This is a genomic window from Cupriavidus sp. 96C5-1, from assembly GCF_057798855.1.
Map to the genome: position 1 here is coordinate 55,005 of NZ_JBYOJU010000040.1, position 40,916 is coordinate 95,920.

The following is a 40,916-nucleotide window of genomic DNA, read 5'->3' on the forward strand; positions in this document are numbered from 1 at the left end:
CGCGGAACGCCGCACGGCGCGCCTCAGCTCGAAACGCGCCAGCAACATCATGACCAGCCCGGCCGCCAGCCAGGTGAGGATGGTTTCGGCATGGGCCAGCAAAAACTGGCGGATCAGTTCTACATCCAGGGACACGGCAGATTCCTCCCGCGCGGCCGGCGTGCCTTCGAAATGGGCTTGCGGCTTGGCGCTGCTATAAAGGGAGAAGACCTTGGCCGGCACCGCTTCGTTCCTCGGCGTAACAATTGGAAACGAGGCGGCGGGTGGCGGCTGTGGCACGCGGCGCGCGAGAGCAAAAGCGCCGGGCCTGGGCGGCTTGTCTTCAGGCGTGCGCCGCCTTCATGTCGGCGATGAACGCGTCCACCAGATCGTTGCGGTGCGGCCTGCGGCGCACCACCATGTCGAACGGAACGTCATAGCGCATCGACGCGGGCGCAAGCGGAGCCAGCTGACCCTGCTGCACGTAGGGCGCCGCGAAATGCTCCGGCAGGTAGCCCAGATGGCGGCCGGACAGCACCAGCATTGCCACCGCCTCCATGTTGTCAGCCACCGCCGTCACCTGCCGGTCGGCCGGCGAACCCGCGGCGGCCGGCAGCGGATAGCTGCGCCAGGCCCAGGCATGGGCGAGCGCGACGGCGGGGTCTGCGCGCCCGGCCCCGGCAAAGAGCGGATGGCCTCGCCCGGCATAGGCCAGCTGCGTTTCGTGAAAGATGGTCGTGTACTCGAGCGCGGGCACGCGGTGCCAGAAGTAGCCGATGCCCATGTGGATCTTGCCGTCCAGCAGCAGCCCTTCCAATTCCCCCGGCGAACGTACCGACACCGCGAAATGCACGGACTCGTCGCGCTGGCGGAAGCGCTCGATCGCCTGGCTGATGCGCGCGTTGGCGCTCACCGGCGTATGCCCGATCAAGCCCAGGCTGAGCGTGCCCACCAGGGTGCGGCCCAGCTTGCGCGCTTGCGCGCCGAAGACATCGAGCGCCGCCAGCAGCTTGCGCCCGGACTCGACGAACTGCTGCCCGCGCGCGGTCAGCCGGAAACCGCTGCGGCCACGCTCGCACAGGCGGTAGCCCAGGCGCGTTTCCAGCGTCGCGAGCTGCGTGCTGATGGTGGACTGGCTGACGTTGAGCGTTGCCTGCGCGGGCGTGATGCCGTTGGCGTCCACCACCGCCAGGAAGACGCGGATCAGGCGCAGGTCGAGATCGGAGGGCTGTCCCAGCATGGTCGATACATTGAGCCGAATCAATGTTTGGTTAAGAAAGTTCGCATTCTACGCACTGGAACTATCGGAAAGAATGCCATGGTCTCCAACAACGCATGCTGCAATGCCAGCGGCATGACCAATCGATCGCCATGAATACAAACAAGCAGATCCACCCGCAAGGGGAGGCCGAGCCCTTCCAGCCGATGTCCGGCAACGCCATGCCGCGCTTTGGCGGCATCGCCACCATGATGCGGCTGCCCGCCGCGGGGAGCACCGCCGGGCTGGACGCCTGCTTCGTCGGCGTGCCATTCGACCTGGGCACGTCCAACCGCAACGGCGCGCGCCTGGGCCCCCGCCAGATCCGGGCCGAATCCGTGCTGCTGCGGCCCTACAACATGGCCACGCGCGCCGCCCCGTTCGATTCCTTGCGCGTGGCCGATGTCGGCGACGTGGCGACCAATCCGTACAACCTGCACGACTCCATCGCACGCATCGAGGCGGCCTACCGCGACATCGTCGCCACGGGCTGCCGCCCGATCGGGCTGGGCGGCGACCACACCGTCACGCTGCCGATCCTGCGCGCGCTGCACGCCAGGTACGGCCGTGTCGGGCTGATCCACGTCGATGCGCATGCCGACGTGAACGACACCATGTTCGGCGAGAAGATCGCGCACGGAACCCCGTTCCGCCGTGCGGTGGAGGAAGGGCTGCTCGACTGCGGCCGGGTGGTGCAGATCGGCCTGCGCGGCACCGGCTACGCCGCCGAGGATTTCGACTGGTGCCGCCAGCAGGGTTTTCGCGTGATCACGGCCGAGGAATGCTGGCACCGGTCGCTGGCCCCGCTGATGGAAGAAGTCAGCGCGCGCCTGCGGGGCGGCCCGGTCTATATCAGTTTCGACATCGACGGCATCGACCCGGCCTACGCGCCTGGCACCGGCACGCCGGAGATAGGCGGGCTCACCGTGCCGCAGGCGCTGGAGATCGTACGTGGCGCGCGCGGACTGGATATCGTCGGCGCCGACCTGGTCGAGGTATCGCCGCCGTACGACCCGTTCGGCACCACGGCGCTGCTCGGCGCCAACCTGGCATTCGAACTGCTGTGCGTGCTGCCCGGCGTCGAGTACCGCGACGCCTGAGTCCTTCGCCAAAACAATAAACAGGAGATCCATCATGCAGACCAGGCAGCCTGCTGCCCAGCCACGCCGCGCCGCCCTGGCGTCGTTTATCGGCACCACCATCGAGTGGTATGACTTCTACAGCTACGCCACCGCCGCGGCGCTGGTCTTCGGGCCGCTGTTCTTCCCCGGCGAAAACCGCCTGCTGAGCCTGCTCGCCTCGTTCGGATCGTTTGCCATCGGCTTTCTGGCGCGGCCCATCGGCGGCGTGCTGTTCGGCCGCATCGGCGATCGCCTCGGGCGCAAACGCGCGCTGATGGGGACGCTGTCCTTGATGGCCGTCGCCACGGTGCTGATCGGCTGCCTGCCGACGTATGCGCAGGTTGGATGGATCGCGCCCGTGGCGCTGGTGGCGCTGCGCGTGCTGCAGGGCATCGCGGTCGGCGGCGAGTGGGGCGGCGCGGTGTTGCTGGCAGGCGAGCACGCGCCAGCGGGCCGGCGCACCTTCTTCGCTTCGTTCGCGCAACTGGGCAGCGCGGGCGGGCTGATCCTGTCGATGCTGGCCTTCAGCGCCGTCAGCCGGCTCGATCACGACGCCCTCATGCAATGGGGCTGGCGCCTGCCCTTCCTGGCCAGCGCGGTGCTGCTGGCAGTCGGCTTCGTGATCCGGCTGTCGGTCAACGAATCGCCGGAGTTTGAAGCCATGCAGGCGAGCGGCGACGTGGCCCGCCAGCCGCTGGCCGAAGCGCTGCGCGCGTGGCCGTTGATCGTGCTGGCGATCGGCGCCAACGTGTACGGCATCGCCGGCGTGTACTTCAGCAACATCTTCATGATCTCGTACGCCACGCAGTACCTGGCGCTGGACCGGGCGATGATCCTCGACTGCCTGTTCTGGGTGGCGGTGCTGCAGTTCTTCGTGCAACTGGGCGCGGCGCACCTGGCCGATCGTTTCGGCACCCGGCGCGTGCTCGCCATCGTTGCCGCATGCGCCATCGTCGTTCCCTTCGTCATGCTGCCCCTGGTGCGCATGGGGCAGCCGAACACGGTGTTCCTGGGCATCGCCATAGCCACCCTGTGCGAATCGGGGTACTACGCCGTCATCGCCGGCTTTGTCACCGGCATGTTCGCCGCGCGCATCCGCTACACCGCCATCTCGCTGTCATATCAGGTCTGCGGCGCCTTCGCCGGCGGCCTGACGCCGCTGCTGGCAACGCTGCTGGCGGACAGCTTCTTCCCGCAGTGGTGGCCGATGGCGATGTTCTATGCGGGATTCGCGGCGCTATCGCTGGTGTGCGTGGTGTGCGTGGTGTGGGTGGGACGGGTGCGGGAGGTGGGCTTGCCCGCGACCGCGGCGGGAGTTTGAGGCTGGCCTGAAGGAAGCAAACCTTGGCCAGCCTTTGGAAAGCAGGAACCCGGTTCACCGGGTTCCTGCTTTTCTAGACGGTAACAACGAGATCGGTGTACCCGGCGAGGTGTCCGTCGGCAGTCACCAGCCGCAAAGGCTCGCATATGGCTTGGGCAATCAGCAGCCGGTCAAAGGGATCGCGGTGAATATCAGGAAGATCGCGCACTGCCGCACCGTGAACGGCCCGCACCGGAAGTTCCGAAAAGCCGCTTGTCTCGATCGCGGAAACCAGTTGATTCACGTCGGCGTCCAGCTTGCCCAAGCCGGCTTTGATCGACGCCTCCCAGATACTGGCGCTACTCACGAATACGTCGTCGGCGTCGGCAATCAGCTTGCGCGCCGCCTTGGATAGCCTGCGGTCGTCGGTCACGACCCACAGGTAGATATGCGTGTCCAGAAGCAGGCGCATCAACGCCCCTCGAACGCGGCGATCAAGTCATCGGGCAGCGGAGCGTCGAAGTCTTCCGCGATGTGCACCTTTCCCTTCAGCATGCCGAAACGGCGCACCGGCTTGACGCGCTCCATCGGAACCAGCCGCGCGGCAGGCTTTCCAGCCTTGGCGATGACAATCTCCTCCCCTGCGGCGGCGGCATCGACCAGCCGGGAGAAGTTTGTCTTTGCCTCGTGAATGTTGACAGTCTGCATGGCTGCTCCTAGTGGACTAAGTCCATATTAGTCCACCACCAGTGAGATCGTCAACGTACAGCCGCGGCTCGCGCAGTTCATGGCGCAGTGCTACTGTGCATGCGCCCTGCCGGGCGCACCCAATAAAAAAAGGGCCGCGCTCTCGCGCGGCCCTTCCCCGACAAGCTGGCTCAGGTTCAGGCGATCTTCGGCTCCGCCGCGCGCAGGCGGATGTGCAGCTCGCGCAGCTGCTTCTCGTCGACCGAGCTCGGCGCTTGCGTGAGCAGGTCTTGCGCGCGCTGGGTCTTGGGGAAGGCGATCACGTCGCGGATCGAATCGGCGCCGGCCATCATGGTGACGATGCGGTCCAGGCCGAAGGCCAGGCCGCCGTGCGGGGGCGCACCGTATTGCAGTGCGTCCAGCAGGTAGCCGAACTTGGCACGCGCTTCTTCCTCGCCGATATTCAGGGCGCGGAACACCTTGCTCTGCACGTCCTCACGGAAGATCCGCACCGAGCCACCGCCCATTTCCCAGCCGTTCAGGACCATGTCGTAGGCCTTGGCGATGCACTTGCCCGGATCGGTTTCCAGGTATTGCAGATGCTCGTCCTTGGGGCTGGTGAACGGGTGGTGCATGGCGACCCAGCGGGCATCGTCCTCGTCGTACTCGAACATCGGGAAGTCGATCACCCACAGCGGCTTCCACACGTCCTCGAACAGGCCGTGGGTCTTGCCGAACTCGGAGTGGCCGATCTTCAGGCGCAGGCCGCCGATGGCATCGTTGACGACCTTGGCCTTGTCCGCGCCAAAGAAGATGATGTCGCCGTCCTTGGCGCCGGTACGCTTCAGGATCTCGGCAATGGCCGCGTCATGCAGATTCTTGACGATCGGCGATTGCAGGCCGTCGCGGCCCTTGGCCACTTCGTTGACCTTGATCCAGGCCAGGCCCTTGGCGCCGTAGATGGCGACGAACTGGGTGTAGGCATCGATCTCGCTGCGCGAGATGGCGGCGCCGCCCGGCACGCACAGGCCGACCACGCGGCCGTTCTCGCTGTTGGCGGGGCCGGAGAACACCTTGAAATCGACGTCCTTCATGGCGTCGGTCAGTTCCGTGAATTCGAGCTTGACGCGCAGGTCAGGCTTGTCCGAACCGAAGCGGGCCATGGCCTCGCGGAATTCCATCACCGGGAAGCTGGCGTCGAGGTCGACGTCGATGGCGTTCTTGAACACCGTGCGCATCATGTCCTCGAACAGGTCGCGGATCTCCTGCTCGCTCAGGAACGAGGTCTCGCAGTCGATCTGCGTGAACTCGGGCTGGCGGTCGGCACGCAGGTCCTCGTCGCGGAAGCACTTGGTGATCTGGTAATAGCGGTCGAAGCCCGACACCATCAGCATCTGCTTGAAGATCTGCGGCGACTGCGGCAGCGCGAAGAAGTGGCCCGGGTTGGTACGCGAGGGCACCAGGTAATCGCGCGCGCCTTCGGGCGTGCTCTTGCCCAGCATCGGCGTTTCGATGTCGATGAAGCCTTGCGCGTCCAGGTACTTGCGCACTTCCATCGCCACCTTGTAGCGCAGGCGCAGGTTGTACTGCATCTGCGGGCGGCGCAGGTCCAGCACGCGATGGGTCAGGCGGGTGGTCTCGGACAGGTTGTCGTCGTCGAGCTGGAACGGGGGCGTGACCGACGGGTTGAGCACGGTCAGCTCATGGCACAGCACCTCGATCTTGCCGGAGGTCAGGTTGGCATTCTCGGTGCCGGACGGACGGGGGCGGACCTTGCCGGTGATGCGGACGCAGAACTCGTTGCGGATCTCTTCGGCGGCCTTGAACATCTCGGGGCGATCGGGATCGCACACCACCTGTACCAGGCCTTCGCGGTCACGCAGGTCGATAAAGATCACACCGCCGTGATCGCGGCGACGCTGCACCCAGCCGGTCAGGGCCACTTCCTGGCCCGACAGTTGTTCGGTCACGAGACCGCAATAGTGAGTACGCATGGAGGACATAAGAGAATTTCCGGAATAACGCGGCCGCTGGTGCGGCCGGCGATCAATTTGAATGCGATGAGTCGGCGGACTCGGCGAGGGCTTCGGCTTGCGCCTCGCCGGCGCGCACCGCGCCGCTCTTGCGCGGCAGCTCGGTCGGCGCCACCACGCCCATCGAGACGATGTACTTCAGCGCGGCGTCGACGGTCATGTCGAGTTCGATGGTATCGGCCTTGGGCATCATCAGGAAGAAACCCGAGGTCGGATTGGGCGTGGTCGGCACGTAGACGCTGACGTACTCGCCCTGCAGGTGATTCTGCACATCGCCGCCGGGCCTGCCGGTCAGGAAGGCAATGGTCCACGAGCCTTCGCGCGGATATTGCACCAGCAGGGCCTTGCGAAAGGCATTTCCCGATGAGGACAGCAGCGTGTCGGACACCTGCTTGACGCTGGTATAGATTGGCCCCACCACCGGGATATGGCGCAGCAGCGCTTCCCACCAGCGCACCAGGCGCTGGCCGATGAAGTTATGGGCGAGCAACCCTACCAGCAGGATAAACAGCAGCGTCAGGATCGCCCCCAGGCCCGGGATGCGTACCTTGAACAGCTGGACAGGCTGCCAGGCTTCCGGCAACAGCGCCAGGCTTTGGTCCATGGTGCCGATGATGAGGTTCAGCACCCAGAGCGTGATGCCCAGCGGCACCAGCACCAGCAGCCCGGTCAGGAACCAGGTCTTGAGGGCGGATGATTTCTTCGCTGCCACGATGCGTTCTGCCTTCAATGGCAAGCGCAGGCGCTGCCGCAACCGCCGGCGGCGCTCGTGGAGGCCGTGCTGGTGGAAGCGGACGAATCGCCGGAGGACGTCGTGGCCGCGGCGGCCGCTGCGGCGCCGCTGTCGGACGCAGCGCCGGCGGCTGCCGGGGCAGCGCCGGTGGCGGCCGCGGCCGCGGTGCCGCTACCGCCGCGGAAGTCGGTGACATACCAGCCCGACCCCTTGAGCTGGAAGCCCGCGGCGGTCAGTTGTTTCTTGAACGTACCCGCCGCGCCGCAGGATGGGCAGTCGGTGAGCGGGGCATCGCTCATTTTCTGCAGCACATCGCGCCCGTGGCCGCAGGCGTCGCAACGGTAGGCATAGATCGGCATAGTGGCACTCCGCGAGGATTCTGGAACGGAAAACAGGTGGGACCGCGTGGCCGCGCCGACCGGGAAGTTGCCGTTCCCGAGCGCCACCTGGCGGTGCAAAGCCTTGAATTATAAACCGTTCTGAGCGCGCCGGGCCGGAGGAAAAAAGGGGCCGGAGTGCCCCCGACAGCACGCGCACTGCCTGCGGCGCCCCTGGCGCTCAGGCCAGATGCGCTTCCTTGACCCGCGGGTGGTCGCCGATCCACTGCGGCAGCAGCGAGCCGAACACCATGCCGCCGATGGAGAACACCAGCCCCACCATCTGCGGCGGCACGGCCGCGTCGGCAAAGGCGACCTCGCACCCCAGCCAGGAAACCAGACCGAGCAGGATGGCGGCCAGGCCGCCCTGGCGAGTAGCCGGCTTCCAGAACATGCCGAAGGCCAGCGGCACGAAGGACGAAACCAAGGTGACCTTATAAGCATTTTCCACCATACGGAAGATGGAAAGATGCGAGTTCAGCGCAAACAGCGTCACCAGGGTGGCGAAGACCAGCACCACGGCCTGCATCACGCGCAGGAAACGGCGGTCGTCGAGATGGCGGAAATACGGGCGCAGGATGTTCTCGGCGAAAGTGACCGAGGGCGCCAGCAGCGTCGCCGAGGCGCAACTCTTGATGGCCGAGAGCAGCGCGCCGAAGAACATCACCTGGGCGAACATGGGCGCGTGCGCCAGGATCAGCTTGGGCAGGATCAGTTGCGAATCGGTGTTGATGTACTTCTGCACCATCTCCGGATCGATCATGGTGGCCGAATAGGCCAGGAACATCGGGATGAAGGCGAAGAAGAAATACAGCACGCCGCCCAGCACCGAGGCGCGCCCGGCGATCTTCTCGGTACGCGACGAGGTGACGCGCTGGAATACGTCCTGCTGCGGGATCGAGCCCAGCATCATGGTGAACAGCGCCGCCGCGAAGCCGATGATCTGCACCAGGTCCAGCGAGGGCAGGAACTCGAACTTGCCCGCCGCCGCCGCGTGCGACACCACCGCCGTCACGCCGCCGGCCTGCCCGCTGACTTCGTAGCCGATGTACAGCATGCCGATCACGATGATGATCATCTGGATGAAATCGGTCACCGCCACCGACCACATGCCGCCGAACAGGGTGTAGACCAGCACGCTGGCGGCGCCGATCATCATGCCGGCCTCCTGCGACAGCGCACCGTCCGAGACGGTGAAGAACACCAGCCCGAGCGCCTTGATCTGGGCAGCGACCCAGCCCAGGTAGGACATCACGATGCACAGCGTGGTCAGCACCTCGGCCAGCCGCCCGTAGCGGTTATGGTAGTAATCGCCGATGGTCAGCAGGTTCATCCGGTACAGCGGACGCGCAAAGAACAGGCCGACCAGGATCAGGCAGAGCGAGGAACCGAAGGGATCGGACACCACGCCGGACAAGCCTTCCTTGAGGAAAACCGCGGGGATGCCCAGCACCGTCTCCGAGCCGAACCAGGTCGCGAACACGGTGGCGGTGACGATATAGAACGGCAGGCTGCGGCCTGCCACCGCGAAGTCGGTGGCGTTGCGCACCCGTAGCGCGGCCCACAGGCCGATGCCGACGGAGATTATCCAGTAGATGACGACGAACCAGATCAGCATGCTGCTGCCCTATCCCAAAGTGCCCTTGCGGCGAGAAACCGGTTGCCGGGTGGGCGGGATACCTTTCCCTGCCCGGAGTCCAACTCATCGGTCGGGGCCGCATGGGTGGCTGAGCTAGCCTGCGGTCGTAGCCGAATCAAAACGCGGATTATAGCGATGCAGGCCGCCGCGGGGCGAAGAAAAACCCGGGCCGCGCGGAAATTGCCAGACCGGTGCAGCGCAAGCGCCACAGGTGACGAAAGCGTATCTCGGCCCTGTTCCGCCCGGCTTTCCGGCGCCCCGTCATGGGACATCCGAAGGCGGCGTACCCGTCGTCATACGGTGCGCGGCCGAGGAAAGCCGGCACTCAGGAACGGCGGCGCCAGACCTGCCACTGCTCGCGGCCGGCGAACACCGGCAGCGAGCTGGTGGCGGCCCGCGCCTCCACCAGCTCGAAGGCCGGGTCAAGCAACGCGCGCAGTTCCGGCTCCGGAATGGCGAAGGGTGGCCCGCCACGCGTCTCGTCCAGGAAGAAATAGCCTGCCAGCAGGCCGCCCGGCGGCAGCAGCTGCGCCACGCGCCCGGCATAGGCGGCCCGCATGGCCGGCGGCAAGGCGCACAGGAAGGCGCGTTCGTAGATAAGCTGGCAAGCCGGCTCGGGTTCGAAGGCGAAGAAATCCGCCTCGCGTACCACCACCCCGGCCGGCCCGAGCGCCTGCCGCGCGCTCGCCACCGCCTGCGGCGAGAAATCGATGGCGGTCACTGGCCAGCCGCGCGCATGGAGCCAGCCGGCTTCCCAGCCGTTGCCGCAGCCGGGCACCAGCGTCGGGCATGGCGCCATGGCGCCGGCAAACGCCTCGAACTCGGCCGGCACGCCGCCCAGGTCCCAGGGCATGAATCCCTTCTCGAAGCGCTCGTCCCAGAAGGCTGGATCAGCTGCATTGCGGCTGGCGAAGGCCGGTGTGGCGGCCGGCTTGTCGGATTGGCTCATGCCAGGTCTCCTTGTCGTGGGGCGGTCGGCCTGAGGCGTCCCGCCGGCCGCATTGTCTGCCTGGCGGCTGGCGCCGCCGTCTCACCCGGAGCGCGCGGGCGCCGGCAGGGAGGAATGGCTACCATTACCAATAGCCAGCCCAGGCCAGCAATTCCGTCAGCACCACCCCCGCGGCAAACCCGCCGATCAGCAGCAAGGCCGTGCCAACCAGGCGGTTGGTGCGGCGCTGCTCGGCGAGCAGCGCGGTCAGCAGCTTTTCCTGCTGGCCATTGTCGACCAGCGCGCGGCGCTCCAGGAACTGGTGCGCCAGGCGCGGGAAGTCGGGCAGCATCTTGGCCCATTGCGGCGCCTCCACCTGGATGCGCTCCCAGGCGCCCTTCCAGCCCACCTGCTCGTGCATCCATTTTTCCAGGAAGGGCTTGGCGGTCTTCCACAGGTCCAGGTCGGGGTCGAGTTGCCGGCCCAGTCCTTCGATATTCAACAAGGTCTTCTGCAACAGCACCAGTTGCGGCTGGATCTCGACATTGAAGCGGCGCGAGGTCTGGAACAGGCGCATCAGCACCATGCCCAGCGAGATTTCCTTGAGCGGCTTGTCGAAATAAGGCTCGCAGCAGGCGCGCACCGCGCTCTCCAGCTCCTCGACCCGGGTGTCGGGCGGCACCCAGCCCGACTCCACGTGCAGCAAGGCCACACGATGGTAGTCGCGGCGGAAGAAAGCAATGAAGTTCTGCGCCAGGTAATTCTTGTCGAACTCGGACAGCGCGCCGACGATGCCGAAGTCCAGCGCGATATAGCGGCCAAAGCTCTGCGGGGCCACCGACACCAGGATATTGCCCGGGTGCATGTCAGCATGGAAGAAGCCGTCGCGGAACACCTGGGTGAAGAAGATCTCCACGCCCTCCTCCGCCAGCGAATGCATGTCGACGCCGGCCGCCCGCAGCGATTCGGTCCGCGAGATGGGGATGCCATGCATGCGCTCCATCACGAAGACCTCGCTGCTGCAGAAGTCCCAGAACACCTCGGGCACCAGCAGCAGCTTGGTTTCGGCGAAATTGCGGCGCAGCTGGCTGGCGTTGGCCGCCTCGATCATCAGGTCGAGTTCGTCGTGCAGGTATTTATCGAATTCGGCCACCACCTCGCGCGGCTTCAGGCGCTTGCCGTCGGCCCAGAAACGCTCCAGCCAGGCAGCCAGGTCGCGCATCAGGGCCAGGTCGCTGTCGATGACCGGGAGCATGCCCGGGCGCAGGACTTTCACCGCTACTTCGCGGCCATGGCTTGGGCCGCCCTTGAGCGTGGCGAAATGCACCTGGGCGATCGAGGCGCTGGCCACCGGCTTGTGGTCGAAGCTGTCGAACAGGGTGGCCAGCGGCCGGCCCAGCGAGCGCTCGATGATCTTGACCGCCACCACCGGGTCGAATGGCGGCACCTGGTCCTGCAGCTTGGCCAGTTCGTCGGCGATGTCCTCGGGCATCAGATCGCGCCGGGTGGAGAGCACCTGGCCAAACTTGACGAAGATCGGCCCCAGCCGCGTCAGCGCCAGCCGCAGCCGTTCGCCGCGGGGCATGTCGAGCTTGCGGCCGATGGTGATGACGCGCACCAGGAAACGGATGCGGCGGCTCTTGAAACCGGACAGTACGAGTTCGTCGAGGCCGTAGTAGAGGATGACGAAAACGATCTTGCAAAGGCGCAGGAAGCGGGTCATGCAGGTTCTTCAGTTTCAGGATTCGGGGCAGTGCGGATTGGCCAGCGGCGGCTGGCGAACGGTCAGCCGCGCTCAGCGATGCGCGGAAGGCAGCGAGCCGGGAGCGCCGGCAGCGCCACGGTCCGGCCGGCTGCGCTGTTCGAGTTTCTCCAGCCGCTTCTCCAGCCGCGCGAGATCGTCGCGCAGCGCGCTCACGCCGGCGTTGAACTCGTCCAACGCGGCATGGCGCACCAGGGTTGGCTGCTCGTCGAGCAGGTATTCGGTCACATTATCGACCAGCGTGCGCCCCACCCGCGTGGCCTGCGCGTGCACCTGCTGGACGCCCTCCACCACCCGCTGCGCCACGCTGTCGCTGAGCGGACCGCCCAGGATGCCGCGCAGCGCGCGCGACAGGTCCTCGGCGGCATCCCAGCGCAGGCCGCGGGCCAGCGTGGATACGGTATTGGCCAGCTCGGCGTCGCCCTCGATGCGCACGTGCTTCATCGCAGCCGCCTGCCCGCCGCCGGCGACGTCCGACGCCACCAATGGCCATTGCTGCAAGGGCACGGTCAGCGTCACGTCCGGGCTTTCGTCCGGCTGCGCCAGTTCCGTCAGGCCCTGCCCTGTCACCTTCAATGCGAGCGTGAACGCGGCGGCGTCGAAGCGGATGACACGACCGGCGAAGGGCTGGAGCATGCCGATGGCCCAGGGTTCTTGTTCCAGCAGGTGGTTGAGGGCTGCGACGGGAGGCTGGGCCAGGGGGGTTGGGAGGGTGGTCATGGTTGGGTGCGGCTGGGGGCGGGCCTTTCAGGTGATGGTTGGTTCGGTTGGTTCTAAAGTCAAAGTGAGCGTCAATGGCTTAACCGCAAAGTCGAGGTCAACTGCAGTTTCACCCCCCCTGCGGGAAGGCGGCCTGCTTTCTTGTCGTGAGAGTGGGCAAAGAAGTCGCGCCGGATGAAGCTCCCCCACTCGTGGCCAGCCCGAAAGAGCGGCCACGAGGCGCCCCATACGGCATCCGGCACCAACACGGCTCGCTTCGCATCGCGTGACGGCGGTCCCGCCGGGGCCTGCCGGACCGAGAGCAGCTCAGCGCGAACAGAAGCGAGCCGTGGCGGCGGACCATCCCGTACGCGCAGGACGGTCCGAAAGCTGGCCGCCTCGACGATTCCCCCAACCCTCAAGCGACAATCCAACCAAACATACAAAAAAAGCCCACGTTTTCACGTGGGCCTCCATTCTATTCCACCTGCCGGCCAAGCAGCGGCCGGCAAGCCACTCCCAGCACTCAGGAAACCTGCTGAATGCCAGCCAGCAGCCAGCCACCGCTGCCGGTCACCGGCTTGGCCAGGTTCCAGACCTCGGCGAACGGCTGGGCGGGATCGGCTGCCTTCTCGCGGATCATGCCGGAGAAGCGCACGCTTGCCAGATGCTGCGCCGGGCTGTCTTCGATGCCGAGCAGTTCGGCTTCCAGCGTGACCACGTCGGTCTTGTTGACCTCGGCGCCGCGCTCGGACAGGTCCATCTTGATTTCGGCGAACATTTCCGGGGTGGTGAACTCGCGGATGTCGTCGAGATTGCCGGCGTCCCATGCCGCCTGCAGGCGCACGTAATAGATCTTGGCGTTGCGCAGGAAGGCCGCGGTGTCGAAATCAGCCGGCACGCCCCAAGGCTGGGCCGCGCCCGCGGCTGCCGCGGCGCCGGCCATCACCGGTGCGGCGGACTGCAGCGGGGTTGCGGTACCGGACGCGGGCATGACCGGGTTGGGAGCGCCAACCGGCACTTGCTGGCGCAGGGCCGGTTCGTTGCCGCCATTCAGGCCACCACCCAGGCCACCGCCGGCACCAGCGTAGGCAGGTTGCTGCGAACGGCTCGCGCCGCCGCGGAACTTGCGGATCAGCCAGATCGCGACGAAGGCCACCAGGGCGATCAGGATCAGGTTGGACAGGAAGCCCATCGCGGCGCCGCCGAGGCCAAAGTGCGACAGCAGCCAGCCAATGCCCAGGCCGGCGGCGATGCCGCCGAGCATGCCGCCCCAGTTGCGCTTGGGCGCGGCGGCTGCTGCCGCGCCGGCACCGGCAGCCGCGCCAGCCGGCGCCGCTTGCTGTGCCGGCTGCGCCGGCGTCTGGGACGGCGACTGCTGCGCCGGTGCCTGCTGGCGCTGCGTCACGCCGGACGATTGCTTGCCGATGCTGCGCGACCCGCCGAGACGTTTGGCGTTGGCGTCCAGCGCCAGGCCGAGGGCAAGTGTGCCGATCAGCACCACCGCCATGAATTTTCCGCGAAATTGCGACATATCAATGCTTCCCCTGTCAAGTTCGCTCATCTTCATTGAGCCTAAATCAATTGGTACCCAACCTGGTACTCAGTCTAGTACTTTCGCCCGACGTGGAGTGCCACCACTCCCGCTGTCAGATTGAAGTATTCGACATTCTCCAGGCCCGCATGTTCCATAAGACGTACAAGTGAAGCCTGGTCTGGATGCATTCTGATCGATTCCGCAAGATAGCGATAGCTATGGGAATCCTGGGCTACCCGCTCTCCGAGCCACGGGAGCACCTTGAAGGAGTAGATGTCATAGGCCTTTTCCAGCGGTTTCCACACCTTGGAGAACTCCAGCACCATGACCTTGCCGCCCGGCTTGACCACCCGGCGCATTTCGGCCAGGGCCGCATCCTTATGCGTCATGTTGCGCAGCCCGAAGGCCACGGTAACCAGGTCGAAATGGTTGTCCGGGAACGGAATGTGCTCGGCGTCACACAGGCAGGTGGGGGTGACGATGCCCTTGTTCAACAGGCGGTCGCGGCCGACCCTGAGCATCGACTCGTTGATGTCGGTCAGCCAGACCTCGCCGGTGGGGCCGGCCTGGCGCGCGAACGTCTTGGCCAGGTCGCCGGTACCGCCGGCGATGTCCAGCACCTTGAAGCCGGGGCGCACACCGGCCTGGGCGATGGTGAACATCTTCCACAGCCGGTGCATGCCGCCCGACATCAGGTCGTTCATGACATCGTATTTGTTGGCCACCGAATGGAAGACTTCAGCCACCTTGCCGGCCTTCTCTTCTTCCTTGACCTTCTCGAACCCGAAATGGGTTTCGCTCATGACTCGCTCCAGAATTCAGTAATGGCCCGCGGGGCGCTCAATGGTTGCCGCAGGCATGGCCGCCGGCGGCAGGCATCGGGGTGTCGCGATCGACGCCGGCCGCCTCCAGGCGCTGCAGATAGGACTGCCACTTGGCGTCCTGTTCCGCGCCCAGGCGGTAAAGCAGTTCCCAGGAATAGATGCCGGTATCGTGACCGTCGGAAAAGCGGATCAGGATGGCGTAATTCCCGACCGGCTCCACCGCGGCGATGGTGACGTCGCGCTTGCCGGTCTGCAGCACTTCCTGGCCGGGGCCGTGGCCCTGCACCTCGGCCGAAGGCGAATATACCCTCAGGTATTCGAAGGGCAGCCGGAAGCTGGAACCGTTGTCGAAACCCACCTCCAGCACGCGCGACTGGGTGTGCACGGTAAGGGCGGTGGGATGGGGAGTATCTTTTTCGAGGCCTGCCATGATGGGTGGCGCGCGGCTGTGGGCGGGCCGCAGGTTGCAGCCACACCCGCCTTCACGCTTCGTGTACGACCCGATAGCTTACCGCAGCCGCCGCGCGTTGCCCATCTTGCTCAGCCTCCCAGTGCGCTCCATCCGCTGCCACATAGCGCAGGCGGCGGTCATGGAAGGCCGCCACGGTGCTGCGATGGGCAATGCTGACGATGGCGGCGTCCGGCAGGGATGCCACCATCAGGCGGTACATCGCGCTTTCGGTTTCCTCGTCGAGCGCGCTGGTGGCTTCGTCCAGGAAGAGGTAGTCGGGCTGCTGCAGCAATGCGCGCGCAAAAGCCAGGCGCTGCTGCTCGCCCGGCGACAGGCGCAGCGACCAGTTATCGAACATATCGAGCTGCTCGGTCAGGGCCCCTAGCTGAGCCTGGCGCAGCACACCCTGCAGGGCCTCGCGGCTGTGCGCGGTGCCGGCGTCCGGATACGCCAGCGCATCGGCCAGCGAGCCGATCGGCAGGTAGCTGCGCTGCGGCAGGAACAGCGTGCGGGCAGAGCGCGGCAGGGCAACCGTGCCGCTGCCATAGGGCCAGATGCCGGCCAGCGCGCGGAACAGCACGCTCTTGCCGCAGCCCGAGGGACCGCTGACCAGCCAGCGTTCGCCGGGCCCGATCTCCAGCGAGAACGGCGCCACCAGCGGCCGCTGGGAAATCTGGCCGCCCTGCGCGCTGCGCACCGGCAAGGCCAGTGCCAGCGAGTCGATGCGGATGCCGTCGGTGTCCGCCTGGTCCACCTCGATATCCCGCACGCCGGTGTGTTCCTGGTCCTGGCGCTCGGCCACGCGGATAGCGTCGCGGAAATCGATCAGCCGGTTGGCCGCGGCCTTCCAGCCGACCAGGGTGGCGTAGCTGTCGACGAACCAGGACAGCGCGCTCTGCACCTGACCGAAGGCAGAACTCATCTGCATCAGCCCGCCCAGCGTCATCTTGCCGGCGAAGTAGCGCGGCGCGGCCACGATCAGCGGGAAGATGATGGCGAACTGGCCATAACCGGAACTGACGAAGGTCAGGCGCCGCGTATAGCGCATCAGCTGGTTCCAGTTGGCGCGGATGCGGTCGAAGCGCGAGCGCAGGCCGGCCTGCTCGGTGGGCTCGCCCCGATACAGCGCCACGGGCTCGCTGTTCTCGCGCAAGCGCACCAGCGTGAAACGGAAATCCGCCTCATACTGCTCCTGCTGGAAACTCAGGCCGATCAGCGGCCGGCCCACCAGGTGGGCAATCAGCGAGCCGATCACCGCGTAGCCCACCGCGAACCACACCATATAGCCGGGAATGGTGATCTCGCTGCCGCCCAGCATGAAGCTGATCGGCCCCGACACCGTCCACAGGATGCCGACGAAGGAGATCAGCGTCACCACCGAGTTCAGCAGGCCGAGCGAGAGCGACAGCGCGCCGTCGGTGAAGGAACGCAGGTCATCCGCCAGCCGCTGGTCGGGGTTGTCGGTCGCGTGGGTCTGCTCGATCCGGTAATAGGCCTGGTGGCTGAGCCAGTGATCCATGAAGCGGCCGGTCATCCAGGTACGCCAGCGCATCTGCAGCATCATGGTGTAGTACTGGCGCGAGATGGCGGCCACGATGAAGAATCCGGCAATCCAGGAGAAGCGGATCAGGAGCGTCTTGAAGGAGACGTAGTCATGCTGCTCCAGCGCGTTGTAGAACACCCGGTTCCACTCATTGAGCAGCACGTTGATATAGACGATGCCGAGATTGAGCGCCACCACGAAGGCCAGCAGCCCCAGCCCGGCCTTGCGGTCCTCGGACTTCCAGTAGGGCTTGATCAGGTCCCAGGTCTCGGCCACCCGCAGGCGGCTCTGGATCTTGAGGGCACGGGCCGGCACGGCGGGGCCCGGAACAGTAACGGAGGTCGGCGTGGACATGGCACCTTTCGCGCGGGCGGGCCATGGCTGGTCCACTGGCCCCGCTCTTGTGGGAATAAGGACAACGGGTGTTAGAAGACGGCGCTGCCCCGCTGGTTCCGGGATTTCAGGAAAACCGGCGGCGATTCAGGCGCGGCACGCACCAGGCCGCGCCGTGCTTCAGCTTACCTCGCCCAGCTGCGCCAGGGCCGTGCGCAATGCCGGCAGGCGCCCTGCCAGCGCTGCCAGGCGCGCGGCATCCGGTTCGCGCTGCGGGGGGGCCCAGACCGCCTCGGGAAAATGCGTGTCCCAGCGGTAGCGCGGAATGATGTGCCAGTGCAGGTGCGGCACCATATTGCCGAAGGCGGCAAGATTGACCTTGTCGGGCATCATGGTTTCGCGCACCGCGCGCTCCACGCGCGCCACCAGGCGCATCAGCCAGGCCTGGTCGTCCCCGGACAGGTCGGTCTGCTCGGCCACATGGCCGTTCCACACCACCCGGCAGAAGCCCGGAAAGCGCTCATGCTCGACCAGGATGACGCGGGCGCGTTCGCCCCGCCAGACCAGTTCGCCGCCGTCGGATTCGCACAGAGGGCAGTTGGGGACGAGGTTCATGCCGCGGCTCCCGATGCGTCAACCCACCGCTCAATATCGGCTCCCCTCTCCCCCTGCTCTCCCGCAAGCGGGAGAGGGGAGCAAAGCGGAGGCTGGCCCGCGCTCATCGGCGCCATCCCCTGCATCACACCAGCACCCGCTCAATGCCGCCCGAGTTGGCCTTGGCCACGTAGTCGGGCATCCAGTTCTCGCCCAGCAGGTGCTTGGCCATCTCGACCACGATGTAGTCGGCCTGCACCGTGGCGTCTTCCTTGTAGCGCGACAAACCCTGCAGGCAGGAAGGGCAGCTGGTGAGGATCTTGACGTCGCCGGTGAAGCCGTCGGTACGCAGCTTGTCCGCGCCCTTGGTCATTTCCTCTTCCTTGCGGAAGCGGATCTGCGTGGAAACGTCCGGACGCGACACCGCCAGGGTGCCGGATTCGCCGCAGCAGCGCTCGTTCTTCTCGATCTTGCCGCCGCCCTCGTTACCACCCATCAGCTCGTTGACGAGCCTGGTCGGGTCCATGGTCTTGATCGGGGTGTGGCAGGGGTCATGGTACATGTAGCGCGTACCGGTCACGCCTTCCAGCTTGACGCCCTTCTCCAGCAGGTACTCGTGGATGTCGATGATGCGGCAGCCCGGGAAGATCTTGTCGAATTCATAGCCGGCAAGCTGGTCGTAGCAGGTGCCGCAGCTCACCACCACGGTCTTGATATCGAGGTAGTTCAGCGTATTGGCGACCCGGTGGAACAGCACCCGGTTGTCGGTGACCATCTTCTCGGCCTTGTCGTACTGGCCGTTGCCGCGCTGCGGATAGCCGCAGCACAGGTAGCCCGGCGGCAGCACGGTCTGCACGCCGACGTGCCACAGCATGGCCTGCGTGGCCAGGCCGACCTGCGAGAACAGCCGCTCCGAGCCGCAGCCCGGGAAGTAGAACACCGCCTCGGTCTCGGGCGAGGTGCGCTTCGGGTCGCGGATGATCGGCACGATCTCGTTGTCTTCGATATCCAGCAGCGCGCGCGCGGTCTTCTTGGGCAGGTTGCCCGGCATCTTCTTGTTGATGAAGTGGATCACCTGCTCGCGCACCGGCGCGCGGCCCACCGTGGCGGGCGGATGCTCGGTCTGCTTCTTTGCCAGCTTCTTGAGCACGTCGTTGCCCAGGCGCTGCGCCTTGTAGCCCCAGTCGATCATGACCTTGCGGGTCATGTTGATGGTCTGCGGACTGGTGGCGTTGAGGAAGAACATCGACGCGGCGGTGCCGGGATTGAACTTCTTCTGCCCCATCTTGCGCAGCAGGTTGCGCATATTCATCGACACGTCGCCGAAGTCGATCTTGACCGGGCACGGCGTCACGCACTTGTGGCAGACCGTGCAGTGATCGGCCACGTCGGAGAACTCGTCCCAGTGCTTGATCGAGATGCCGCGGCGGGTCTGCTCCTCGTACAGGAAGGCCTCCACCAGCAGCGAAGTGGCGAGGATCTTGTTGCGCGGGCTGTACAGCAGGTTGGCGCGCGGCACGTGGGTGGCGCACACCGGCTTGCACTTGCCGCAGCGCAGGCAGTCCTTGACGCTGTCGGCAATGGCGCCGATATCGCTCTGCTGCATGATGATGGACTCATGCCCCATCAGCCCGAACGACGGCGTATAGGCATTGCGCAGGTCGGCTCCGGGCAACAGCTTGCCCTTGTTGAAGCGGCCCTGCGGGTCCACGCGCTGCTTGTACTCGCGGAACTCGCCGATCTCGTCCTCGGTCAGGAACTCCAGCTTGGTGATGCCGATGCCGTGCTCGCCCGAGATCACGCCGTCGAGCGAACGTGCCAGCGCCATGATGCGGGCCACCGCGCGGTGGGCGTCCTGCAGCATGTCGTAGTCGTCGGAGTTGACCGGGATATTGGTGTGGACGTTGCCGTCGCCGGCGTGCATGTGCAGCGCCACGAAGACGCGGCCGCGCAGCACCTGCTTGTGAATCTTCTGCGCCTCGTCGAGGATGGGCTTGAACTCGCCGCCGTTGAAGATATTGCGCAGCTCGGCACGCACTTCGCTCTTCCACGACACGCGGATGGTGCGGTCCTGCAGCAGGTGGAACACGGTGGCGTCCGGCTGCTGCTCGAGGCGCGCCTCGAAGGCCTGGCCCAGCAGGCCAAGCCCGTGGCCGATCAACGCGGCGCGCGCGGTAGCCAGCGGCGTGTCGAGGTGGTCCTGCAGATAGCTCCAGCGCGAGCGGATCTCGCGCAGCAGCTGCAGCGCGTGCTGCACGCGGTCTTCCAGCAGCTCGGCGCTGGGAATCTCGTTGGCGTCGTCGCTGCGGCCCAGCGGCAGGTTGCCGCGCGCGAAGAAGGCTTCCAGCGCGTCGGTCAGCTGGAGCTTGTTCTTGATCGACAGCTCGATATTGATGCGCTCGATGCCGTCGGTGTACTCGCCCATGCGCGGCAGCGGGATCACCACGTCTTCGTTGATCTTGAAGGCGTTGGTGTGCCTGGCGATGGCGGCGGTGCGCGAGCGGTCCAGCCAGAATTTCTTGCGGGCCTCGGGGCTGACCGCGACGAAGCCTTCGCCGCTCTTGCCGTTGGCCATGCGGATGACTTCCGAGGTGGCGCGGGCCACCGCGTCCTGGTCGTCGCCGACGATGTCGCCGATCAGCACCATCTTGGGGAAGGCGTTGCGCTTGCTCTTGGTGGCGTAGCCCACCGCGCGCAGGTAGCGCTCGTCCAGGTGCTCCAGGCCGGCCAGGATGGCACCACCGGGGGTGCGCGACTCGGCGTCGAGGTAATCCTTGATTTCCACGATGCTCGGAATGGCGTCGCGCGCCTGGCCGAAGAACTCCAGGCAGACGGTGCGCACGTGCGCCGGCATGCGGTGCAGGATCCAGCGCGCGCTGGTGATGATGCCGTCGCAGCCTTCCTTCTGGATGCCGGGCAGGCCGGCCAGGAACTTGTCGGTGACGTCCTTGCCCAGGCCTTCCTTGCGGAACTTGCGTCCTTCGATGGCCAGCGTTTCGGTGCGCAGCGGCTTTTCGCCTGGCGCGCGGTTGCCGTCCGACCACTTCAGTTCGAAGGTGGCGACCGGCACGTCGTGGATCTTGCCCAGGTTGTGGTCCAGCCGGGTGATCTCCAGCCAGTTGCCCTCCGGGTCCACCATGCGCCACCAGGCCAGGTTGTCCAGCGCGGTGCCCCACAGCACGGCCTTCTTGCCGCCGGCGTTCATGGCCACGTTGCCGCCGATGCAGGAGGCATCGATGGAGGTCGGGTCCACGGCGAACACCAGGCCGGCCTTGTCGGCGGCATCGGCCACGCGGCGCGTCACCACGCCGGCGCCGGAGAAGATGGTCGCGACCTTGTGCGCGACGCCCGGCAGGTCGGTCTGCTCGACCGCGCCGAGCTGCTCCAGCTTCTCGGTGTTGATGACCGCGCTCATCGGCGTCAGCGGCACGGCGCCGCCGGTATAGCCGGTGCCGCCTCCGCGCGGGATGATGGTCAGGCCCAGCTCGAAGCAGCCCTTGACCATGCCGGCGATCTCTTCCTCGGTGTCCGGGGTGAGGACCACGAAGGGATATTCCACGCGCCAGTCGGTGGCGTCGGTCACGTGCGAGACGCGCGACAGGCCGTCGAACTTGATGTTGTCCTTCTGCGTGATGCGGCCCAGCACGCGCTGGGTGCGCTTGCGCAGGTCATAGGCGTCGGCGAACTCCTGCTTGAAGTCCTCGATGGCCTGCTTGGCAAAGCTGACCAGCTGTTCGACCCGGTGGGAGCGGTCCTCGGCGGCCGGCTCGGCGTGCTCGGCACGGTCGGCGGCGCGGCGCTTCTCGATCTCCGAGAGCCGGTGATGAAGTGCCGTAACCAGCATCTGGCGGCGCTTGGGATTTTCCAGCAGGTCGTCCTGCAGGTAGGGATTGCGCCGCACCACCCAGATGTCGCCCAGCACTTCGTACAGCATGCGGGCCGAACGGCCGGTACGGCGTTCGCCGCGCAGCTCGTCCAGGATCCGCCAGGCTTCTTCGCCCAGCAACCGGATGACAATCTCGCGATCCGAGAATGACGTGTAGTTATAAGGGATCTCACGCAGGCGCGCGGGGGCGTCCTGCGCGGCGAGTTTGGCATCGAGCACGAGTGGGGCGTTCATGAGGAGGGACCGCTTCCTGTAGCGCACGGGGACGGTGCGCCGGATCGTCTTTAAAGGGCAATTGTACTTCAAGGCCTGGTTTCGCCGCACCGCAACATGGCGGAACCTTGCTTGGGCAAGGGTTGTTCCTTGCCATCCGAGGGGCCCGGAACCGGCGCTAGAACACGCTTTTGAGGGTGGTCGCCATGCCATGCCAGAAACTGTTCGGGATCCATTGCAGGACCGTGGTCATGGCAAGGTAGCGCAGAAACTTGCCGATCGCCATATATACCAGGCTCGGCCAGAACGGCAAGCGCAGCCAGCCCGCCAAAGTGCACAATGGATCACCAATAGCCGGCAACCAGGAGGCCAGCAGGGTCGGCGGCCCCAGCCGGCGCATCCAGCGGAAATAGCGCGCGTCCAGCGCCGGCTTGCGCGCATGGCGGGGATGGCCGCGGTGTTCGGCGTGCTCCCGCTCGTGCTGGCGCTGCTGGCGCCGCCGGCGATAGCGCACCAGCGCCAGCTTGGCGGCATAGCCCATCCACCAGTCGATCGCGCCGCCGGCTGTGTTGCCAAGCGTGGCGACGATGATGGTGGGCCAGAACAGGTGCGGGTTGAGCTTGATATAGCCGAACACCGCGGGCTCGGAGCCCAGCGGCAGCAAGGTGGCGGACACCAGGCTGACCACGAAGATGGCGGGCAGCCCGACCTTGGGCAGGGCAACGGTTTCGAACAGCCAGTCGATGATGCCTTCCATAGCTATGAGAGTGGGTGCCGGTGCACGGCGGGCCATTCTAGCAGCGCCCGGATGCATATCGCCGCCGCCGGCCCTGCCCGCCCCCGGCAAGCCGAAGTGCCGGAGGGGCAACCCGCATGGCAAGCGCCGTCGATTTGTGATTAACTGTTAGAGCCTGTCGCGGCCAAACGTTCGCTGGCCGGCGGCGCCAGCCTTGCAGGCAGGCAGCCGTAACCGCAGCAATCAGCAGATAGCAAAGCAGCAGACAGCAGCAGCACCAACATCACGAAATAGCCGTAACCAGCAAACGGCAGTACCGCGTCGTGGCCAGTCCCGCGCAGTTTTTTCGGGATTCACGGATTGGGCATGCGCGTATCCACCCACATGGAGACAAGCATGGCGATTCCTATCCGCCTGACCGTCAACGGCCGCGCCGTCGAGGCCCAGGTAGAACCCAACACCCTTCTCGTCCAGTTCCTGCGCGAACAGCTCCGGCTCACCGGCACCCATGTGGGCTGCGATACCGCCCAGTGCGGCGCCTGCACCGTGCACCTGGACGGCCGCGCGGTCAAGTCGTGCAATGTGCTGGCGCTGCAGGCGGATGGCGCCAGCATCACCACCATCGAAGGGCTCGCCCCCGAGGGGCAGCTCCACCCCATGCAGGAAGCCTTTCGCAACTGCCATGGCCTGCAGTGCGGCTTCTGCACGCCGGGGATGGTAATGAGCGCCACCGCGCTGGTCAGGCAGCATCCCGATGCCGACGCCACTGCCATCCGCGAGCAGCTGGAAGGCAACCTGTGCCGCTGTACCGGGTACCACAACATCGTGCGTGCGGTGCAGCAAGGACAGGCCGCGATGCATGGCGCCAGCGCCGAATAAGGAGACCGCCATGAACGCACCCGAGAACCAGCACCTGATCGGCGCCCCGGTCAAGCGCAAGGAAGACTATCGCTTCCTGACCGGCAACGGCCAGTACACCGACGACATCGTGCTGCCGCAGCAAAGCTACGGCTATTTCCTGCGCTCGCCGCACGCGCATGCGCGCATCGCTTCCATCGACAAGACCGAGGCCCTGGCCTCGCCCGGCGTGATCGCCATCTTCACCGGCGACGACGTCGCTGCCGACAAGGTCGGCGGCCTGCCCTGCGGCTGGCTGATCCACAGCATCGACGGCAGCCCCATGAAGGAGCCGCCCCACCCCGTGCTGGCGCAGGGCAAGGCCCGCCACGTCGGCGACCAGGTCGCGCTGGTGGTGGCCGAGACGCTGCAGCAAGCCAAGGACGCCGCCGAGAAGATCGACGTCGAATACGAGGAACTGCCGGCGGTGGTCAACACCGCGCAGGCCGCCTCGGCCAGCACGCTGGTGCATGACGACGTGCCGGAGAACACCAGTTACGTCTGGGGCCACGGCGACCGCGCCGCCACCGACGCCGCCTTTGCCAGGGCGGCCCACGTGACCACGCTGGAGATCGTCAACAACCGCCTGATCCCCAACGCTATCGAACCGCGCGCCGTCAATGCCAGCTATACGCGGCAGGACGACAGCTACACGGTCTACGTGGCGAACCAGAACCCGCACGTGGAACGCCTGCTGATGGGCGCCTTCGTGCTGGGCCTGCCCGAGTCACGGCTGCGCATCATCGCGCCGGACGTGGGCGGCGGCTTCGGTTCGAAGATCTTCCTGTACGCCGAAGACGTGGCGCTGACCTGGGCCTCGAAGAAAATCAAGCGCCCGATCAAGTGGACCGCGGAGCGCTCGGAGTCCTTCCTGACCGATGCGCACGGCCGCGACCATGTCACCAAGGCCGAGCTGGCGCTGGACGCCGACGGCAAGTTCCTGGCGATGCGGGTGCACACCACCGCAAACATGGGCGCCTACCTGTCGACCTTCGCCAGCAGCGTGCCGACCATCCTGTACGCCACGCTGCTGGCCGGGCAATACACCACCCCGTCGATCTACGCCGAGGTGCGCGCCGTGTTCACCAACACCGCGCCGGTGGATGCCTATCGCGGCGCGGGCCGCCCGGAAGCCACCTACGTGGTGGAACGGCTGGTGGAAGCCGCCGCGCACGAACTGAAGATGGACCCGGCCGAACTGCGCCGCAAGAACTTCATCCGCACCTTCCCCTATGCCACCCCGGTCGGCCTGACCTACGATACCGGCGACTACGAGCCATGCCTGGCGCGCGCGCAGGAACTGGCCGACGTGAAAGGCTTCCCCGCGCGGCGCGACGAGGCAAAGCAGCGCGGCAAACTGCGCGGCCTGGGCTATTCCTGCTATATCGAAGCTTGCGGGCTGGCGCCGTCGAATATCGCCGGCGCACTGGGCGCGCGAGCGGGCCTGTTCGAGGTCGGCGAGATCCGCGTGCACCCGACCGGCACCGTGACCGTCTTCACGGGCTCGCACAGCCACGGCCAGGGGCATGAGACCACCTTCGCGCAGATCGTGGCGGACCGCCTCGGCATTGCGCTCGACGCCGTGGAGATCGTGCATGGCGATACCGGCCGCGTGCCGTTCGGCATGGGCACCTACGGTTCGCGCTCGCTGTCGGTTGGCGGCTCCGCCATCATGAAGGCGCTCGACAAGATCGAAGCCAAGGCCAAGAAGATCGCGGCCCACCTGCTGGAGGCCTCGGACGCCGACATCGAGTTCAAGAATGGCGTGTTCAGCGTGGCCGGCACCGACCGCAGCAAGACCTTCGGCGAGGTCGCCCTGACCGCCTACGTGCCGCACAACTATCCGCTCGACAAGCTGGAGCCCGGCCTCAACGAGAACGCCTTCTACGACCCGACCAACTTCACCTACCCGTCCGGCGCCTACGTCTGCGAGGTGGAGGTCGACCCCGACACGGGCGAAAGCCATGTCGTCAAGTTCACCGCGGTGGACGATTTCGGCAACATCATCAACCCGATGATCGTCGAAGGCCAGGTCCACGGCGGCATTGGCCAGGGCCTCGGCCAGGCCATGCTGGAGCAGTGCATCTACGACGACGAAAGCGGCCAGTTGCTGACCGGCTCCTATATGGACTACGCCATGCCGCGGGCCGCCGACCTGCCCGACTTCACGGTGGAGACCGCCAAGGGCACGCCCTGCACGCACAATCCGCTGGGCGTGAAGGGATGCGGCGAAGCCGGCGCGATCGGGTCGCCACCGGCCTTCATCAACGCGCTGGTGGATGCGCTCTCGCCGCTGGGCGTGCACGATATCCAGATGCCCGCCACGCCGCACCGCGTGTGGCAGGCGATTCGCCAGGCGCAGACCCCCAACTGAGATCGGAGACACATCATGTACGCATTCAATTTCGAACGCGCCGCCGATGCCAGTTCGGCGGTGGCCAGGCTCAAGGCCGATGGCGACGCCAAGTTCCTCGGCGGCGGACAGAGCCTGCTGGCGGCAATGAAGCTGCGGCTGGCCGCACCCTCGGCGCTGGTCGACGTGACGCGCATCCCCGGCATGGCGGAGATCCGGGTGGAGAACGACGAACTGGTGATCGGCGCGGCGGCACGGCATGCCGACGTGGCGGCCAACGCCGAGGTGCTCAAGCGTATCCCCGCGCTGGCCGCGCTCGCCGGCGGCATCGGCGACCGGCAGGTGCGCGCGATGGGCACGCTGGGCGGCTCGCTCGCCAACGACGATCCGGCAGCGTGCTATCCGGCCGCGGTACTGGGCCTTAACGCCACGGTGGTGACGGACCGCCGCAATATCGCCGCCGACAACTTCTTCAAGAGCCTCTACGAAACCGCGCTGGAGCCCGACGAACTGATCACCGCCGTGCGCTTTCCCTCGCCGGACCAGGCCGCCTACATCAAGTTTCCCAACCCGGCCTCGCGCTTCGCGCTGGTGGGGGTGATGGTGGCGCGCTTCGGCAAGATCGTGCGGGTCTCCGTCACCGGCGCCGCCGACAGCGTGTTCCGCTGTGCGCCGCTGGAGCTGGCGCTGGCGGCCAGCTTCACGCCGGCGGCGGCGCGCGCGGTGGTGCTTGACCCGGGCGGGCTGAATGCGGACCTGCACGCCTCGGCCGAGTATCGCGCGCACCTGATCCCGGTGCTGGCGGCACGCGCGGTGGAGCAGGCGCTGAAGGGCTGAGGGAAGAAATCGGAAGGAGAGCACCCGCACTCGTAAAGAGCGGGCGCGTTCACTTCGAGTCCACGCCCACCCTCTCCCCCGGCCCCTCTCCCGCAGGCGGGAGAGGGGAGCAAACCGGCGGCATTGGCCGAAGCCGGCAAGATGCGCCAAAGCCGTTTGCAATAACGACGGCTGTTGCACCCTCTCCCCTCATGGGAAGAAGGTTGAGGAGAGGCGCGGTTCGGCTAGAGGCCACAAAAAGCGAAGCCAATGATTTTCTCCAGCACGACGGCGTAACCAGTGCCCACATTCTCCGCACATTGCATCTTCCGGCCACCTCCATGCTTCCCCAGTCCATCGACCAGACCGCCGCCCTGCTGGAGGCACAGCAGTATTTCGCCGACCGCGAAACCGCCACTGTGCTCTACCTGGCAATGCGCATGCAGCGCCCGCTGTTCCTGGAGGGCGAGCCCGGCGTCGGCAAGACCGCGCTGGCGCGCGCCATGGCCGGCGCGCTCGGCACGCGCCTGTTGCGCCTGCAATGCTACGAGGGGCTCGACGCCTCCAGCGCACTCTACGAATGGGACTACCCGCGCCAGATCATGGCGCTGCGCCTGGCCGAAGCGCGCGGCGAGCGGCCCGACACGCAATCGCTCTACCACGACGATTTCCTGCTCAAGCGGCCCCTGCTGGAGTCGCTGCTGCCCGACCCCGCCGCGCCGGGCATACCGCGCGTGCTGCTGATCGACGAGATCGACCGCGCCGACGAGCCTTTCGAAGCCTTCTTGCTCGAGGTGCTTTCCGAGTACCAGGTGTCGATCCCGGAAATCGGCGTGATCAAGGCAGAGCAGCCTCCGCTGATCGTGGTCACCTCCAACCGCACCCGCGAAGTGCACGATGCGCTCAAGCGCCGCTGCCTGTACCAGTGGATGGGCTACCCGCAGCGCGAGCGCGAACTGCAGATCGTGGCAGCGCGCGCGCCCGAGGCTGCCGCCGCGCTGCAGCACCAGGCCATTGATTTCATCCACCGCCTGCGCGGCATCGACCTGTTCAAGTCGCCCGGCATTGCCGAGGCCATCGACTGGTGCCGCGCGCTGTCCGCGCTCGGTGTGAGCGAACTCGATCCGCAATCGGTGCGGGATACGCTCGGCGTGCTGCTCAAGTACCAGGACGACCTGGCCCGCGTGGACGGTCCTACCGTGGCGGAACTGCTGGCCAGCCGAGCGCCGGAGGGCTGAGACATGCCCAGGCCGCATCCGGATTCCGCGCTTGCCGCCACGCCTCCCGCCGGCTCGCTCCCCATGCTGGCGCGCAACGTCGCGCACTTCGTCCGGCTGCTGCGCGATGCCGGCTTCGCGCTGTCGCCCGCGCATGCCGTGGACACGCTGCTGGCGCTGCAATACGTGGACATCGGCCGGCGCGACGAGGTGCGCGCGGCGATGGCTGCCCTGATGGTGAACGGCCCCGACCAGCGGCCGCTGTTCGATGCCGCCTTCGATCTCTTCTGGCGCGACCCTGACTGGGAAAGCAAGCTGCGCGCCCTGCTGTTGCCACGCGTGGACGCCGGGGCGCCGCCACCGAAACGCAACAACCGGCTGGCCGATGCGCTGGCCGCCCAACGCCCGCCGGAGTCCGGGCAGCGCGGCAAGGAAAGCACCGAACGCTTCACCGCGCCGCTCACCTTCTCCGCGCAGGAGCGCCTGGCCCAGCGCGATTTCGAAACGCTCGGCGCGGAGGAATGGCGCGCACTGCAGCATATGATCCGGGCCCGCCATGCGCGCCTGGCCACCGAGCGCACGCGACGCTTGCGCGCCGCCGCCAGCGGGCCGCGCGCCGACCTGCGCGCCAGCGCCAGGCTGGCGGTGCGCCAGCAAGGCGAATGGCTGCGCTGGAAATACCGCCGCCACGCCGAACGGCGCCCGCCCCTGGTGCTGCTGCTCGACATCTCAGGCTCCATGAGCCAGTACTCGCGCGCGGTACTGTACTTCTGCCACGCGCTGATGCAGTCGCGCGAGCGGCTGTCGGTATTCCTGTTCGGCACTCGGCTCACCAATATCACCCGCTCGCTGCGGGAGCGCGACCCCGACGAAGCGGTCAACGCCATCGCCGGGCAGGTGCGCGACTGGGCCGGCGGCACCCGCATCGGCGCGGCGCTGGCCACCTTCAACCGGCAATGGGCACGCCGCACGCTCTCCGGCCGCGCCACCGTGCTGCTGGTCACCGACGGGCTGGATCGCGAGGATATCGGCCTGCTGGAGACGGAGATGGCTCGCCTGCGCCGCTTCGCCCATCGCATCGTCTGGCTCAACCCGCTGCTGCGCTATGCCGGCTTCGCGCCGCAGGCGCGCGGCGTACAGGCCATCCTGCCGCACGTGGACGCGCTGCGCTCGGCGCACAACCTGGACAGCCTGTTCGCCCTCGAATCGCTGCTGGCCGCGCGCGAGCCGCTGGCCATGGCCGTGTTCCCCGCAGCGCGGGGACTCAAGATCATGAAAGACACCAAGGAGACGCCCCAATCATGGAAATGACGCAGACACGGCAATTGCCGGTAGCCCAGCAAACCGCCTGGGAAGCCCTGAACGATACGGGGCTGCTCAAGCAATGCATCCCGGGATGTGAGAGCATCGAGCCTGACGGCGATCACGCCTACCTGCTGGCGCTGACCGCCGCGGTAGGCCCGGTCAAGGCGCGCTTCAAGGGCCGCATGGCCTTGCAGGATATCCAGGCGCCCGACAGCTACACCATCCAGTTCGACGGACAAGGCGGCGCGGCCGGCTTCGGCAAGGGCACCGCGCAAGTGACGCTGGCGCCGGATGGCGAGCACACCGTGCTGACCTATACGGTCAACGCCCAGGTTGGCGGCAAGATCGCGCAGATCGGCTCGCGCCTGGTCGACGCCGCCGCGCGCAAGATGGCCGATGTCTTCTTCGACCGCTTTACGGCAGCGGTCAGCGGGGACGGCGCGCAGGAGGAAGCGCAAGGCGCCCAAGAGGATGTCGCCAAGGATGGAGCGGCGGCCGGCGACGGCAGCCCGCCCGATGAACAAACTGGTGAAACGAAGCGGAAACGATCATGGACAGCGTGGATCTCGAAGTCCTGAAAAGCAGTGTGCGCTGGCTGGCCGAGGGCCACCGCGCGCTATTGGTCACGGTAGTCAGGACCTGGGGCTCCTCGCCCCGGCCCGAAGGCGCGATGCTGGCGGTGCGCGACGACGGCCTGGTGGTGGGCTCGGTCTCGGGCGGCTGCATCGAGGACGACCTCATCGACCGGGTACGGCGCGAAGGCATTGCCGGCGCGCACCCCGAAGCCGTCAAGTACGGCATCAGCGCCGAGGAAGCGCACCGCTTCGGCCTGCCCTGCGGCGGCACCATCGAACTGGTGACCGAGCCGCTCGGCGCCGCCAGCCACCTTGACGAACTGCTGGAAGCCGTTGAGAGCGGCAAGCTGGTGGCGCGCACGCTCGACATGGCAAGCGGCCGCGCCACGCTCGGGCCCGCCCTGGCCACCGACGGCCTGGCCTTCGACGGCGCCACCCTGCTCACCATCCACGGGCCGCGCTACCGCATGCTGGTGATCGGCGCCGGGCAGTTGTCGAAATATCTGTGCCAGATCGCCGTCGGCCTGGGCTTCCAGGTGACCGTATGCGATCCGCGCGAGGAATATACCGAGACCTGGGACATTCCCGGCGTCACCATGGTGCGCACCATGCCGGACGATACCGTGACCGACATGCAGCTCGACGAGCGCAGCGCGGTGATCGCCGTCACGCACGATCCCAAGCTGGACGACCTGGCCCTGATGGAAGCGCTGCGCACGCGCGCCTTCTACGTGGGCGCGCTGGGCTCCCGCCGCAACAACCAGGCACGGCGCGAACGGCTGAAGGAATTCGACCTCAATGAATTGCAGCTGGCGCGGCTGCATGGCCCGGTGGGCATCTATATCGGCAGCCGCACGCCGCCGGAAATCGCGATCTCGATCCTGGCCGAAGTGGTCGCCGCCAAGAACCATGTCTCGCTGCCCGACATCCTGCAGGTGGAAGGCGCCAAGGCAGCGCGCGAAATGGCGGCCGGTGCCGGCAGCACATGCAGCCCGGCCCCTTGAACGGGCCGGTCACGGAGGCCGACCTGCCTACCGGCATTCTGCTGGCGGCAGGCTACGGGCGGCGCTTCGATGCCGCCGGCCAGCGCAACAAGCTGCTGGCCACGCTGCCGGACGGCAAGACCGTCGCCGGCCGCAGCGCCCACACCCTCGCCACCAGCCTGCCCGGCGCACTTGCCGTGATCCGGCCAGGCAATGCGGCGCTGGCTGCCGAGTTGCGCGGCGCGGGCTGCCGGGTGCTGGAGACCGCTGCCGCGGAGGCAGGCATGGGCGCGGCGCTGGCAGCCGCGGTGGCCGCCACGCCGGACGCGCGCGGCTGGGTGGTAGCGCTGGCCGATATGCCGTGGCTGCCGGCCAAACTGGTGCGCGCGGTGGCGCTGACGATCACCACGCCCGATGCCATCGCGGCGCCCTGGCGGGATGGCCGGCTCGGGCATCCCGTCGGCTTTGGCTCGGCCTGGCGGGAAGCGCTGCTCAGGCTCGACGGAGACGAAGGGGCGCGCGAATTGTTGAAGACGCAGCCGGTGATGCGGATATTGACTGAGGACGAAGGGGCGTTCAGGGATGTGGATACGCCGGGGGATCTGACCTAGGGATTGGGGAGATCGGGGACTTTGGGGGTCGGAATGGCCAGTCGCCATGCCTCTGGGTTCGCCCCGGGAGATCGGCTTCGACGGCTTGCGTCAAAGCCGATGGCCTGGCGCCGCTAGCAGCAGCTTCGCCATTGAAACGTGTCCAGCAGACTGGCAACCCAGCCGGCCCCGTAGAGGCCGAGGCCGAAAATCCCGTGCGTGACGAGGCTATGGAGGCGCGCGGCGGCGGGACGCGGCGTGCGGCTGGCGGCCACGCCTGCGCCCATGCCTGGCTGCATCAAAAGGAAGGGCGCCGCCACGCTGCCGATGCCAACGATCAGCGCGGGGCCGAGCGTCGGATGACGGGTCCAGTCGAGGCCCCAGAACACGAGCAGCAGGGCCGCGAACGCCATGCCGATCAGATAATGGGCGATCCAGCCGATCAGGCGCTCGCCCTGTACGGGCGGTGAGGCGGCAATGGGATCGTGGCGAAAGCGTCCACGCGCCAGATGGGCGAGCCAGCGGCCCACCAGCGCATAGTCCAACGGAGGGATGCCGAGCAGCCGCTTTTGGGCGGCTGCCCAGATGTCCGTCGCCGCCGTCGCGCCGGCCCCGATCAGCAGAGCCACATCAGATGGTCCACTGCCTCAGGCATGGGCTGCCTCCCGCGGCGCGGCTGACGCGGACGGCGCCCGGGCGCTGACCATCCAGCAGGCGGCGGTGTAGCGAACTTCGGTTCCGTGCACATAGGGCTCGGAGGCGGCGCGGACAGCTTCGCCGACTTGCGCGCGCGTCCGCTCGTCCGCGTCCTGGAGGATCAGGCCGACGGGCCCGAACCGGGAGAGGTAGCCGGCCAGCGCCTTTTCGGGCAGGGTGCAGTCGACATCGATCGGCCGGATGTCGATCCCGGCCCAGCCGCTCTCTTCCAGGATGGTAGAGATCCGATCCCGGTCGGCGAAAGAGAACTGCCCCGGTACGCCCGGCCGGCGGGCGGGAAGGTTCGGCAGCAGCGGCGCAGCGGCGCGCTCGGCCGTCGTCATGAACGGATTTTCCGCGGCACTCCGCCAGGCGATGAACTGAAGTTCGGCATCGTCCCTTGCCGCCCGCCGCAGGTTGGCGAAGGCCGCGACCGGGTTGTCGAAGAACATGACGCCGAGGCGCGAAATGATCGTGTCGAAGCTCGCGGGCTCGAAGGCGTGCATCTGCACGTCCGCGCGGATGAAGCTGGCCGTCGTGTCTTCCCGCCCCGCGCGTGCCCGGGCGGCGGCGATCATCGGATCCGAAATGTCGGCGCCGACGCAGCGGCCCCCGGCGCCGAGCAGCCGCGCAACGGCGAGCGTCGTGCTGCCCGTACCGCAGCCGACGTCGAGCACCCGGTGCCCGGATCCGGCGCGGACCGCTTCGACGAGCAGTTCTTCGAACGGCTTGAACATCTGGTCGAGCAACGCCTGTGCATCGACCCAGGCGCGTCCGGCGTGGCCATTCCAAAGCGCGGTCTGTTCGTTATCGGTCTGGGGTGTGGCATCCATGGTCCTTTTTCCTTACTCGCCCTCAAGAAGCGGAAGCTAAACTATGCAGATTCAAGCCGACTTGAGGTCAAGAGGATGAAAAACCTGGACATTGGCGAGGTGGTGCAGCGATCCGGCGTTCCCGCATCGACGCTGCGGTATTACGAGGAAAAGGGGCTGATTGCCTCTAGCGGCAGACGCGGGCTGCGCCGCCAGTTCGATCCCGGCGTGCCGGAACGGCTGGCGCTGATCGCGCTGGGGCGCGCCGCCGGCTTCTCGCTAGATGAGATTGCGCTCATGTTCGTGCCGCAGGGGCGGCCGCGCATCGACCGCCAGATGCTCGCCGCCAAGGCGGAGGAACTGGACAGGACCATCCGCAGGCTCAGCGCCATGCGCGACGGCTTGCGGCACGCCGCCGCCTGCCCCGCGCCGAGCCACATGGAATGTCCCACCTTCCGCCGCATCCTGCAGGCCGCAGCTTCCGGCGCTATTGGAGCGCGAGGGAAGAAGACGCCACAGCCGCCGCGGAGCTAGTTCCAGGAGCCTCTATCGAGGAGCATCCATTGCCTGCGCCAGGGTACTGTGGTCAAAGTCGACCGCCCTTCACCCCCCCTCGGTCTCCGCCAGCGCCCTCAGATACTCCCCCCGCCACCAATGCACATCCTGCGCGCGGATGCGCTCCAGCAGCTTCTGGTGCCGCGACTGCCGTTCCGCCAGCGGCATATGCAAGGCCTGCTGGATCGCCTGCGCGGTGGCGTTGATATCGTAGGGATTCACCAGCAGCGCCTCGCGCAGTTGCTCGGCCGCGCCGGCAAAACGCGATAGCACCAGCACCCCCGGATCATCCGGATCCTGCGCGGCGACAAACTCCTTGGCGACCAGGTTCATGCCGTCACGCAAGGGCGTAACCAGCGCCACGCGGCAAGCGCGGCACAGCCCCGGCAACCTGCGCCGCGCGGTGATCCGATGGATGTAGCGCACCGGCATCCAGTCCAGCTCCCCGTACTCGCCATTGATCGCCCCGGACAACCCCTCCAGCTCGCGCCGCAGATCGGCATAGGCATCCACCGTCTCGCGCGACGGTGCGGCAATCTGGATCAGGGTCGCGCTGCGCCGGTTCTCCGGATACTGCGCCATCAGCGCCCTCACCGCCTTGAGCCGCTGCGGCAGCCCCTTGGAGTAATCGAGCCGGTCGATGCCGAGCAGCAGCCGGCGGCTCGCGTATTGCCCGCGCATCATCTCGTAGGTCTCGCGCGATTCGTCGCACCGCCCCAGTTCCGCGAACTCGTCGACGTCGATGCCGATCGGGAATGCCTGCGCGCGCACGGTACGATGAAAGGCACGGAAGCGGTATTCGCCCATCGGCTCGGCCTGCGCCTCGCGTTGCACATAGCGCGAGAAATGCTCGAGATCGAGCTGGCTCTGGAAGCCGATCAGGTCATAGGCGAAGAGCGCGCGCATCAGCCACTCGTGCTGCGGGATGGCGGCCAGGATCAGCGGCGGCGGCAGCGGGATATGCAGGAAGAACCCCATGCGCTGCCCGCAGCCCATGGCGCGCAGTTCCGAGGCAAGCGGAATCAGGTGGTAATCGTGGATCCAGATCACATCGTCCGGGCGCAGCAGCGGCGCCAGCTTGCGTGCAAAGAGCTGGTTGACGCGCCGATAAATGTTGAGATAGGCGGAATCGAAATCCGCCAGGTCGATGCGGTAGTGAAAGACCGGCCACAGCACACCGTTGCTGTAGCCCTGGTAGTACGCGTCATGGTCCTCCCGGCACAGGTCGACCGTGGCCAGCGTGACATTGCCGGCCTGCTGTATATGCAGCTCGCCCTCGCCTGGCGTACCTCCCTGGGCAGGCTCCACGATCTTGCCGCTCCAGCCGAACCACATGCCGCCGGTGGCCTTGAGCGCCTCGCCCAGCGCCACCGCAAGCCCGCCTGCGGCGATGTTGCGCGGATCGGCCACGCGGTTGGATACCGCTACTAGTCTGCCCATGTCTTCCTTTGCCAGAACCTGGCCCTGCGCGCCGCCCGCAAGCATTGCGATGCCTGCGGGGCCCGGCCTGGCGCGCCGCTGCCGTTGCCCGGGCCGCGCCCGCTTGCCCGGGCGAAGCTCAGATCACCGAGTCCCACGGCGCGGACAGGCGCGTGGCGCCGTTGATGAGACCTACCATCGAGTAGGTCTGCGGAAAATTGCCCCACATCTCGCCCGTCAACGGATGGGTGTCTTCGGACAGCAGGCCGAGCGGATTGCGCGCCGCCAGCATGGCCTCGAAGATCTCGCGCGCCTCCTCGCGGCGTCCCACGCGGGCCAGCGCGTCGATGCGCCAGAAGGTGCAGATATTGAATGCGGTCTCGGGCTTGCCGAAATCGTCCGGCGCCTCGTAGCGGCGCATATAGGGCCCGTCGCACAGCGAGGCTTCCATCGCCCTGAGCGTCGACATGAAGCGCTCGTCCTGCGGTGCGATAAAGCCGACTTCGGCCATCAGCAGCACGCTGGCGTCGAGTTCGCGGCCGCCGAAGCTCTCGGCGAACGCCTGGCGCTCATCGCTCCAGGATTCGCGCACGATGCGCTCCTTCATGCCGTCGGCATGCCCGCGCCAGTACGCCGCGCGATCCGGCAGCTGCAGCGCATCGCCGATCTTGGCAAGGCGATCGCAGGCGGCCCAGCTCATCAGCGCGGAGGAGGTATGCACGCGCGCGCGGGTGCGCAGCTCCCACATGCCCGCGTCGGGCGTGCCGAACACGCGCACCGCCTGCTCGCCCACGGTCTCCAGCACGCGGAACTCGGCGGCCCCGGCCCGGTGCAGCAGGCGATGGTCATGGAAGGCCTGGGCCGCGCCCAGCACCACATTGCCGTAGACGTCGTGCTGGAAGTGTTCCTGCGCCTGGTTGCCCACGCGTACCGGGCCCATGCCGCGGTAGCCCGGCAGGTGATCGAGCACGCTCTCCGGCAATTCAAGCTCGAGCCCGATGCCGTACAGCGGCTGGATATGCCCGTTGCTGGATTGCATCACTACATTGGACAACCAGCGCAGGTAGTCCTCCATGGTGCCGACCTCGGACAGGCTGTTGAGCGCGCGGATCACGAAGAAGGCGTCGCGCAGCCAGCAGAAACGGTAGTCCCAGTTGCGGCCGCTGCCCGGCGCCTCGGGCACGCTGGTGGTCATGGCGGCAACGATGGCGCCGGTCTCTTCATAGAGCGACAGCTTGAGCGTGATGGCGGCGCGGATCACCGCGTCCTGCCACTCGCGCGGCACCGCGAGGCGGCGGCTCCACATGCGCCAGTAAGCGGTGGTCTCCTGCTCGAAATGGCGCGCGGTTTCCTCCACGCCGCCCTGCAGGGTTTCGTCCGGCCCGAGGATGAAATTGTGCTCGCGCGTCAGCAGGAAAGGCGTCTGCGACAGCACATAGGTCAGCGGCGCGTCGGTGGTCATGCGCAGCGTCATGCCGTCGCCGATATAGCGCACATGGCTGCTGCCGCGCGTGATCTCGGGCTTGACGCGCCCCCAGTCGAAACGCGGCGCCACCGTCACCCGCACGCGCGGCGCTCCGCGCACCGGGCGAATCCGCCGGATCAGCGTGGTGGGCCGGAAATAGCGGCCGAGCCGGAAAAACCGCGGCGCGAAATCGGTGATCTCGAGGCAGTTGTTGTGCCGGTCGGTCAGGCGCGTGCGCAATACGGCGGTGTTGGGCTCGTACCATTGCTGCGCGTCACTGAAATCCTCGATCTCGATGGCGAAGTGGCCCGCATTCTCGCCAGGATCGAGCAAGGCATTGAAGACCGGATCCCCGTCGAAGCGCGGCAGGCAGCACCACACGATGCGGCCATGCCCATCGACCAGCGCAGAGATCGCGCAATTGCCGATCATGCCCAGCGATAGCGACGGATCGGCATGGCGGCCGGCGCCCTCGGCACTGGCCTGCCTACCCTCGGTGAATGGGTTGCTCACAGCGAATCCCCCTCAAGACGTCGTTGTGGATGTGGTTCCCGGCTCCGGCGCGCCCTCGGCGGCGGCCATGGCTTCCAGCGCCTTGGCAGAGCGATGCAGCCAGCAGCGCAGCGCGGCGGGGCCGGGCACGCTGACGGTGGCGGCGCTGGGCCGTTCGCCGACCAGCACGCCGACGCCGCCCAGGCGCCGCACCACGGCAAAGCCGGCCTCGTCGGTGATGTCGTCGCCGGCAAACAGCGGCAGGCGGCGTGCAAAGGGCGGGCCGCGCATGAAGGCGGCGATCGCGCCGCCCTTGTCGACGCCCGCCGGTTTGAGTTCGACCACCATCTTGCCGTGCAGGACTTCGATGCCGGGCACGCCACTTGCCAGTTCTGCCGCGAAGTTGCGTACCAGGCCTTCGAGATGGGGCACGGCGCGATAGTGCACCGCCACCGCCACCGCCTTGGGCTCGAGCTGCAAGCCGGGATGCGCGTTCACCAGGGCGGAAAGCGGCGGCAGCAACAGGGGCACGGCGCGATCCTGCTCGCGCAGCCGGTAGCCGCCCGCATCGCGCAGTTCCGCGCCGTGCACGCCGGCCGCGGGCAGCCGCAACGGATGCAGGAAATGGTCCAGTTCTGCGATCGGCCGGCCGGAAATCAGCGCGACGGCGCCGCCCAGTTGCGTATGCAGGACGCGCAGCGTCCCCACCAGTTCCGGTTCGACCTGCACGAGGTCGGGACGCGGCGCAAGGTCGGCCAGCGTACCGTCGAAATCCAGGAACAGCGCGGTGTTCGGTTCGATAAGAGGTAGGGAAGGCATTGCGTTACACCGTATCACGAGTGCTCCGGCAGCGTCCACCGGGCTTCGTCCTACAAAGTGCGCGATTGCTCCCAGAGCAGGCAGGGACGCCGGTTGCACCGCCACGGCGGCCCGGCGCGCGGCATCCGGGGTGACCTGGAAGACCCTTGCGCGCCGCCTTGCCGGAGGCCCGGGTGCCGGTGCAGGCATCGGCACCCCGCGCCATCCTTTATCATTAGCGGTTTCCGCCCATCCTCGCCCCGGCTGTCCACGATGACCCGCAAACCCGATTACCTGAGAAAGATCCTGACCGCCAAGGTGTATGACGTGGCCCAGGAAACCGAACTCACCTACGCGCACCTCCTCTCCGCACGCACCGGCAACTCGGTGTGGTTCAAGCGCGAGGACACCCAGCCGGTGTTCTCGTTCAAGCTGCGCGGCGCTTACAACAAGATGGCCTCGCTGACGGCGGAGGAACTCAAGCGCGGCGTGATCGCGGCCTCGGCGGGCAACCACGCCCAAGGCGTGGCGCTGTCGGCCGCCCGGCTGAAATGCAAGGCCATCATTGCCATGCCGGTGACCACACCCCAGGTGAAGATCGACGCGGTGCGCGAGCGCGGCGGCGAATGGGTGGAGATCGTGCTGCACGGCGAGTCGTACAGCGATGCCTACAACCACGCCGCGGTGCTGGAGAAGAAGCACAAGCTGACCTTCATCCACCCCTTCGACGATCCCGAAGTCATCGCCGGCCAGGGCACCATCGCCATGGAGATCCTGCGCCAGCATCCGGGCCCGCTGCACGCGGTGTTCGTCGCGATCGGCGGCGGCGGCCTGATCTCCGGCATCGCGTCCTACATCAAGGCCGTGCGTCCCGAGATCAAGGTGATCGGCGTGCAGACCGTGGACTCCGACGCGATGAAGCGCTCGGTGGACGCGGGCAAGCGCGTGGAACTCAAGGAAGTGGGCCTGTTCTCGGACGGCACCGCGGTCAAGCTGGTCGGCAAGGAAACCTTCCGCATCACGCGCGAGCTGGTCGACGAGATCGTGCTGGTGGACACCGACGCCATCTGCGCGGGCCTGAAAGACGTATTCCAGGACACCCGCAGCATCCTGGAGCCGGCAGGCGCGCTGGCCGTGGCCGGCCTGAAGCTGTATGCCGAACGCGAGAAGCTCAAGGGCCAGCACCTGGTGGCGATCGCCTGCGGCGCCAACATGAACTTCGACCGCCTGCGCTTCGTGGCCGAGCGTGCCGAGGTGGGCGAGGCGCGCGAGGCGGTCTTCGCAGTCAGCATCCCCGAGGAACGCGGCAGCTTCAAGCGCTTCTGCGAGCAGGTCGGCACGCGCAACGTGACCGAATTCAACTACCGCATCGCCGACAACAGCATGGCGCACATCTTCGTCGGCGTGCAGATCGCGAGCCGCGCGGAAAACGAGAAGATCGCCGCGGGTTTCCGCCGCCACGGCTTCGATACGGTGGACCTGTCGAACAACGAGCTGGCCAAGCAGCATATCCGCTACATGGTGGGCGGGCATTCGCAACTGGCGCACGACGAACTGCTGTACCGATTCGAGTTCCCGGAGCGTCCGGGCGCGCTGATGCGCTTCCTGTCGAGCATGAGCCCAAACTGGAATATCAGCCTGTTCCACTACCGCAACCAGGGCGGCGACACCTCCAATATCCTGGTTGGCATCCAGGTGCCCAAGAACGAGAAACGCGCCTTCCGAGCCTTCCTCGCCACGCTGGGCTATGTACACTGGGAAGAGACCGAGAATCCGGTGTACAAGCTGTTTTTGTCCTGATCAATCCCGTGGCTCCCGCCCTGCCCCCCTCGACGGGGATGGGCGGGGCCACACGCGAGGCAACCATGAGCCTTCCCGAACAATCGCCGCTAGGCAAACCCTCTGCCTACAAGACCGAGTACGACCCCACCCTGCTGTTCCCGATCCCGCGCCAGCCCAAGCGCACCGAGATCGGCCTGGCCGAAGGCCGCGCCCTGCCGTTCTTCGGGGTGGACATCTGGAACGCTTACGAGCTGTCGTGGCTGAACATGAAAGGCAAGCCGCAGGTGGCGCTGGCCAGCTTCATCATTCCCGCCGACACGCCCAACATCGTCGAGTCCAAGTCGTTCAAGCTCTACCTGAATTCGTTCAACCAGAGCAAGATCGCCTCGGCCGAAGCGCTGCAGCAATTGCTGCACCACGACCTGTCCGAGGCCACCGGCGGCACGGTGCAGGTGCGGCTGGTGACCGAGGCCGACCTGGGCACGCAGAAGATGGGCGAGCTGGAAGGCCAGTTGCTGGACCGCCTCGACATCGAGACCGACATCTACGAACCGGCCCCCGAACTGCTGCACGCCAACCATGACGAAGCGCCGGTGGAACAGACGCTGGTATCGCACCTCCTCAAGTCCAACTGCCTCGTGACCGGGCAGCCCGACTGGGGCAGCGTGCAGATCCGCTACGTGGGCGCACCGATCAACGAGGAAGCGCTGCTCAAGTACCTGATCTCGTTCCGCAACCACAACGAATTCCATGAGCAATGCGTGGAGCGTATCTTCACCGATGTGATGCGCCAGTGCAAACCGGTGAAGCTGGCGGTCTATGCCCGCTACACGCGGCGCGGCGGACTGGACATCAATCCGTTCCGGACCAACTACAACACGCCGTGGCCGGACAACCGGCGTAATGCGCGGCAGTAGCGCCGCCAAAACCATAGCATTTAGCCTGAAAATTCACTCGTTTCAGAAAGAGACTTCATGCGGCATGACAATGCGGCAATTCAGAATTTAGTTTCTTAAAATATTTTTTTCAGTTTTTTATGGGAGATATTTAGGGTTGCAGGACCTATAGCCCGAATGGTGTCGGGTTCTTTGGTACATGGAGCTATTTTTTTCAGTAGGAACTCTTGCCGTTGTAGGGACCTGATTCAGGTCTGCAGGGCCTAAAGGCGGAGTGGCGTCAGGCTCTTGGGCACATGGAGGTGTCACTTTTCTTTACTCGTAAAGAAAAGTAACCAAAAGAAAGCGACCCCTTGCAGGGGGGCTGGCTTATCGGGCTCGGGGACTTTGCGGATTCGTGGTGGGCGCGTCAGTCCTGCCTGACTGCTGGCGCTACCGGCGCGAACGGCATTGCCAATGCGGATGGCACTGGTTTCAGTATAGCGCCCATGATGGCAATGGCCCGTGGTGGCTCACGCATCTGCCGTTACCGGCGCGAATGGCCACTGCTTCCCGATCCTTGCCGGTTTCGTCGTGGGCGCGGTGGCCCCGGCTTGAGGCGAATACCCAAAATCTGGGGCCACCGCGCCCAC

The 40,916-nt window shown here is 66.7% G+C and carries 36 protein-coding genes (1 of these 36 only partly in view); 13 read left to right on the plus strand and 23 right to left on the minus strand.

Annotated elements, in window-relative coordinates; translation table 11 throughout:
• Positions 1–135 carry the beginning of a hypothetical protein gene (locus AC3FOF_RS33260; protein ID WP_488729015.1) on the minus strand. It extends 753 nt beyond the left edge of the window, so 135 of the gene's 888 nt are visible here — the first part of the coding sequence; the start codon lies at positions 133–135; its stop codon lies beyond the left edge, outside the window.
• 187 nt (positions 136–322) lie between these two features.
• The gene (locus tag AC3FOF_RS33265; RefSeq protein WP_488729016.1) at positions 323–1,219 is read right to left on the minus strand and encodes a LysR family transcriptional regulator; all 897 of its coding nucleotides are present in this window, start codon (positions 1,217–1,219) and stop codon (positions 323–325) included.
• Positions 1,220–1,350: 131 nt separating this feature from the next.
• Between AC3FOF_RS33265 and speB the strand changes: the two genes are divergently transcribed.
• On the plus strand, positions 1,351–2,337 hold the full coding sequence (gene speB, locus AC3FOF_RS33270) for an agmatinase (RefSeq protein ID WP_488729017.1): 987 nt from the start codon (positions 1,351–1,353) through the stop codon (positions 2,335–2,337).
• Between the two features lie 34 nt (positions 2,338–2,371).
• Positions 2,372–3,679, plus strand: coding sequence for an MFS transporter (locus tag AC3FOF_RS33275; protein ID WP_488729018.1), 1,308 nt, complete (start codon positions 2,372–2,374; stop codon positions 3,677–3,679).
• Between the two features lie 73 nt (positions 3,680–3,752).
• On the opposite strand, the gene AC3FOF_RS33280 is transcribed toward AC3FOF_RS33275, so the two are convergent.
• From AC3FOF_RS33280 to AC3FOF_RS33355, 16 genes are all read right to left on the minus strand, one after another.
• Positions 3,753–4,130, minus strand: coding sequence for a type II toxin-antitoxin system VapC family toxin (locus tag AC3FOF_RS33280; protein WP_276268834.1), 378 nt, complete (start codon positions 4,128–4,130; stop codon positions 3,753–3,755).
• Entirely contained in the window at positions 4,130–4,366 is a 237-nt protein-coding gene (locus AC3FOF_RS33285; RefSeq protein ID WP_017229608.1) for a type II toxin-antitoxin system Phd/YefM family antitoxin, read from the minus strand. Before AC3FOF_RS33285 ends, AC3FOF_RS33280 begins: the two co-directional genes overlap by 1 nt.
• Before the next feature lie 176 nt (positions 4,367–4,542).
• Positions 4,543–6,348, minus strand: coding sequence for an aspartate--tRNA ligase (aspS, locus tag AC3FOF_RS33290; protein ID WP_017229607.1), 1,806 nt, complete (start codon positions 6,346–6,348; stop codon positions 4,543–4,545).
• Positions 6,349–6,391: 43 nt separating this feature from the next.
• Positions 6,392–7,090: a DUF502 domain-containing protein gene (locus AC3FOF_RS33295; RefSeq protein ID WP_035815528.1), complete on the minus strand. Its 699-nt coding sequence runs from the start codon at positions 7,088–7,090 to the stop codon at positions 6,392–6,394.
• A gap of 14 nt (positions 7,091–7,104) precedes the next feature.
• Positions 7,105–7,470, minus strand: a complete 366-nt coding sequence (locus tag AC3FOF_RS33300; protein ID WP_488729019.1) for an FmdB family zinc ribbon protein — start codon at positions 7,468–7,470, stop codon at positions 7,105–7,107.
• 199 nt (positions 7,471–7,669) lie between these two features.
• Positions 7,670–9,106 (minus strand): high affinity choline transporter 1, encoded by a 1,437-nt coding sequence (locus AC3FOF_RS33305; protein ID WP_017226245.1) that lies wholly within the window; start codon positions 9,104–9,106, stop codon positions 7,670–7,672.
• A 346-nt stretch (positions 9,107–9,452) separates the two neighbouring features.
• Positions 9,453–10,076 carry a methyltransferase domain-containing protein gene (locus tag AC3FOF_RS33310; protein WP_276268836.1) on the minus strand — a complete coding sequence of 208 codons (624 nt, stop codon included), beginning with the start codon at positions 10,074–10,076 and terminating at the stop codon, positions 9,453–9,455.
• 124 nt (positions 10,077–10,200) lie between these two features.
• The gene (gene ubiB, locus AC3FOF_RS33315; protein ID WP_017226424.1) at positions 10,201–11,778 is read right to left on the minus strand and encodes a ubiquinone biosynthesis regulatory protein kinase UbiB; all 1,578 of its coding nucleotides are present in this window, start codon (positions 11,776–11,778) and stop codon (positions 10,201–10,203) included.
• 72 nt (positions 11,779–11,850) lie between these two features.
• On the minus strand, positions 11,851–12,537 hold the full coding sequence (locus AC3FOF_RS33320) for a ubiquinone biosynthesis accessory factor UbiJ (protein ID WP_488729020.1): 687 nt from the start codon (positions 12,535–12,537) through the stop codon (positions 11,851–11,853).
• 505 nt (positions 12,538–13,042) lie between these two features.
• Positions 13,043–14,050, minus strand: a complete 1,008-nt coding sequence (locus tag AC3FOF_RS33325; RefSeq protein ID WP_488729021.1) for a Tim44 domain-containing protein — start codon at positions 14,048–14,050, stop codon at positions 13,043–13,045.
• 74 nt (positions 14,051–14,124) lie between these two features.
• The gene (ubiE, locus tag AC3FOF_RS33330; RefSeq protein WP_017226139.1) at positions 14,125–14,856 is read right to left on the minus strand and encodes a bifunctional demethylmenaquinone methyltransferase/2-methoxy-6-polyprenyl-1,4-benzoquinol methylase UbiE; all 732 of its coding nucleotides are present in this window, start codon (positions 14,854–14,856) and stop codon (positions 14,125–14,127) included.
• 37 nt (positions 14,857–14,893) lie between these two features.
• Positions 14,894–15,307, minus strand: coding sequence for a gamma-butyrobetaine hydroxylase family protein (locus tag AC3FOF_RS33335; RefSeq protein ID WP_017226140.1), 414 nt, complete (start codon positions 15,305–15,307; stop codon positions 14,894–14,896).
• Between the two features lie 52 nt (positions 15,308–15,359).
• Positions 15,360–17,225: an ABC transporter ATP-binding protein/permease gene (locus AC3FOF_RS33340; protein ID WP_035810225.1), complete on the minus strand. Its 1,866-nt coding sequence runs from the start codon at positions 17,223–17,225 to the stop codon at positions 15,360–15,362.
• Positions 17,226–17,384: 159 nt separating this feature from the next.
• Positions 17,385–17,819, minus strand: a complete 435-nt coding sequence (locus AC3FOF_RS33345) for an HIT family protein (RefSeq protein WP_276264427.1) — start codon at positions 17,817–17,819, stop codon at positions 17,385–17,387.
• A 124-nt stretch (positions 17,820–17,943) separates the two neighbouring features.
• Positions 17,944–21,918 carry an FAD/FMN-binding oxidoreductase gene (locus AC3FOF_RS33350; protein ID WP_017226143.1) on the minus strand — a complete coding sequence of 1,325 codons (3,975 nt, stop codon included), beginning with the start codon at positions 21,916–21,918 and terminating at the stop codon, positions 17,944–17,946.
• 157 nt (positions 21,919–22,075) lie between these two features.
• Positions 22,076–22,654, minus strand: coding sequence for a YqaA family protein (locus AC3FOF_RS33355; RefSeq protein WP_017226144.1), 579 nt, complete (start codon positions 22,652–22,654; stop codon positions 22,076–22,078).
• Between the two features lie 375 nt (positions 22,655–23,029).
• Between AC3FOF_RS33355 and AC3FOF_RS33360 the strand changes: the two genes are divergently transcribed.
• From AC3FOF_RS33360 to AC3FOF_RS33395, 8 genes are all read left to right on the plus strand, one after another.
• On the plus strand, positions 23,030–23,512 hold the full coding sequence (locus AC3FOF_RS33360; RefSeq protein ID WP_017226145.1) for a (2Fe-2S)-binding protein: 483 nt from the start codon (positions 23,030–23,032) through the stop codon (positions 23,510–23,512).
• 10 nt (positions 23,513–23,522) lie between these two features.
• Complete coding sequence (locus tag AC3FOF_RS33365; protein ID WP_276264430.1) at positions 23,523–25,904, plus strand: xanthine dehydrogenase family protein molybdopterin-binding subunit; 2,382 nt, start codon at positions 23,523–23,525, stop codon at positions 25,902–25,904.
• Between the two features lie 15 nt (positions 25,905–25,919).
• Positions 25,920–26,720, plus strand: coding sequence for an FAD binding domain-containing protein (locus AC3FOF_RS33370; protein ID WP_276264431.1), 801 nt, complete (start codon positions 25,920–25,922; stop codon positions 26,718–26,720).
• A 320-nt stretch (positions 26,721–27,040) separates the two neighbouring features.
• A complete protein-coding gene (locus AC3FOF_RS33375) occupies positions 27,041–27,937 on the plus strand; it encodes an AAA family ATPase (RefSeq protein ID WP_017227770.1) in 897 nt (298 codons plus the stop codon).
• A 3-nt stretch (positions 27,938–27,940) separates the two neighbouring features.
• A complete protein-coding gene (locus AC3FOF_RS33380) occupies positions 27,941–29,227 on the plus strand; it encodes a vWA domain-containing protein (RefSeq protein WP_488729022.1) in 1,287 nt (428 codons plus the stop codon).
• The gene (locus tag AC3FOF_RS33385) at positions 29,218–29,799 is read left to right on the plus strand and encodes an SRPBCC family protein (protein WP_017228710.1); all 582 of its coding nucleotides are present in this window, start codon (positions 29,218–29,220) and stop codon (positions 29,797–29,799) included. Before AC3FOF_RS33380 ends, AC3FOF_RS33385 begins: the two co-directional genes overlap by 10 nt.
• Positions 29,772–30,800, plus strand: a complete 1,029-nt coding sequence (locus tag AC3FOF_RS33390) for an XdhC family protein (protein ID WP_276264433.1) — start codon at positions 29,772–29,774, stop codon at positions 30,798–30,800. The genes AC3FOF_RS33385 and AC3FOF_RS33390 overlap by 28 nt, the downstream gene beginning before the upstream one ends.
• A complete protein-coding gene (locus tag AC3FOF_RS33395) occupies positions 30,782–31,390 on the plus strand; it encodes a nucleotidyltransferase family protein (protein WP_488729023.1) in 609 nt (202 codons plus the stop codon). The genes AC3FOF_RS33390 and AC3FOF_RS33395 overlap by 19 nt, the downstream gene beginning before the upstream one ends.
• Before the next feature lie 113 nt (positions 31,391–31,503).
• Here AC3FOF_RS33395 and AC3FOF_RS33400 read toward each other — a convergent pair whose 3' ends face one another.
• Together AC3FOF_RS33400 and AC3FOF_RS33405 are read right to left on the minus strand one after the other, a co-directional pair.
• The gene (locus AC3FOF_RS33400; protein WP_488729024.1) at positions 31,504–31,998 is read right to left on the minus strand and encodes a DUF2938 domain-containing protein; all 495 of its coding nucleotides are present in this window, start codon (positions 31,996–31,998) and stop codon (positions 31,504–31,506) included.
• Positions 31,999–32,016: 18 nt separating this feature from the next.
• Positions 32,017–32,898, minus strand: a complete 882-nt coding sequence (locus AC3FOF_RS33405; protein ID WP_035818499.1) for a class I SAM-dependent methyltransferase — start codon at positions 32,896–32,898, stop codon at positions 32,017–32,019.
• 75 nt (positions 32,899–32,973) lie between these two features.
• Between AC3FOF_RS33405 and AC3FOF_RS33410 the strand changes: the two genes are divergently transcribed.
• Positions 32,974–33,411 (plus strand): helix-turn-helix domain-containing protein, encoded by a 438-nt coding sequence (locus AC3FOF_RS33410; protein ID WP_017231001.1) that lies wholly within the window; start codon positions 32,974–32,976, stop codon positions 33,409–33,411.
• Positions 33,412–33,480: 69 nt separating this feature from the next.
• Here AC3FOF_RS33410 and AC3FOF_RS33415 read toward each other — a convergent pair whose 3' ends face one another.
• The 3 genes from AC3FOF_RS33415 to otsB all read right to left on the minus strand — a co-directional run bounded on the left by AC3FOF_RS33415 (position 33,481) and on the right by otsB (position 37,627).
• Positions 33,481–34,872, minus strand: coding sequence for an alpha,alpha-trehalose-phosphate synthase (UDP-forming) (locus tag AC3FOF_RS33415; protein ID WP_035818501.1), 1,392 nt, complete (start codon positions 34,870–34,872; stop codon positions 33,481–33,483).
• A gap of 118 nt (positions 34,873–34,990) precedes the next feature.
• Positions 34,991–36,829 carry a glycoside hydrolase family 15 protein gene (locus AC3FOF_RS33420; protein ID WP_488729025.1) on the minus strand — a complete coding sequence of 613 codons (1,839 nt, stop codon included), beginning with the start codon at positions 36,827–36,829 and terminating at the stop codon, positions 34,991–34,993.
• 12 nt (positions 36,830–36,841) lie between these two features.
• A complete protein-coding gene (otsB, locus tag AC3FOF_RS33425) occupies positions 36,842–37,627 on the minus strand; it encodes a trehalose-phosphatase (protein WP_488729026.1) in 786 nt (261 codons plus the stop codon).
• A gap of 252 nt (positions 37,628–37,879) precedes the next feature.
• On the opposite strand from otsB, the gene ilvA reads away from it, so the two are divergent.
• Together ilvA and queF are read left to right on the plus strand one after the other, a co-directional pair.
• Complete coding sequence (gene ilvA / locus AC3FOF_RS33430; RefSeq protein WP_017225005.1) at positions 37,880–39,406, plus strand: threonine ammonia-lyase, biosynthetic; 1,527 nt, start codon at positions 37,880–37,882, stop codon at positions 39,404–39,406.
• 65 nt (positions 39,407–39,471) lie between these two features.
• Positions 39,472–40,305 (plus strand): NADPH-dependent 7-cyano-7-deazaguanine reductase QueF, encoded by an 834-nt coding sequence (gene queF, locus AC3FOF_RS33435; RefSeq protein ID WP_017225006.1) that lies wholly within the window; start codon positions 39,472–39,474, stop codon positions 40,303–40,305.
• Positions 40,306–40,916: the final 611 nt, after the last annotated feature.

Bases quoted from the DNA above. Each gene is read 5' to 3' on its own strand.
- speB (WP_488729017.1), top strand. From the start codon at position 1,351: ATGAATACAAACAAGCAGATCCACCCGCAAGGGGAGGCCGAGCCCTTC.
- AC3FOF_RS33360 (WP_017226145.1), top strand. From the start codon at position 23,030: ATGGCGATTCCTATCCGCCTGACCGTCAACGGCCGCGCCGTCGAGGCC.
- AC3FOF_RS33285 (WP_017229608.1), bottom strand. From the start codon at position 4,366: ATGCAGACTGTCAACATTCACGAGGCAAAGACAAACTTCTCCCGGCTG.
- AC3FOF_RS33370 (WP_276264431.1), top strand. From the start codon at position 25,920: ATGTACGCATTCAATTTCGAACGCGCCGCCGATGCCAGTTCGGCGGTG.
- ubiB (WP_017226424.1), bottom strand. From the start codon at position 11,778: ATGACCCGCTTCCTGCGCCTTTGCAAGATCGTTTTCGTCATCCTCTAC.
- AC3FOF_RS33380 (WP_488729022.1), top strand. From the start codon at position 27,941: ATGCCCAGGCCGCATCCGGATTCCGCGCTTGCCGCCACGCCTCCCGCC.
- AC3FOF_RS33350 (WP_017226143.1), bottom strand. From the start codon at position 21,918: ATGAACGCCCCACTCGTGCTCGATGCCAAACTCGCCGCGCAGGACGCC.
- otsB (WP_488729026.1), bottom strand. From the start codon at position 37,627: ATGCCTTCCCTACCTCTTATCGAACCGAACACCGCGCTGTTCCTGGAT.
- AC3FOF_RS33340 (WP_035810225.1), bottom strand. From the start codon at position 17,225: ATGTCCACGCCGACCTCCGTTACTGTTCCGGGCCCCGCCGTGCCGGCC.
- AC3FOF_RS33265 (WP_488729016.1), bottom strand. From the start codon at position 1,219: ATGCTGGGACAGCCCTCCGATCTCGACCTGCGCCTGATCCGCGTCTTC.
- AC3FOF_RS33275 (WP_488729018.1), top strand. From the start codon at position 2,372: ATGCAGACCAGGCAGCCTGCTGCCCAGCCACGCCGCGCCGCCCTGGCG.
- AC3FOF_RS33415 (WP_035818501.1), bottom strand. From the start codon at position 34,872: ATGGGCAGACTAGTAGCGGTATCCAACCGCGTGGCCGATCCGCGCAAC.
- AC3FOF_RS33325 (WP_488729021.1), bottom strand. From the start codon at position 14,050: ATGTCGCAATTTCGCGGAAAATTCATGGCGGTGGTGCTGATCGGCACA.
- AC3FOF_RS33395 (WP_488729023.1), top strand. From the start codon at position 30,782: ATGCAGCCCGGCCCCTTGAACGGGCCGGTCACGGAGGCCGACCTGCCT.
- AC3FOF_RS33320 (WP_488729020.1), bottom strand. From the start codon at position 12,537: ATGACCACCCTCCCAACCCCCCTGGCCCAGCCTCCCGTCGCAGCCCTC.
- AC3FOF_RS33335 (WP_017226140.1), bottom strand. From the start codon at position 15,307: ATGGCAGGCCTCGAAAAAGATACTCCCCATCCCACCGCCCTTACCGTG.
- AC3FOF_RS33280 (WP_276268834.1), bottom strand. From the start codon at position 4,130: ATGCGCCTGCTTCTGGACACGCATATCTACCTGTGGGTCGTGACCGAC.
- AC3FOF_RS33305 (WP_017226245.1), bottom strand. From the start codon at position 9,106: ATGCTGATCTGGTTCGTCGTCATCTACTGGATAATCTCCGTCGGCATC.
- AC3FOF_RS33365 (WP_276264430.1), top strand. From the start codon at position 23,523: ATGAACGCACCCGAGAACCAGCACCTGATCGGCGCCCCGGTCAAGCGC.
- aspS (WP_017229607.1), bottom strand. From the start codon at position 6,348: ATGTCCTCCATGCGTACTCACTATTGCGGTCTCGTGACCGAACAACTG.
- AC3FOF_RS33300 (WP_488729019.1), bottom strand. From the start codon at position 7,470: ATGCCGATCTATGCCTACCGTTGCGACGCCTGCGGCCACGGGCGCGAT.
- AC3FOF_RS33390 (WP_276264433.1), top strand. From the start codon at position 29,772: ATGGACAGCGTGGATCTCGAAGTCCTGAAAAGCAGTGTGCGCTGGCTG.
- queF (WP_017225006.1), top strand. From the start codon at position 39,472: ATGAGCCTTCCCGAACAATCGCCGCTAGGCAAACCCTCTGCCTACAAG.
- AC3FOF_RS33375 (WP_017227770.1), top strand. From the start codon at position 27,041: ATGCTTCCCCAGTCCATCGACCAGACCGCCGCCCTGCTGGAGGCACAG.
- ilvA (WP_017225005.1), top strand. From the start codon at position 37,880: ATGACCCGCAAACCCGATTACCTGAGAAAGATCCTGACCGCCAAGGTG.
- AC3FOF_RS33385 (WP_017228710.1), top strand. From the start codon at position 29,218: ATGGAAATGACGCAGACACGGCAATTGCCGGTAGCCCAGCAAACCGCC.
- AC3FOF_RS33355 (WP_017226144.1), bottom strand. From the start codon at position 22,654: ATGGAAGGCATCATCGACTGGCTGTTCGAAACCGTTGCCCTGCCCAAG.
- AC3FOF_RS33405 (WP_035818499.1), bottom strand. From the start codon at position 32,898: ATGGATGCCACACCCCAGACCGATAACGAACAGACCGCGCTTTGGAAT.
- AC3FOF_RS33310 (WP_276268836.1), bottom strand. From the start codon at position 10,076: ATGAGCCAATCCGACAAGCCGGCCGCCACACCGGCCTTCGCCAGCCGC.
- AC3FOF_RS33410 (WP_017231001.1), top strand. From the start codon at position 32,974: ATGAAAAACCTGGACATTGGCGAGGTGGTGCAGCGATCCGGCGTTCCC.
- ubiE (WP_017226139.1), bottom strand. From the start codon at position 14,856: ATGAGCGAAACCCATTTCGGGTTCGAGAAGGTCAAGGAAGAAGAGAAG.
- AC3FOF_RS33345 (WP_276264427.1), bottom strand. From the start codon at position 17,819: ATGAACCTCGTCCCCAACTGCCCTCTGTGCGAATCCGACGGCGGCGAA.